The 57,003-nt window shown below is 58.7% G+C and carries 53 protein-coding genes, 1 tRNA gene and 3 pseudogenes (1 of these 57 only partly in view); 35 read left to right on the top strand and 22 right to left on the bottom strand.

Annotated elements, in window-relative coordinates:
• A protein-coding gene (locus tag PMI32_RS10575) for a multidrug efflux RND transporter permease subunit (protein ID WP_008031125.1) crosses the window boundary here: on the top strand, positions 1-2,729 show its 3' portion. The gene continues 370 nt to the left of window position 1, outside the view; the window shows 2,729 of its 3,099 coding nt (coding positions 371-3,099); the start codon falls outside the window, past its left edge; its stop codon occupies positions 2,727-2,729.
• Between the two features lie 175 nt (positions 2,730-2,904).
• Complete coding sequence (locus PMI32_RS10580) at positions 2,905-3,546, top strand: DUF1345 domain-containing protein (protein ID WP_008031124.1); 642 nt, start codon at positions 2,905-2,907, stop codon at positions 3,544-3,546.
• Between the two features lie 37 nt (positions 3,547-3,583).
• Here the strand turns inward: PMI32_RS10580 and PMI32_RS30320 are convergent, their stop codons facing one another.
• A complete protein-coding gene (locus tag PMI32_RS30320; protein WP_008031122.1) occupies positions 3,584-5,518 on the bottom strand; it encodes a fibronectin type III domain-containing protein in 1,935 nt (644 codons plus the stop codon).
• 212 nt (positions 5,519-5,730) lie between these two features.
• On the opposite strand from PMI32_RS30320, the gene PMI32_RS10585 reads away from it, so the two are divergent.
• The 7 genes from PMI32_RS10585 to PMI32_RS10615 all read left to right on the top strand — a co-directional run bounded on the left by PMI32_RS10585 (position 5,731) and on the right by PMI32_RS10615 (position 12,737).
• The gene (locus tag PMI32_RS10585; protein ID WP_008031120.1) at positions 5,731-6,570 is read left to right on the top strand and encodes an AraC family transcriptional regulator; all 840 of its coding nucleotides are present in this window, start codon (positions 5,731-5,733) and stop codon (positions 6,568-6,570) included.
• 52 nt (positions 6,571-6,622) lie between these two features.
• Positions 6,623-7,231: a LysE family translocator gene (locus PMI32_RS10590; RefSeq protein ID WP_008031117.1), complete on the top strand. Its 609-nt coding sequence runs from the start codon at positions 6,623-6,625 to the stop codon at positions 7,229-7,231.
• Positions 7,232-7,369: 138 nt separating this feature from the next.
• On the top strand, positions 7,370-8,395 hold the full coding sequence (locus tag PMI32_RS10595; RefSeq protein ID WP_008031114.1) for a LacI family DNA-binding transcriptional regulator: 1,026 nt from the start codon (positions 7,370-7,372) through the stop codon (positions 8,393-8,395).
• Positions 8,396-8,554: 159 nt separating this feature from the next.
• Entirely contained in the window at positions 8,555-9,337 is a 783-nt protein-coding gene (locus tag PMI32_RS10600; protein WP_008031112.1) for a sugar phosphate isomerase/epimerase family protein, read from the top strand.
• Complete coding sequence (locus tag PMI32_RS10605; protein WP_008031109.1) at positions 9,330-10,310, top strand: sugar kinase; 981 nt, start codon at positions 9,330-9,332, stop codon at positions 10,308-10,310. The genes PMI32_RS10600 and PMI32_RS10605 overlap by 8 nt, the downstream gene beginning before the upstream one ends.
• Positions 10,311-10,439: 129 nt before the next feature.
• Positions 10,440-11,738 carry an MFS transporter gene (locus PMI32_RS10610; protein WP_008031107.1) on the top strand — a complete coding sequence of 433 codons (1,299 nt, stop codon included), beginning with the start codon at positions 10,440-10,442 and terminating at the stop codon, positions 11,736-11,738.
• A gap of 21 nt (positions 11,739-11,759) precedes the next feature.
• On the top strand, positions 11,760-12,737 hold the full coding sequence (locus PMI32_RS10615) for a bifunctional glyoxylate/hydroxypyruvate reductase B (protein WP_008031106.1): 978 nt from the start codon (positions 11,760-11,762) through the stop codon (positions 12,735-12,737).
• A gap of 114 nt (positions 12,738-12,851) precedes the next feature.
• Here the strand turns inward: PMI32_RS10615 and PMI32_RS10620 are convergent, their stop codons facing one another.
• Positions 12,852-14,039: a pyridoxal phosphate-dependent aminotransferase gene (locus PMI32_RS10620; protein WP_008031105.1), complete on the bottom strand. Its 1,188-nt coding sequence runs from the start codon at positions 14,037-14,039 to the stop codon at positions 12,852-12,854.
• A gap of 319 nt (positions 14,040-14,358) precedes the next feature.
• On the opposite strand from PMI32_RS10620, the gene PMI32_RS30895 reads away from it, so the two are divergent.
• Complete coding sequence (locus PMI32_RS30895; RefSeq protein ID WP_317853280.1) at positions 14,359-14,622, top strand: LuxR C-terminal-related transcriptional regulator; 264 nt, start codon at positions 14,359-14,361, stop codon at positions 14,620-14,622.
• Here the strand turns inward: PMI32_RS30895 and PMI32_RS10625 are convergent.
• The 6 genes from PMI32_RS10625 to PMI32_RS10650 all read right to left on the bottom strand — a co-directional run bounded on the left by PMI32_RS10625 (position 14,574) and on the right by PMI32_RS10650 (position 24,085).
• Entirely contained in the window at positions 14,574-14,948 is a 375-nt protein-coding gene (locus PMI32_RS10625) for a hypothetical protein (RefSeq protein ID WP_008031104.1), read from the bottom strand. The genes PMI32_RS30895 and PMI32_RS10625 overlap by 49 nt on opposite strands.
• A gap of 137 nt (positions 14,949-15,085) precedes the next feature.
• The gene (locus PMI32_RS10630) at positions 15,086-17,287 is read right to left on the bottom strand and encodes an autotransporter outer membrane beta-barrel domain-containing protein (RefSeq protein WP_008031103.1); all 2,202 of its coding nucleotides are present in this window, start codon (positions 17,285-17,287) and stop codon (positions 15,086-15,088) included.
• Between the two features lie 176 nt (positions 17,288-17,463).
• On the bottom strand, positions 17,464-19,422 hold the full coding sequence (locus tag PMI32_RS10635; RefSeq protein ID WP_008031102.1) for a hypothetical protein: 1,959 nt from the start codon (positions 19,420-19,422) through the stop codon (positions 17,464-17,466).
• A gap of 214 nt (positions 19,423-19,636) precedes the next feature.
• The gene (locus tag PMI32_RS10640; RefSeq protein WP_008031101.1) at positions 19,637-21,262 is read right to left on the bottom strand and encodes a methyl-accepting chemotaxis protein; all 1,626 of its coding nucleotides are present in this window, start codon (positions 21,260-21,262) and stop codon (positions 19,637-19,639) included.
• Positions 21,263-21,608: 346 nt separating this feature from the next.
• Positions 21,609-22,751, bottom strand: coding sequence for a glycerate kinase (locus tag PMI32_RS10645; protein WP_008031100.1), 1,143 nt, complete (start codon positions 22,749-22,751; stop codon positions 21,609-21,611).
• A gap of 206 nt (positions 22,752-22,957) precedes the next feature.
• The gene (locus PMI32_RS10650) at positions 22,958-24,085 is read right to left on the bottom strand and encodes a sugar diacid recognition domain-containing protein (RefSeq protein WP_008031099.1); all 1,128 of its coding nucleotides are present in this window, start codon (positions 24,083-24,085) and stop codon (positions 22,958-22,960) included.
• 161 nt (positions 24,086-24,246) lie between these two features.
• Here PMI32_RS10650 and PMI32_RS10655 point away from each other — a divergent pair, with 161 nt between their 5' ends.
• The 3 genes from PMI32_RS10655 (at position 24,247) to rarD (ending at position 27,854) form a co-directional block, all read left to right on the top strand.
• Positions 24,247-25,557 (top strand): MFS transporter, encoded by a 1,311-nt coding sequence (locus PMI32_RS10655; RefSeq protein WP_008031098.1) that lies wholly within the window; start codon positions 24,247-24,249, stop codon positions 25,555-25,557.
• A 196-nt stretch (positions 25,558-25,753) separates the two neighbouring features.
• Positions 25,754-26,767: an aldo/keto reductase gene (locus PMI32_RS10660; RefSeq protein ID WP_008031097.1), complete on the top strand. Its 1,014-nt coding sequence runs from the start codon at positions 25,754-25,756 to the stop codon at positions 26,765-26,767.
• Between the two features lie 199 nt (positions 26,768-26,966).
• On the top strand, positions 26,967-27,854 hold the full coding sequence (gene rarD / locus PMI32_RS10665) for an EamA family transporter RarD (RefSeq protein ID WP_008031094.1): 888 nt from the start codon (positions 26,967-26,969) through the stop codon (positions 27,852-27,854).
• A gap of 83 nt (positions 27,855-27,937) precedes the next feature.
• Here rarD and hppD read toward each other — a convergent pair whose 3' ends face one another.
• Positions 27,938-29,014 carry a 4-hydroxyphenylpyruvate dioxygenase gene (gene hppD / locus PMI32_RS10670; protein WP_008031092.1) on the bottom strand — a complete coding sequence of 359 codons (1,077 nt, stop codon included), beginning with the start codon at positions 29,012-29,014 and terminating at the stop codon, positions 27,938-27,940.
• Between the two features lie 252 nt (positions 29,015-29,266).
• Positions 29,267-30,211 (bottom strand): DMT family transporter, encoded by a 945-nt coding sequence (locus PMI32_RS10675; protein ID WP_008031089.1) that lies wholly within the window; start codon positions 30,209-30,211, stop codon positions 29,267-29,269.
• Positions 30,212-30,289: 78 nt separating this feature from the next.
• Here PMI32_RS10675 and PMI32_RS10680 point away from each other — a divergent pair, with 78 nt between their 5' ends.
• The 3 genes from PMI32_RS10680 to PMI32_RS10690 all read left to right on the top strand — a co-directional run bounded on the left by PMI32_RS10680 (position 30,290) and on the right by PMI32_RS10690 (position 33,412).
• Positions 30,290-31,162, top strand: a complete 873-nt coding sequence (locus PMI32_RS10680; RefSeq protein ID WP_008031087.1) for a LysR family transcriptional regulator — start codon at positions 30,290-30,292, stop codon at positions 31,160-31,162.
• A 115-nt stretch (positions 31,163-31,277) separates the two neighbouring features.
• Positions 31,278-32,813, top strand: a complete 1,536-nt coding sequence (locus PMI32_RS10685; protein WP_008031085.1) for an EAL domain-containing protein — start codon at positions 31,278-31,280, stop codon at positions 32,811-32,813.
• A 233-nt stretch (positions 32,814-33,046) separates the two neighbouring features.
• The gene (locus PMI32_RS10690) at positions 33,047-33,412 is read left to right on the top strand and encodes a histone-like nucleoid-structuring protein, MvaT/MvaU family (RefSeq protein ID WP_008031084.1); all 366 of its coding nucleotides are present in this window, start codon (positions 33,047-33,049) and stop codon (positions 33,410-33,412) included.
• A gap of 166 nt (positions 33,413-33,578) precedes the next feature.
• Here the strand turns inward: PMI32_RS10690 and PMI32_RS10695 are convergent, their stop codons facing one another.
• Positions 33,579-34,103, bottom strand: a complete 525-nt coding sequence (locus PMI32_RS10695; protein ID WP_008031082.1) for a DUF4946 domain-containing protein — start codon at positions 34,101-34,103, stop codon at positions 33,579-33,581.
• A gap of 145 nt (positions 34,104-34,248) precedes the next feature.
• Between PMI32_RS10695 and gloA the strand changes: the two genes are divergently transcribed.
• Positions 34,249-34,770, top strand: a complete 522-nt coding sequence (gene gloA / locus PMI32_RS10700) for a lactoylglutathione lyase (RefSeq protein ID WP_008031081.1) — start codon at positions 34,249-34,251, stop codon at positions 34,768-34,770.
• A 140-nt stretch (positions 34,771-34,910) separates the two neighbouring features.
• Here gloA and ahpF read toward each other — a convergent pair whose 3' ends face one another.
• The 3 genes from ahpF to PMI32_RS10715 form a co-directional block, all read right to left on the bottom strand.
• Positions 34,911-36,476 carry an alkyl hydroperoxide reductase subunit F gene (ahpF, locus tag PMI32_RS10705; protein ID WP_008031079.1) on the bottom strand — a complete coding sequence of 522 codons (1,566 nt, stop codon included), beginning with the start codon at positions 36,474-36,476 and terminating at the stop codon, positions 34,911-34,913.
• Between the two features lie 128 nt (positions 36,477-36,604).
• Positions 36,605-37,168, bottom strand: coding sequence for an alkyl hydroperoxide reductase subunit C (ahpC, locus tag PMI32_RS10710; protein WP_007975937.1), 564 nt, complete (start codon positions 37,166-37,168; stop codon positions 36,605-36,607).
• A 138-nt stretch (positions 37,169-37,306) separates the two neighbouring features.
• Positions 37,307-38,245: a site-specific integrase gene (locus PMI32_RS10715; protein ID WP_008031077.1), complete on the bottom strand. Its 939-nt coding sequence runs from the start codon at positions 38,243-38,245 to the stop codon at positions 37,307-37,309.
• Between the two features lie 280 nt (positions 38,246-38,525).
• Here PMI32_RS10715 and PMI32_RS10720 point away from each other — a divergent pair, with 280 nt between their 5' ends.
• Positions 38,526-39,536: a DNA-binding protein gene (locus PMI32_RS10720; protein WP_008031075.1), complete on the top strand. Its 1,011-nt coding sequence runs from the start codon at positions 38,526-38,528 to the stop codon at positions 39,534-39,536.
• On the opposite strand, the gene gorA is transcribed toward PMI32_RS10720, so the two are convergent.
• The gene (gene gorA, locus PMI32_RS10725) at positions 39,533-40,891 is read right to left on the bottom strand and encodes a glutathione-disulfide reductase (RefSeq protein WP_008031072.1); all 1,359 of its coding nucleotides are present in this window, start codon (positions 40,889-40,891) and stop codon (positions 39,533-39,535) included. The genes PMI32_RS10720 and gorA overlap by 4 nt on opposite strands.
• A gap of 131 nt (positions 40,892-41,022) precedes the next feature.
• Positions 41,023-41,862: a UTP--glucose-1-phosphate uridylyltransferase GalU gene (gene galU / locus PMI32_RS10730; RefSeq protein WP_008031071.1), complete on the bottom strand. Its 840-nt coding sequence runs from the start codon at positions 41,860-41,862 to the stop codon at positions 41,023-41,025.
• Between the two features lie 279 nt (positions 41,863-42,141).
• Between galU and PMI32_RS10735 the strand changes: the two genes are divergently transcribed.
• Both PMI32_RS10735 and PMI32_RS0128965 read left to right on the top strand, forming a co-directional pair.
• Positions 42,142-42,330 carry a hypothetical protein gene (locus tag PMI32_RS10735; protein ID WP_008031068.1) on the top strand — a complete coding sequence of 63 codons (189 nt, stop codon included), beginning with the start codon at positions 42,142-42,144 and terminating at the stop codon, positions 42,328-42,330.
• 142 nt (positions 42,331-42,472) lie between these two features.
• Positions 42,473-42,754, top strand: coding sequence for a hypothetical protein (locus PMI32_RS0128965; RefSeq protein WP_008036896.1), 282 nt, complete (start codon positions 42,473-42,475; stop codon positions 42,752-42,754).
• 11 nt (positions 42,755-42,765) lie between these two features.
• Here PMI32_RS0128965 and PMI32_RS10740 read toward each other — a convergent pair whose 3' ends face one another.
• Complete coding sequence (locus PMI32_RS10740) at positions 42,766-42,996, bottom strand: hypothetical protein (protein ID WP_008031064.1); 231 nt, start codon at positions 42,994-42,996, stop codon at positions 42,766-42,768.
• Between the two features lie 72 nt (positions 42,997-43,068).
• Positions 43,069-43,428, bottom strand: coding sequence for a hypothetical protein (locus PMI32_RS10745; RefSeq protein WP_008031063.1), 360 nt, complete (start codon positions 43,426-43,428; stop codon positions 43,069-43,071).
• Positions 43,429-43,640: 212 nt separating this feature from the next.
• On the opposite strand from PMI32_RS10745, the gene PMI32_RS10750 reads away from it, so the two are divergent.
• The 5 genes from PMI32_RS10750 (at position 43,641) to ada (ending at position 46,802) form a co-directional block, all read left to right on the top strand.
• Positions 43,641-43,943, top strand: coding sequence for a DUF1883 domain-containing protein (locus PMI32_RS10750; protein WP_008031060.1), 303 nt, complete (start codon positions 43,641-43,643; stop codon positions 43,941-43,943).
• Between the two features lie 34 nt (positions 43,944-43,977).
• Entirely contained in the window at positions 43,978-44,148 is a 171-nt protein-coding gene (locus PMI32_RS30405) for a hypothetical protein (RefSeq protein WP_162130704.1), read from the top strand.
• 125 nt (positions 44,149-44,273) lie between these two features.
• Complete coding sequence (locus PMI32_RS10755) at positions 44,274-44,981, top strand: 2OG-Fe(II) oxygenase (protein WP_008031058.1); 708 nt, start codon at positions 44,274-44,276, stop codon at positions 44,979-44,981.
• Positions 44,971-45,651 carry a DNA oxidative demethylase AlkB gene (gene alkB / locus PMI32_RS10760; protein ID WP_032828873.1) on the top strand — a complete coding sequence of 227 codons (681 nt, stop codon included), beginning with the start codon at positions 44,971-44,973 and terminating at the stop codon, positions 45,649-45,651. Before PMI32_RS10755 ends, alkB begins: the two co-directional genes overlap by 11 nt.
• 86 nt (positions 45,652-45,737) lie before the next feature.
• The gene (gene ada, locus PMI32_RS10765) at positions 45,738-46,802 is read left to right on the top strand and encodes a bifunctional DNA-binding transcriptional regulator/O6-methylguanine-DNA methyltransferase Ada (protein ID WP_008031054.1); all 1,065 of its coding nucleotides are present in this window, start codon (positions 45,738-45,740) and stop codon (positions 46,800-46,802) included.
• 47 nt (positions 46,803-46,849) lie between these two features.
• On the opposite strand, the gene acuI is transcribed toward ada, so the two are convergent.
• A complete protein-coding gene (gene acuI / locus PMI32_RS10770; RefSeq protein WP_008031053.1) occupies positions 46,850-47,833 on the bottom strand; it encodes an acrylyl-CoA reductase (NADPH) in 984 nt (327 codons plus the stop codon).
• A gap of 187 nt (positions 47,834-48,020) precedes the next feature.
• On the opposite strand from acuI, the gene PMI32_RS10775 reads away from it, so the two are divergent.
• From PMI32_RS10775 to PMI32_RS10810, 9 genes and pseudogenes are all read left to right on the top strand, one after another.
• On the top strand, positions 48,021-49,085 hold the full coding sequence (locus tag PMI32_RS10775) for an NAD(P)H-dependent flavin oxidoreductase (RefSeq protein ID WP_008031050.1): 1,065 nt from the start codon (positions 48,021-48,023) through the stop codon (positions 49,083-49,085).
• A gap of 135 nt (positions 49,086-49,220) precedes the next feature.
• Positions 49,221-49,988, top strand: coding sequence for a molybdate ABC transporter substrate-binding protein (gene modA / locus PMI32_RS10780; RefSeq protein WP_008031048.1), 768 nt, complete (start codon positions 49,221-49,223; stop codon positions 49,986-49,988).
• Positions 49,989-50,669 (top strand): molybdate ABC transporter permease subunit, encoded by a 681-nt coding sequence (modB, locus tag PMI32_RS10785; RefSeq protein WP_008031046.1) that lies wholly within the window; start codon positions 49,989-49,991, stop codon positions 50,667-50,669.
• Positions 50,670-50,672: 3 nt separating this feature from the next.
• Positions 50,673-51,752, top strand: coding sequence for a molybdenum ABC transporter ATP-binding protein (gene modC / locus PMI32_RS10790; protein ID WP_008031044.1), 1,080 nt, complete (start codon positions 50,673-50,675; stop codon positions 51,750-51,752).
• A 39-nt stretch (positions 51,753-51,791) separates the two neighbouring features.
• Positions 51,792-51,905: pseudogene (locus tag PMI32_RS30695) on the top strand (DNA topoisomerase IB); the annotation flags it as partial.
• A gap of 72 nt (positions 51,906-51,977) precedes the next feature.
• The gene (locus PMI32_RS10795) at positions 51,978-52,199 is read left to right on the top strand and encodes a hypothetical protein (protein ID WP_008031042.1); all 222 of its coding nucleotides are present in this window, start codon (positions 51,978-51,980) and stop codon (positions 52,197-52,199) included.
• Positions 52,200-52,314: 115 nt separating this feature from the next.
• Positions 52,315-52,545, top strand: a complete 231-nt coding sequence (locus PMI32_RS10800) for a hypothetical protein (protein ID WP_008031039.1) — start codon at positions 52,315-52,317, stop codon at positions 52,543-52,545.
• Between the two features lie 301 nt (positions 52,546-52,846).
• Positions 52,847-53,131, top strand: a complete 285-nt coding sequence (locus PMI32_RS10805) for a hypothetical protein (protein WP_008031038.1) — start codon at positions 52,847-52,849, stop codon at positions 53,129-53,131.
• Between the two features lie 302 nt (positions 53,132-53,433).
• On the top strand, positions 53,434-53,643 hold the full coding sequence (locus PMI32_RS10810; RefSeq protein ID WP_008031035.1) for a hypothetical protein: 210 nt from the start codon (positions 53,434-53,436) through the stop codon (positions 53,641-53,643).
• An 85-nt stretch (positions 53,644-53,728) separates the two neighbouring features.
• Here PMI32_RS10810 and PMI32_RS10815 read toward each other — a convergent pair whose 3' ends face one another.
• Positions 53,729-54,079 (bottom strand): hypothetical protein, encoded by a 351-nt coding sequence (locus tag PMI32_RS10815; RefSeq protein ID WP_008031033.1) that lies wholly within the window; start codon positions 54,077-54,079, stop codon positions 53,729-53,731.
• A 120-nt stretch (positions 54,080-54,199) separates the two neighbouring features.
• A tRNA-Leu gene (locus PMI32_RS10820) sits at positions 54,200-54,286 on the bottom strand.
• Positions 54,287-54,727: 441 nt separating this feature from the next.
• Between PMI32_RS10820 and PMI32_RS30690 the strand changes: the two are divergent.
• Positions 54,728-54,945 (top strand): annotated as a pseudogene (locus PMI32_RS30690) (hypothetical protein).
• A gap of 170 nt (positions 54,946-55,115) precedes the next feature.
• On the opposite strand, the pseudogene PMI32_RS0128960 reads toward PMI32_RS30690, so the two are convergent.
• A pseudogene (locus PMI32_RS0128960) lies at positions 55,116-56,627 on the bottom strand (sensor domain-containing diguanylate cyclase).
• Between the last annotated feature and the right edge of the window lie 376 nt (positions 56,628-57,003).

The following is a 57,003-nucleotide window of genomic DNA, read 5'->3' as shown; positions in this document are numbered from 1 at the left end:
AAGGTTTGCAGGTGGAGAAAGTCTCCGCCGGTTTCCTGCTGCTGATTACCCTGACCTCCACTGATGGCAAACTCGACGACGTGGCGCTCAGCGATTACCTGGCGCGCAACGTGATGAACGAGATCAAGCGCCTGGACGGTGTCGGCAAGGCCCAGTTGTATGGCGCCGAGCGGGCGATGCGGATCTGGATCGACCCGCAGAAACTGATCGGTTTCAACCTGACACCGGCCGACGTCAACGCGGCCATCGTTGCGCAGAACGCCCAGGTTTCGGCCGGCAGCATCGGCGACCTGCCGACCCGCACCACCCAGGAAATCACCGCAACCGTTCTGGTCAAAGGCCAGCTGTCGACCCCCGAAGAATTCGCCGACATCGTGCTCAAGGCCAATCCGGACGGTTCCACCGTGCGCATCGGTGATGTGGCGCGGGTCGAGATCGGCAGCCAGGAATACCAGTTTGGCACGCGTCTGAACGGCAAGCCGTCCACCGCTGTCGGCGTGCAATTGTCGCCCGGCGCCAACGCCCTCAGCACTGCGACGCTGGTGCGGGCGAAGATGGATGAACTGGCGCGCTACTTCCCGGCCAATGTGGAATACAAGATCCCGTACGACACCTCGCCTTTCGTCAAAGTCTCGATCACCAAAGTGGTTTACACCCTGATCGAAGCGATGGTGCTGGTGTTCGCGGTGATGTTCCTGTTCCTGCAAAACTTCCGCTACACGCTGATTCCGACCCTCGTGGTGCCAGTGGCGCTGATGGGCACCTTTGCGACCATGCTCGCGCTGGGGTTCTCGATCAACGTACTGACCATGTTTGGCATGGTGCTGGCCATCGGCATTCTGGTGGACGACGCCATCGTGGTGGTGGAAAACGTCGAACGGATCATGGCCACCGAAGGCCTGTCGCCCAAAGAGGCGACGCGCAAAGCGATGAAGCAGATCACCGGGGCGATCATCGGCATCACTCTGGTGCTGGTCGCCGTGTTTATTCCAATGGCGTTCATGCAGGGTTCGGTCGGAGTGATCTACCGGCAATTCTCGCTGTCGATGGCCACCTCGATTCTGTTTTCGGCCTTCCTCGCCCTGATCTTGACCCCGGCGCTCTGCGCAACGCTGCTCAAGCCGATTGCCAAGGGCGAGCATCACGCCAAGGGCGGATTCTTCGGCTGGTTCAACCGACGCTTCGAGCAACTGACCGAGCGCTATCAGGGCTGGGTCGCTTATGCGCTGAAACGCAGCGGTCGTTACCTGCTGATCTACGGCGTGCTGCTGATCGGTCTGGGGCTGTGCTTCAGTCGCCTGCCCTCTTCGTTTCTGCCAGTGGAGGATCAGGGTTACACCATCACTGACATTCAACTGCCACCCGGCGCGAGCAAAAATCGCACGGTGCAGGTGGTCGAGCAGATCGAAGCGCACAACGCCACCGAACCGGGCGTCGGCGACAGCACGGTGATTCTGGGTTTCAGCTTCTCCGGCAGCGGGCAGAACGCGGCGCTGGCGTTTACCACGTTGAAAGACTGGTCGGATCGCGGCAGCGACGACTCGGCGAGTTCGATTGCCGACCGCGCCAACATCGCGCTGAGCCAGATCAAGGACGCCATGGCGTTCTCGGTCCTGCCGCCGCCGGTGGACGGCCTCGGCACCTCCAGCGGTTTCGAGTTCCGCTTGCAGGACCGTGGCGGCCTCGGCCATGCCACGCTGATGCAGGCGCGTACCGCGTTGCTGGCGGCCGCCGAGAAAAGCCCGATCCTGATGAACGTGCGCGAAAGCGCGCTGGCCGAAGCGCCGCAAGTGCAACTGATCGTCGACCGTAAACAGGCGAATGCGCTGGGGGTTTCGTTTGCCGACATCGGCAGCGTGCTGTCCACCGCTGTGGGTTCGGCTTACATCAACGACTTCCCCAATCAGGGGCGGATGCAGCGAGTCGTGGTCCAGGCTGAAGGCGATCAACGCAGTCAGGTCGCCGACCTGCTGAAGATCCACGTGCGCAACAGCAGCGGGAAAATGGTGCCGCTGTCCGCCTTCGTCCAGGCCAAGTGGACTCAGGGCCCGGCCCAATTGACCCGTTACAACGGCTATCCGGCGATCAGTATTTCCGGCGAGCCAAAACCGGGTCACAGCACCGGTGAAGCCATGGCGGAAATCGAGCGACTGGTCGCGCAAGGGCCAGCGGGCCTGGGCCAGGAATGGACCGGGTTATCGCTGCAGGAACGGCTGTCCGGCAGCCAGGCGCCAATCCTGCTCGGGTTGTCGCTGTTGATCGTGTTCCTGTGCCTGGCGGCGTTGTATGAGAGCTGGTCGATTCCGACTTCGGTGCTGCTGGTGGTACCGCTCGGCGTGCTCGGCGCGGTGTTGGCCGTGACCTTGCGCGGGATGCCCAACGACGTGTTCTTCAAGGTCGGGCTGATCACCATCATCGGTCTGTCGGCGAAGAACGCGATCCTGATCATCGAGTTCGCCAAGAGCCTGTACGACGAAGGCCACGACCTGATCGACGCCACCCTGCAAGCCGCGCGTCTGCGCCTGCGGCCAATCGTCATGACGTCCCTGGCGTTCATCCTCGGCGTCGTGCCGCTGGCGATCGCCACCGGCGCGAGCTCGGCAAGCCAGCAAGCCATCGGCACCGGGGTGATTGGCGGGATGATCACCGCGACACTGGCGGTGGTGTTTGTGCCGGTGTTTTTTGTGGTGGTGATGAAACTGGTGCGCAAGCGCCACAAAAACATCTGACCGCACACATCCCCTTGTAGGAGCCGGCTTGCTGGCGATGACGTCTTTTCAGGCGATAAATATATCGACTGACACACCGCTATCGCCAGCAAGCCGGCTCCTACAGGGATCGTCGTTGGTCAGAGGGGGCCACGCTGGGCTAAGGTGTTTGCATACCCTGGCCCATCGAGTTCACATGCCCTTCCTCGCCCGTACCCACCCTCGCCTTTCCGCCGCTGCGACTCTCGGTGTCGCGGTGGGCATTCTGGCTCCTTCCGATTCGATCATCAGCAAAATCCTCTACGGCTGGAACGCCGGAGTCTGGACGTATCTGGTGTTGATGCTCTGGCTTACCACGCGCTCCAAAGCGCCTGACGTGAAACGCATTGCCGAAGTCGAAGACGAGAACGCCGGGTTGGTGCTGCTGGTGGTGTGCATCGCCGCAATCGCCAGCCTGGCGACCATCACCTTCGAGCTCGCCGGCAGCAAGGACCTGGAAACCACACGTAAGCTGCTGCGTTACGGGTTTACCGCGTTGACCGTGATCGGCTCATGGCTGCTGATCGGGGTGATTTTCAGCGTGCACTACGCGCGCCTGTTCTACACCTGGAACGGCAAGGACCCGGCACTGCGTTTTGCCGAAGGTCTGACTACCCCCAACTATTGGGACTTCCTGTATTTCTCGTTCACCATCAGCGTGGCGGTGCAAACCTCCGATGTCGGCGTGGCCACTCGGGATTTGCGCAAAATTGTGCTGGCGCAATCGTTGATCGGTTTTCTGTTCAACACGGCGATTCTCGGGTTTTCGATCAACATTGCTGCGGGGTTGTTTGGATGAAAGTGCCATGAACCCTCGACAACCTTGAGTCCACTTTTTACCGAGTGGTGAACTCTGCAAGCAACGGCAATGAACCTCCTAGGGCATTCCTGGCTGTGATGTTGACCTTGTAATGGGTGAGTGGAAGCAAGACAGGTTTCAAGACGGTGTTGAATGACTCGTGCTGGAGGTCGTTTCCCTGGGGGCCGGTCAAGACGATCTTGTAGCGGCTCACCTCCTCCATATCATCCGGCGCATCCCATTCCAACGTGGGAAACAAACCGGGCTGAGTAAACCGGAAGTTGGTAGGTGGATTCGATGGCGGTCTTTCGATGACGACAGATACTGCGGCGGGCTCAGAGACATTGCCGGACAAATCCATTGCGCAGACCTCAAATGAGTACGTGCCGGGAAGCAAGTCGACGGCTGTATAGCTAGTCAGCGGCGTGCGATCAAAGTATTCGTGGTTGTTGTAAATCACATAATCATGAATGCCAAAATCGTCTGTTGATTCCTCCCATGTCAGCGTGACGGTATCGGTGGCTACTTCGGTCGCGCTCAGATTTTCCGGCTTGCCGGGTGGGGTCACGTCCTTTGGTATATGGACCAGAATGGTCGGTTCGGATAGCTGTCCGTAAACGTCGAAGGCCGCAACGCTGATTGAATATTCGACATTGGGGATCAGGTTCTGCAGGCGATAAAAATCAAAGAGGAGTACGTCCTTCAAGTGCTCGTCATTCAGCAGGATTCTTACGCCACTGACAGGATTCTCCACTGGGTAAATCCACTTCAGCATTACCGAGGTGGCGTTCGCCTCAGTGAGACTTACCTGCGGAGCGGAAGGCCGCGGTGCAGGTGCCTGCCCCGTCGTTTTGAACACAGCAGCGGGGCTGCATGCGGACAGGTTTCCATCCTTGTCTTGTGCGCGCACGAACACCCAGTGAAAGGCACCGCTGGTTAACTGTGTAAACGTGAGATGAGTGTCCGGAGTGTGGAAAAGAAGCAATCCATTGAGGACCACTTGATAGCGGGCCACGCCGATATTGTCACTTGAGGGTTCCCAGTTCAGGGTCACCGAGTTGTCGGTGATATCGCTGGCGACTGGCGTCCCGGGTTGATCCGGAGGAACGTCGTCCACCACGGTTTTCTCGAGCAGCCCCACCTCGGAAACTTCGCCATCCAGTTGAGCATGGACCGCGAACCTGAGGTGGTGCGGAACAGGGCCGGGCGAAACATCCGACATCTTGAAGTGATGCCAACAAACTCCTGGGTCAGCAGTGAAAGTCTGGCCATTGATGGAGAGCTCATGACTTGGGAATGTTTTGAAAGCCGGGTCCCATAGCAGTCGGCAGTTGCCATTGCTTTGGCTGAACCTCAGGTTTGAGGGCGGACGCAGCCTGGTTTTGAAGGTAGCGAAGCTCGGTTCGGACACCCCGGCACTGTTGACTGCTCGCACCTCAACGCGATAGACGGTATGACTTTGCAGGTGCGTGAGTTTGACTTCAGGATGGCTGACCCTTTTAACGAGTGTTCCATTCAAATAAACCCTGTAGCTATTGTTACCCCACTCAGGAGCTGAAGGCGTCCAAGACAAAGTCATCGAGGCATGGGTCAAGTCGCGTAATTCCGGCTTGCCCGGCTTGGTAGGCGCAGTAAGTTTGGAAAAGCGAACAGCGCTGGGTGTTGAAATATTATTCCCGGCTGCTTTGGCCGTGACATAAAGCAAATATTCGACGCCTGCATTCAATCCACTGAGTTCGCAAGGCGGCCGAACCACTGTTTGCGGGACGATGCCCTCTCCGTAAACATCATAGCCAATGGCATCCGGGCATAAATGGCACGTTGCGTAGGGCTCGTCCCAAGTCAACTGGGCGGTGTTGGGCGAGGTGCGCCGTCCTCGTACATTACCGGGGGAGCAAATTCGCACTCCAGAGTCAGAAACAGATTCAATCAGCGCTTCGGTTTGGCCGCCGGGTGCATCGTAATTGCTCATGGTGTGCCTGCTCACGCAAGTAAATTCAACTCAGTAAAACTGATGCCTGTCGCTTGTACCACTATCAACCCTGATAGTGGCGCGACAGCTTTGCTTGTGCTAAAGCTGGCCTGTTCGAGGTGTCAACGTTTGGCGCTTCGTGCACAAACGTTCTAGGCACCGCCCTCGCCACGAGCGTTAAATAACCCGGCAATCCGTCTCGCAGGTGCAGCATGACCACTCACAACTGGATCGACCTGGCCCAGGACGCCGACACCGGCATCGAGACGCTGCGCGCGCATTTCGAGGGGCACGCCTACGATCCGCACTGGCATGACAGCTATCTGGTGGGCGTCACCGAGCAAGGGGTGCAGCAATTCAACTGCCGGCGGGCCCGGCACCAGAGCACGCCGGGCAAAGTGTTTTTGCTCGAACCGGGTGACATCCACGACGGCGAAGCACCGACGGTCGACGGTTTCACCTACCGCATGCTGTACCTCGACCCGCAGTGGTTGAAGCGCGAACTCGGTGCCGTGTTCGACAACGCGCCGGACAACAGTCAATTGAGCTTCGCCAATACCCTGGCCACCGACGTGCGCCTGGCCCACGCCACCAGCCTGGCGTTTCAGGCCCTGCACAACGGCGAGCTGAAAATCGTCCGCCAGACTGCCCTCGACGGTTTGCTCGAACGCCTCACCACTCACCTGCACTGGCGTGCCCGTTATGGCGAAGACCCGCGATTGCCGTTGGTGGCGCAGAAGGCTCGGGAGTATCTGCACGCCCATGCCCACGAGGACATCGGCCTCGACCAACTGGCCGCCGCAACGGGCGTCGATCGCTTTCGCCTGACCCGCGCGTTCAAAGCTGCTTACGGCATCGCCCCGCACGCCTATCTGGTGCAATTGCGCCTGGCCACGGCCCGCAGAATGCTGGCCCGAGGCGAACAACCGGCCACGGTGGCCATGACGCTGGGGTTCGCCGACCAGAGTCATCTGGGCCGCTGGTTCGTGCGGGCCTACGGCCTGACGCCCGCGCTGTATCGCAAGCGCTGCTCAAATCTTCCAGACAGTTAACCGTGGGATTGTGAAGATCGACTTCAAAGATCTTCATCGGAGTTTGCCCGCGATGCTGTCCACTTTCCCGACGTTACTGCCCTTCCTGTTGTTTGCGTTCGTGGCGTCGATCACGCCCGGCCCGACCAACATTCTGGTGTTGAGCAACAGTGCCCGATACGGCTTGGTGGCCGCCGTGCCGATCATCTTCGGCGCCTGTGCCAGCGCCGCGACAATTGTGTTGTTGGTCGGCAGCGGTGCCGGGGCGTCGTTGACCGCTTGGCCCTTCGTGCAAACCGCGATGCAGTGGATCGGCGTCGCCTGGCTGAGTTACCTCGCCTGGCAGATTTTCAACGCCCCGGCAGAAGCCGTCACCACCCAGAATGCCGACGCCCGGCTCGGTCTTTTGGGCGCTGCCGGCCTGCAACTGATCAACCCGAAAACCTGGATGATGGCGCTGGCGGTTGTCAGTGTATTTGCCGGGGCCGGCGAACAGCGCCTGGCCCATGTGATGGTTTTGTCGCTGGCGTTCTTTCTGATTTCCCTGCCCTGCCTTGGGGTCTGGGCCTTGCTCGGCGCGGGCTCCACGCGCTGGTTGCGTTCACCTCGCTCAATGCAACGCTTCAATCGCAGCATGGCCCTTTTGCTGTTGGGGTCGGCCTGGTTGAGTCTTTGGGCCTGAATCCCATTCGTCGGCCATTGTCGGACAATCGACGATGCGGGGCTTGACGGCGTATTTGCTTTTGGTGTCTTCTGAAACCGGTTTCAGTGCGTTCTCAAACGCACGGACCTTATAACTCCAATAAGAAGGTTTCAGGCCGTGAACGATTTCTCCGCCGCCCAGCGCAGCCGCGTGACCATGCTTGATGTCGCCGAACATGCCAAGGTCTCCAAGGCCAGCGTGTCGCGGTTCATCGGCGAGGATCGCGCCTTGCTGTCCGATGCGATTGCGTTGCGCATCGAACAGTCGATTGCCGAACTGGGCTATCGCCCGAACCAGATGGCTCGCGGTCTGAAACGTGGACGAACCCGCCTGATCGGCATGCTGGTCGCCGACATCCGCAACCCTTATTCGATTGCCGTGATGCACGGGGTGGAAACCGCCTGCCGTCAACACGGCTACAGCCTGGTGGTGTGCAACACCGACCGCGATGACGAGCAGGAATGCCAGCACCTGGCCCTGCTGCGCTCGTACAACATCGAAGGGCTGATCGTGAACACCCTCGGCCACCATCGCGACGAATTGCAGGAACTGCATCGAGAGATGCCGCTGGTGCTGGTGGACCGCAAGGTCGAGCACCTCGAAAGTGACATGGTCGGGTTGGACAACCCGGCAGCGGTCGAGATCGCCATCGCCCACCTTGAAGAACGCGGTTACCGCGATGTGCTGCTGGTCACTGAACCGTTTGACGGCACCAGTTCGCGGATCGAACGGGTCAGCAGTTTCAAGGCGCAGATCGCCCGGCGTTCGGCGCTGCGCGGAACGATGATCGAAACCGGCAGTGACCTCACGGCAAACCTCAAAACCTTTCTCGATACACCCGGCCCCGGCCCGAAGGCGCTGTTCTGCGCAAACGGGATTGCGGCGCTGGCCGCGACCCATGCGCTGCGCGAATTGCAGTGCACGTTGTTCGAGGATGTCGGCTTGATCGCCCTCGATGATCTGGATTGGTACCCGCTGGTGGGCAGCGGCATCACCGCCCTCGCCCAACCGACGACTGAGATGGGCGCGAGTGCGTTTGAATGCTTGCTCAAGCGCTTGCGCGGGGATGACGGGCCGGTGCGGACGATGGATTTTTCGGCGCGGTTGATTGTGCGTGGGTCGACCAGAGGGAATCTTCGGTGAATGTGAAGGCCTCATCGCTAGCAGGTAGCTCCCACATTGGATTTGCGAACATAGCGCCACTGTGGGAGCGAGCCTGCTCGCGATGAGGCCCGAAAGACCGCCACAAAATTTCATCTTTTTTTTGAACAAAAATGAAACCGGTTTCAGAGGTCCATGACAATGCATAAACCACCCGTTTCCATCAGCCTCTCCAGCTACGGCGCCGACCTCGTCCGCCAGCGCGGTCAAGGCAGTTTCATCGATATCCTCGCCGCTGCGGGCGCCAGCCACATCGAATGGCGCGAAGAACTGCTGACTGTTGAAGACCCCGCCCAACTGGCCGATGCCACCCAGGCGCAAGGCCTCGAAAGCGTGTATTCCTCGCCGATGGAATTGTGGCTGGCCGGCCAGTCGAAACCCAATCCGCAACTGATCACCGCCCTGCAACGCGCCCAGGCCTTCGGCGCCAATTGGCTGAAGGTGTCCCTCGGTTACTTCACCGACACCAGCGACCTGCAAACCCTCGCCCGGATCCTGGGCAAAAGCGCCGTGCAACTGCTGGTGGAAAACGATCAGACCCTGCACGGTGGCCGCATCGAACCGTTCCAGCGTTTTTTCGCAGCGGTCGAGCAACACAATCTGCCGATCAAAATGACCTTCGACATCGGCAACTGGCACTGGCAGGACCAGTCCGCCAGCAGCGCCGCGCGCCTGCTCGGGCGTCACGTCGGCTACGTGCACTGCAAAGCCGTGTCACGCCGGGCCGACGGCAAACTGGTGGCCATGCCGCCTGCTGCCAGCGACCTGCATTCGTGGGAACAACTGCTGCGGCACATGGCCCAAGGCGTGATGCGGGCCGCGGAATATCCGCTGCAAGCCGATGACCTGGTGCAGCTCACCACCGAGCATGTCGCCGCCCTCGCCCACTTGGGGCAAGCACGCCTGGAGAGCGCTCATGTCTGAGATCGATATCCTGTCGTTCGGCGAAACCATGGCGATGTTTGTCGCCGATCAAAACGGCGACCTCGCCAACGTCGACCACTTCCACAAACGCATTGCCGGGGCCGACAGCAACGTCGCCATCGGCTTGTCGCGACTGGGGTTCAAGGTGGCGTGGCTGAGCCGGGTCGGTGACGACTCTCTGGGGCGTTTCGTGATCGACACCTTGAAAAAGGAAGGCCTGGATTGCAGTAACGTTGCCCTCGATACCGCACACCCGACCGGGTTTCAGCTCAAGTCGCGCACCGACGATGGCGACGATCCCAAGGTCGAGTACTTTCGGCGCGGCTCGGCGGCGAGTCATCTGTCGCCCCAGTCGATCATCCCCGAACTGCTCAAGGCGCGGCACTTGCACGCCACCGGCATTCCTCCTGCGCTGTCGGAAACGGCGCGACAGATGTCTTTCGAACTGATGACGCGCATGCGTGAAGCCGGGCGCAGTGTGTCCTTCGACCCGAACCTGCGCCCGAGCCTGTGGGCCAGCACGCAACAGATGATCAGCGAAATCAACCGCCTCGCCGCCCTCGCCGACTGGGTTCTGCCGGGTTTGAGTGAAGGTCGTTTGCTGACCGGCTATGAAGACCCGGCTGACATCGCCGCGTTTTACCTCGACCAGGGAGCCGAAGCGGTGGCGATCAAGCTCGGCCCGCACGGCGCGTATTACCGCACGCATCTGGATGAAGGTTTCGTGGCGGGTGTGCCCGTGGAAACGGTGGTCGACACGGTCGGTGCCGGTGACGGGTTTGCCGTCGGCATGATCAGCGCGCTGCTGGAAAACTACAGCGTTGCCGACGCCGTGAAACGCGCCAACTGGATTGGCAGCCGTGCGGTACAGAGTCGCGGGGATATGGAGGGGTTGCCGACCCGATCCGAAATGTCCGCCGAATTTGAACCCGCCTTCGCGAGCAAGCCCGCTCCCACAGTGGATTTGTGTTGAACATAAATTAAATGGCCGACACAGAACCCATGTGGGAGCGGGCTTGCTCGCGAAGAGGCCCGCACAGTCACTAGAGATTTAAACCCGTTACCTGCTGCGACAAAAACAACAAGCTCAGGAGCACCACTCATGAAAACCGCAACGCTCGCCACCCGCCGCTGGTGGTACATCATGCCCATCGTGTTCATCACCTACAGCCTGGCGTACCTGGACCGCGCCAACTACGGATTCGCCGCCGCCTCCGGGATGGCCGCCGACCTGATGATCACGCCTGGCCTGTCGTCGATGCTCGGCGCACTGTTCTTCCTCGGCTACTTTTTCTTCCAGGTGCCGGGCGCGATCTACGCGCAAAAACACAGCGTCAAGAAGCTGATTTTCGTCAGCCTGATCCTCTGGGGCAGCCTGGCGACGCTCACCGGGATCGTCTCCAACGCCTACTGGCTGATCGTCATTCGCTTCATGCTCGGCGTGGTCGAAGCGGCGGTGATGCCGGCGATGCTGATCTACCTGTGCCACTGGTTCACCCGTGCCGAACGCTCGCGGGCCAACACCTTCCTGATCCTCGGCAACCCGGTGACCATGCTCTGGATGTCGGTGGTGTCGGGCTATCTGGTGCAGCATTACAGCTGGCGCTGGATGTTTATCATCGAAGGTTTGCCGGCAGTGCTCTGGGCGTTTATCTGGTGGCGCCTGGCGGATGATCGTCCGGCCCAGGCCAAGTGGCTCAGCGACGCCGAAAAGCACGATCTGGAAAGCGCCCTCGCCGCCGAACAAGTGGGCATCAAGGCGGTGAAGAACTACGCCGAAGCCTTCCGCTCGCCGAAAGTGATCATCCTGGCCCTGCAATTTTTCTGCTGGAGCATCGGCGTCTACGGCTTCGTGCTGTGGCTGCCGTCGATCCTCAAGGCCGGCGCGCAAATGGACATGGTTGAAGCCGGCTGGTTGTCGGCGCTGCCGTATCTGGCGGCGGTGATCGGGATGCTGCTGGTGTCCTGGGGCTCGGACAAACTGCAAAAGCGCAAACGCTTTGTCTGGCCGCCGCTGCTGATCGCCTCGATTGCGTTCTACGGATCGTACGCGCTGGGCGCCGAACACTTCTGGTGGTCGTACACCCTGCTGGTGATTGCCGGGGCCTGCATGTACGCGCCTTACGGACCGTTCTTCGCGATCATTCCGGAAATCCTCCCGGCCAACGTCGCCGGTGGCGCCATGGCGTTGATCAACAGCATGGGCGCGCTCGGCTCGTTTGGCGGCTCTTGGCTGGTCGGTTACTTGAACAGCTCTACCGGTTCGCCGGGCGCGTCGTACCTGCTGATGAGCGGCGCGCTGATGTTTTCGGTGGTGCTGACAATTTTCCTCAAGCCCGGCGCCAGCGACCGGGAACGTCCTGCGGTTGCGCCAACACGCCCGACCGCCGCCCATCCTTGAATTGATGCAGAGATGAATACGATGAAAAAGCAGGTCGTGCTGTACAAGAAACTCTCGCCGTTGCTGATGGCTCGCCTGCATGAGCAGACCGACGTGACGCTGATCGACAACCTCGACGCCGATGGCCTGGCGCAACTGCGCGAGGCCCTGCCCCGCGCTCACGGGTTGCTCGGTGCCAGTCTGAAACTGGACGCGGGCCTGCTGGATCTGGCGCCGAATCTACGCGCCATCGCCAGCGTTTCGGTGGGCGTCGACAACTACGACATCGACTACCTGACCGAGCGGCGAATCCTGCTCAGCAACACCCCGGACGTGCTCACCGAAACCACCGCCGACACCGGTTTTGCGCTGATCCTCGCGACGGCACGGCGCGTGGTGGAACTGGCGAACATGGTTCGTGCCGGCCAGTGGAACCGCAACATCGGCCCCGTGCATTTCGGCAGCGATGTGCACGGTAAAACCCTGGGCATCATTGGCATGGGGCGGATCGGCGAAGCGTTGGCCCAACGCGGGCATTTCGGTTTCGGCATGCCGGTGATCTATCACAGCCACTCGCCGAAACCGGCGGTGGAACAGCGCTTCAATGCGCAATACCGCAGCCTGCCGGAGCTGTTGCAGCAGGCTGATTTCGTTTGCCTGACATTGCCGCTGACAGTGGAAACCGAGGGGCTGATCGGTGCCGAACAGTTTGCGCTGATGCGTCCAGAGACGATCTTCATCAACATTTCACGGGGCAAAGTGGTGGACGAAACGGCGCTGATCGAAGCGTTGCGTTCCGGGCAGATTCGCGCAGCGGGGCTGGATGTGTTCGAACGCGAACCGCTGAACCCGGACTCGCCGCTGTTGCAACTGAACAACGTGGTGGCGACGCCGCACATTGGCTCAGCGACCCATGAGACGCGCGAAGCGATGGCGACGTGTGCGGTGGACAATCTGCTGGCAGCGTTGGCGGGTGAGCGGCCGAAGAATCTGGTGAATACGCGGGCGTGGAAAAGCTGAGGTTTGCGTCGCCTGTCAGTCAGTCATCGCTGGCAAGCCAGCTCCTACAGGGATTGCGTTAATTTCGGACAATGCGCAAACCTTGTAGGAGCTGGCTTGCCAGCGATGGGGCCCTCAGGCCCGGCGAGCCTCCAAAAGATCCGCCGCACACAACGCAATCCGCCGACACGCATCCGCCAGTTTCCGTTGATCCACCACCAACCCGATCCGGATGTGCCCCGCCGCGCTCGGCCCGAACGCTTCGCCGGCCAGCACCGACACGCCATAGCCCTCCAGCAACCGCTCGGCAAATCGCTGGGCGCACACCCCGGTCTGGCGCACATCGACCATCACAAACATCCCGCCATCGGGCCGAACCGCCCGCAAACCCGGGCATAAGTTCAGATTCGCGCACACCAGGTCACGGCGTTGACGGTATTCCTCGCGCATCATCGCCACTTCCGGCAGATCCCCCTCCAGCGCAACCTGCGCCGCCTTCTGCACAAAATCCGGAATGCCGAACAGCATGCACAATGACAGATGTTCCAGATGGTCAATCAAGGGTTTGGGCCCGATCACCCAACCGACCCGCCAGCCGCTCATGGCGTGGGATTTCGACAGGCTGTTGAGCGTCGCGGTGCGCTCGGCCATGCCGGGCAGGCTGGCCGGGCTGATGTGCTCGCCCTCGTACAACAGATCGCTGTAAACCTCGTCACTGATCAACCACAGATTGTGCCGAATACACAGCGATGCCAGTTCCTGCCAGATCCTGAGTGACAGACTGGCGCCGGAAGGGTTGTTCGGACTGTTGAGCAAAAGAGCGCGGGTTTTCGGCGTGATCCGTGCCGCGACATCCACCGGATCGACGCGAAAGCCGTTCTCCGGACGCACCGCCACCGGCACCACTTTCGCCCCGCAGGCGCCGAACACGCCTTCATAAGTCACGTACATCGGTTCGGCGACGATCACTTCATCGCCCGGATCGAGCAGGCACTGCACGACCGAATACACCCCGCACTGGGCGCCGGGCGTCACAATCACCTGATCAGCATCGACCTCCTGACCGCTGCAACGCCGGTGACGGCTGACGATGCTGTCGCGTAGCCCGCGACTGCCGCGCACTTGCGAGTAATGCGTGTCGCCAGCCAGCAGGCTGTCAATGCACGCCTGGACGATGGGGCGCGGCGTATCGAAGTCCGGATCGCCCACCGACAACAGCAACACATCGACGCCCTGCTCTCGTAATTCCAATGCTCGGTAATGAATCTGCCAGGCCGCAGCGCCGTCTCCGGCAATTCGTTGGGTCAAGGCTGAATAGCGCATGTATTTCTCCAATCGCGCGTGTTCCTAGTCTCAACCCTATCTCAAATCACGCAACGCGCCAGTACCGCAGTGAAATCGACGAACGGGTTAGCCGACAGAAATTCAGCGATATCTCCTACTGACTGGGGCTCCTTTGCTGACAGTCAATTCCGCTGAGTCCGATTAAAGTCCGCCACCTGTAATTTGTGACAGGTTCCAAGTGGGGTGATTCGCGCTATAAGGAAACCGAGCCTCCAGCTCTCAAACCAGGTGCCTGAAGGACGGCCGCGCGAACCATCCCATCAAGCTGTAGGAAGATTCCGCCGCGCCCACGCCGTCAATGATGATGAATGGGAGATTCAACTATGTACCGTGCCAATACCGTGTCGGTTCAATCATCGCCAGACCAGGCCAATTTCCAGCCGCAAGCGTGCCCCCCCCTAAAGCGATCAAGCTGACCGCTCGGGAAAAGGAGCTTTTGCAGTGGACGGCCATTGGTAAATCGTCCTGGGAAATCGCGCAGATCGTCCAATGCACCGAGGCTGGTGTGAATTATCAAGGAAATGATCGGTCCGGGACGCCGCCCACGTTGGTCATGATGTAGCTGATCTGATGCTCGCCCGCAGGCAATTTGTCGGCGGTGATCTCGATGTAGTAATCGGCAGGATCCATGGGCGTGGTCCATGTTCGGGTGCCGATGACGTTGGACTCGTTGTCATCCAGGAACACATCCACCCTCTCAGTCCCCTGTGGCGGCGGCGCGTCATACCAGGGTTTGAACTCGACACGCAGCGGATTGGCCGGATCATCCCAGGCCGAACGGTGCAGCAGGTTGGTTTCCCCTCCGGGTTTATCGACAAGTGGTGCCGGATTTGTCCACGGTGGCGTCATCCTGGGAGGGAGTTGATGGATGGAGCTGGGTGCTGACATGTCATGTTCTCCTTGCTGAAAATCGGACCTGCCGGAACAGGGAGTCCGGGTGTCCACAAATCCTGATGAACATTCAATGCCGTGTCGGGACGGGCACCGGACTTGTCCGGTGCCGTTAACCTCATGAGGCTGCGCGCTTACCAGTTATAACGCGCACCCAGGTTGAACCCCCACGGCTGGTCGATCTTGCTGCCGTTGCTGTAATCGACATCGGCATGAATGGAGACCTTGTCGCTCAGCGACAGGGCCACACCGGCCCCCAACTCCCCACGGGAGCCCGAGAGATCGTTGTTGAAAGTGTTGTCGTTGACCTGCACTTCATTGTTGTTGGCGAATTCGTGTACATACGCGGCGCGAATGTAGGGCTGCACGACCTTGTCATCCCACTTGAAGTCGCGTCCGGCGGTGGCCCCGGCCTTGGCCAGCAGTGAACGGGTGCGACTGCCTTCAGCGGACAGGCCGTTATCCAGGTCGTAGTTTTTGCCCTGAATGATCACGCCCGACAGTTGGGTAAAGGGTTCAAAAAAATAGTCGTCAGCCAGCTTGATATGGCGGCCGAACTCCAGGGACGCGCCGACGCCATGGCTGTCGTAATTGCCCTTGGTTTTTTTGCCATCGCTCAGGTGCACATCGGACTCGTTCTGGAAACGGTTGAGCTTGAGCACACCATCGAAGTAGTAGCCACTCGGCTCATCCAGCCAGGTGGTGTAGGCACCCAGGTAGTAGCTGTTGATCGTGCCGCTGGTGCCATGGCTCAAATCCAGATCAGACTTGCTGTAACCCCCCAGCAGACCCACCAGCCACTGCCCGTCCCCCATCGGCAACGGCGCATCGGCACCGAACGACAGGCCTTGCTGGACTTGTTGGTAAGCCACGCCCGAGCTGGCGTCGACGTTGAACTTGTTGCCATAGGCGCGAATCCAGCCACCGGCCTTGCCGTGGTCCATGCGCACTTCGCCCATGCGTGTGCGCAGGAGGCTGAGCTCGCCATACCAGGCGGTCGGCGCGGCGTTGAACAGGGCGATCACCGATTGGGTCCCCGGGCTGGCGGTACGCGTGAGGGTATTGAGGTACCACTCGGTGCTGTTCAACTGGTCCAGGTTGTAGGAGAACGCGCCCAGATCCACGGCGCCACCAGCCAGGGTGAACGTTGCATCGCCGCTTCCGATCTGGATAACACGAATGGAGCCGCTGCCCGCCGGTTCCGTGCCACTGGCATCAATCGCCACGGTGTGATTGCCGGTGGCCGCGCCAGTCACCGTCAGAGTATCGACCTGACCGGTCGCGAAGTCGGTGTGCATATGGAACGTACCGCCGGACCCCGACAACGTGCCCACGCTCAACTTGAAGAACTCGCCTGGATTGCCGAACTGGATGGCACCGCCGTTCATGGACAGGTTTTCCACTTCACCATCACCAACCATGATCCAGCGCGCATTGCTGTTGACCCCCAGGTTCTGCACGTTCAGCAGACGCCCGGTCAGGGTGGCGGAGTCTTCCAGCAGCACATTGGCCGTGCTGGTGCCGTCGGCGACGATATCGCCGATCAGGTGACTGCTACCAACCCGCAAATTGCCTTCGGCGCCGTTGCGCACATCCATCAGGATGCCGTTGCTGGCCGACAGCGTGGAGCCGTTGAGTACCGCAATATCGGCTTTGGCAGCCCCGACCCCCAAGGTGTCGACGACAATCGCCGAGCCGTTGAGGCCTTGAACGTTGGTGCGGTTCAACACCAGCGTGCTGGTCGCATCGAGCCCAATATCGGGAAGAATCTCGATCCCGTTTTTACTGCCGGTGATCGAACTGTCAATCAACTCGGCCGAGCCATTGAACAAACGCAGGCCGGCCGCGTTGGGGCCGGTGCCGGTCACGGTCGAGCCTGTCAGCGTCAGGTGGCTCAAAGCGTTGACCGTGACACCGTTAGTCACGCCGGTGATCACACTGTTGCTGACGGTTGCAGTGGAACCTTGATTGCCTGCCGCATCGCGGCTGATCGCCAGGCCGATGCGGTCGCTTGAAATGTTACTGCCGGCAATATTCGCGGTACCGGCATTCAAATGCACACCATTGGCGCCCGTGGCCTGTACGGTGCTGCCAGTCAGGTTCAGGGTGGAGTTGTTGACGGCAATATCTCGGGTCTGGGCGCCGTTGGCATTCAAGGTCGACGCACCATTCAACACGTAGTTGTCGGGGGCGGTGGTGACGTCAATGTCCAGGACCTCACCAGGGTTCAACACCCTGGCGTGCCCCATTTCACTGATCAGCAAAAAAGGCGTGATGGATAGCAATTTCAAAGCACGGGACAGCGGATGTGGCTTGAACAAGTGAACCGTGGACATATAGGCACCATGAATGGGTGAAGATGGACAGCGGCGCAGGCTATAGATCGTGAATCCAGCGGTATGTAGGACTTATCCGAAGGACAGTGCGAAAGATGGATGCTGGGTGTCAGGCGAAACGGGTGCCACCGTGGCACCCGCTCTTCCTGCTTAAGCGATTTTTTCCATGAGCCTGTTCAAGGCGCGGGCGGGATGTTGCAGCTGCCCTCGCCCTGCGACAAGTAGACGCGTGTATTGGTGGGCGTCGATGCGGCAGGTTTTCCCGTGACGGTGTATCTCACTTCACCCTTGGCCAACGGCACAGTTTTCGACCAAATGGGCAGGAGCATAGTGGCGTAGGGGCCGATGTGGCAGACAATCCCTTCCCTCTCCTGAGCCTCGGAGATATCGGCAAACGTAAGTGTCAGGTTGGTTTCAAGCACCGGATTGGCAAAATCCTTGTAACCCTTCCACTCCACTACGACAGTGTCGCCTCGCTTCATATGAGGGTTTGGCGGGATCAAGTATTCGATGCCCAATACGGGGGTTGTATCAGCGCTCCAGCGAAGCGAGTTACAGGTCAGCCATCCATTCGCATTGGTGTGCCGGGGTTCAGCCTCAGGCAATGTGAGCACCAGGAATTCGATCTTCACGTCTGTACGAGGTTTGGGTTCCTGGGGGTTCACGTGGGCAGGGTTGGTCAACTTGTACCAGACCGGCATGGCCGCACTGGGGCCATGGCTGCGAATATCGTCCCAGTCGAGGGCGATCTCGATAGTCTCACCCGCGGTGTCGTTGGCGACATCGATGACACGGGGAGTACCGATGGGCGTTCCATTCCACATGACCTGGTACGAATCGCCATTTTCCAGTGGATCGACGAGCTCTATATGTGCGTTGATTTCCTTGTCTTCATCGGAAGCGATCAGTTCGTTTTTGACGCCCGACTCACCTACAATCGTGACCTCTTTGAGGTTCGGGTTGCCCGGTTCCGGATCAGGGTTCTCCGGCCCCGTAGTAGAAAGGTTGCATTTGACGATCTCAATGTCTGAGGGGAAAGGTTCCACACCTCGCAGTACTTCGTACACCAACTCGACATCCACAACGCCTGTCCTGTCGCCGTACTCGTCCAAAATCATCTCCCAGGGCACAAAGATTTTGGTTCCGGTTGATGGATTTCCGCCAACAGGGGTGCCTGGTTCAAGCTTTAGATGCTGCCATGCGACAACAATTGTATCGGTGGACTTACCATTGGGAATGTGGGGAATATTGACCAGGACCCCACCATCCACGATATCCGAACGAAGCAGCTCACCACCGGTGGCGTCCGTTACTGTGGGTTTGGTCAGCAATGGAACAGGCAAAGGATCGAGCGCTACCGACATGAGTTCATACAAAGACAACGCGCTGATGTTGCCGGCCTTGTCGATGAGGACATAACCGCCACAGCATAGGCCGTCACCGGCATCGATGAACTTGTCTTTTGGAATTCTTACCGTCCCGCCCGGGGCAATGTCCTGCGGACCGATCAGGTCAATATCTTCTGGCTTCTCGGGTAGCTCACCTTTCAGCCAGCCAAAAGCAACTTTAACGTCGGCGCTATCGCCATCCCATAACGGAATCGTTGCTTCAAGATAATCATTCGTGCCAAACGATGCATCAGTGATGGGAGGGGTAACGGCAAACACCATTTTTTTTGGAGGCGTCGTCCCATTGGGCGGAGTTTTGTCGATTTGGATGCGAACGCGATTCGACCAGTCTTTTACCGTCCCCGAGTTCTGGTGTTCGTACCGGAGGTCAAAAGGACCTTCGTTGGCCGTATCCAGAAAAAACGTGCTGGGAATAGTGAACACCAACGGTGCCCAGGTATCCCCACCGGTAAAGGAATGTTCCTGGAGATCTGTCCACTCGTTACTGTTCGCACGCGTAATTTGCAGCCTGAAATACTCGGTGAACGTAGGGGGTACGGTATTATCCCAAGTGGTAATCGTCGTCGTTTGATCTACTTCGAGCAGTCTTCTGGGGATCAACCCTTGCGGGTCCCCAGGCAACACAAAATGAGATACGTTCGGGTCCTGCACCGCCAGTGGCGCTATCCCGCCAGAGGTGGATTCGCGTGACGCCAGCTTCTGCTCTTTTTTATCTGAACCAGCCATGTTGTCGCTCTCCGTATACGCAACCTGGCGCCATGGAGGTTCCATGGCGCGTCAGTTCGAAAAGCAGACCGAATACTGCGGGGCACTACCAAAACGCATCCCGTCGTTCTGCGCATAGGAGAAGTAAACCGTTTTTCAGAAGACTGCGTAACTGTCAAAGTTGACAGGTATCTGCTGTTTTTTTCTGCTTTGGAGGACGTTTTCACACCACCGATCAAATCACAAACCGCGCCACCATCGCATTCAAATCAACAGCCAGGCGCGACAGTTCGTGGGTGGCAGCGCTGGTCTGATTGGCCCCGGCAGCGGACTGAGTTGCCAGGTCGCGGATGTTAACCAGGTTGCGGTCAACTTCGCGGGACACCTGCGCCTGCTCTTCGGACGCGCTGGCGATTACCAGGTTGCGTTCGTTGATCAGATGGATCGACTGAGTGATCTGCTCCAGCGCGACACCGGCGGCTCGGGCCATTTCCAGGGTGCTGTGGGTGCGCTGATTGCTTTGCTGCATCGAAGACACCGCCTCCCCCGTACCGTTTTGGATGCCGGCGACCATCTTCTCGATTTCCTGAGTCGATTGCGCCGTGCGATGCGCCAACGCCCGCACCTCGTCCGCCACCACCGCAAAACCACGCCCGGCTTCACCGGCACGGGCCGCTTCAATCGCGGCGTTCAGTGCCAGCAGGTTGGTCTGTTCGGCAATGGCGCGAATCACGTCCAGTACCTTGCCGATATCCCGGCCCTGAGCGGCCAGGCCTTCGATCATCAGCGAGGTGTTCTGCACGTCGTGGGTCATGGTCTGGATCGCATCGACGGTTTCCACCACGCGGTCGCGACCTTCACGAGCAGCCTGGGTCGACTGGTTCGAGGCTTCGGAAGTCGACACGGCGTTGCGCGCCACTTCTTCCACGGCGGCGGTCATTTCGTTGACAGCGGTGGCGACTTGTTCGATTTCATTGTTTTGCTGTTGCAGACCGCGAGACGCTTCTTGCGTGACCGTGCTCAGCTCTTCGGCGGCGGCGCCGAGCTGCGTGGCGGAACCGGCGATCTGCTCGATGGTTTTGCGCAAACTGGCCTGCATGTTGGACAACGCGATGAGCAAGCGGGCCGGCTCATCCTTACCGTCGATTTCGATGGCTTTGCTCAGGTTGCCACCGGCGATGGTTTCGGCCGCCAGTAATGCGCGGTTCAGCGGCGTTACGATGCTGCGGGTCAACAGCCAGGCCAGCAACACGGTCATCAGTGCGGCGACCACCGCCACGACGATGATGCCGGTGATCGCGTTGTTGTATTCCTTGCCCGCCTCGTCCAAAGCGGACTTGGCGTAGTTGGTATTGAGTGCCACCAGTTTATTGAGTTGCTCGCCCATCTGGTCGGTGCCATCCTTGATCCGCGTATTGATGAGGCTGCGCATTTCATCAAGCTTGTTCTGCCGCGACAGCTCCATCATCTGGTTCTGCGCTTGCATGTAGTTGTCGAGGGTGGCCATGAACGTCTTGTACAGCGCGGCTTCTTCCGGCCGGGCGGGCAACGCGGCATAACTGGCCTGGGCGCTGTGCAGCTTGTCAGTCAGGACGCCAATCCGGGTCTGGGCTTCCTGCAACGCCGCCGGTTCACGGTTGACCAGCACTCGGAACGAGAGGATGCGCATACGCAAGACGCTTTCAGTCATGTTGCCGAGGAAGCCGACGCTGGGCAGTTGCGTCGAGCCCATATCAACCGAGGCCTGGCGGATGATCGACATGCGGTTCACGGCAAACACGCCCAGCACAATCACCAGCAAGGCAATGAAGGCAAAACCCAGGAAAGCTCGAGGCGCGATATTCAGATTACGCAGGGACATAGGACGATACTCGGGTGATTGAGTCTTCGAGCGTCCTTGCCGTGATCACTGGCGGGCGGGCGTTGAGGCGCAACCGGTCAGTGGGCGCCACTGTTGTAATAGGTTTGTGTGCGCCTGATATCTGTATCGGCTGGGGTTGAGGATTTTTGCGGGGATTTGCGAAATATATTTCAAGGGATTACGAGTGTTTCATCCGTGAAACACTGATCTTTGGTTCGCCGCGTCCCCCTGTAGGAGCGAAGCTTGCTCGCGAAGGTCGTCAACGATGACGCAGGTTGTCTGGATGAACGCGTTGCCCTCACGTCCTTCGCGAGCAAGCTTCGCTCCTACAATGGCCGTGGGGTATTCAGGATTGGCGTTTGGCGATACGCCAGACCCGGGCGATGTCGCTTGCCCGCTCACGCAACAACCGTGGCGCCTCGGTGCACGCTTGCTCCAGGGTCATCGGCCCGCTCGCCAAGGCAAACGCGGCGTCGATGCCATGTTCGTACAAGGCCTGATAACCCTCGCCCAAGGTGCCGGCGATGACGATGACCGGTACGCCGTGTTGCCCGGCGATGCGTGCGACACCAAACGGTGTCTTGCCGCGCAGGGTTTGCGCATCGAAGCGGCCTTCGCCGGTGATCACCAGGTCGGCGCACTTGACCGCATCGGCCAGGCCGACCAATTCCGCGACCACTTCAACCCCGGCCTTGAACTGCGCGCCCAGGAAGGCCTTGGCGGCAAACCCCAGGCCACCCGCCGCGCCGCTGCCCGGCTCGTCACGCACGTCATTGCCGAGGACCTGGGCGCAAAGCCCGGCGAAGTGCCCGAGGGCCCGATCCAGTTGCTCGACCTGCGCAGGCGTTGCGCCTTTTTGCGGACCGAAAATCGCAGAGGCGCCGTGGGGGCCGCACAGGGGATTGTTAACGTCGGCGGCAATGTCGAAACGCACGTCGGTCAGACGCGGATCGATGTCACTGAGATCGATGCGCGCCAGTTGCGCCAGTGCCAATCCGCCGGGCGCCAGGGTTTGGCCTTGTGCATCGAGCAGTTTCACGCCCAGCGCTTGCATCGCCCCCGCACCGCCGTCGTTGGTGGCGCTGCCGCCAATCGCCAGGATCACCCGTTGCGCCCCGGCGTCGAGTGCCGCGCGGATCAACTCACCGGTGCCGAAGGTGCTGCTGATGCACGCATCGCGTTGCCCTGGCGGAACGAGTTGCAGGCCACTGGCCTCGGCCATCTCGATGATGGCGGTAAGGCTCTGGGGCAACCAGCCCCATGCGGCGTCGACCGTTGTGCCCAGCGGTCCTTTGACGTGGGTGCGACGGAGTTGACCTTCGCAGGCGGCCAGAATCGACTCGACCGTGCCTTCGCCACCATCGGCCATCGGGCATTTGACCAGTTGCGCATCGGGCCAGACTTCAACCAGACCAAGGGCAATGGCATCGGCCACGCCTTGTGCGCTGAGGCTGTCCTTGAACGAATCGGGGGCGATGACGATTTTCATGCGAATTCTCCAGTTCCAATGCCCCCATGCTGCCAGCCGGCCTGAGCAATAACGCCGGTCCGCTGCACAAGTGGCACGGAGGATTATTGTTCATTTTCACAAAACGACAGGTTTACGCATCCCCTGTAGGAGCCGGCTTGCTGGCGATCGATTCAACGCGGTGTTCCTGATTCACCGCGTCGCACGTATCGCCAGCAAGCCGGCTCCTACAGGGGCGGTGTTGTTTCGGTTTGTGGGAGTAGCTGCACGCCGAGGTACAGCGCCAGCATGCCATCGAGGCGCAACGGGTCGACGCCGCTGAGCTCGGCAATCCGCTCCATCCGGTAACGCAGGCTGTTGCGGTGAATGCCCAGCGCATCGGCGCAGGCCTGGCTCTGGCCGTCGTGATCGCACCAACTGCGCAACGTCGCCAGCAATTGGCCGTTGCCGTCCTTGGCGATGACTTTGCGCAAGGGTTTGAGCAATTCGTCCAGCGCATCGTCGTTGCGATGGCGCCAGAGCATCACCGGCAATCGATAGCGGGTCAGCGTCAACAGACGCGAATGCGGCAGTACATCGCGCCCATAGGCCAGCAAGTCGCCGACCCGCCGATAGCAGCGACGCAAACCCGACAAGCCATCGGCCTGCCCGCCCACGGCGATGCGCAAGATATTCCAGCCGAGGCCGTCGAGCTTTTCCAGCAAGCGGTCGTTCTCGATCGCCTGGTTGGCCGGCCGGCACCACAGCAACGACGACTTGGCCGAACTCACGCACCAACTGTCCGGGTAGCGCGAGGTCAGCCAGGCGCTGAGTGCGTCGACGGTTTGCCCCGGACCGTGCTCCATTCCCAGCTCGAACAAATACGGCACCCGCGTCAGTTGCGGTTTGAGCCCAAGCTGTTGCGCCTCATCGATCAAGCGCGGCGAATCCCCTGCCTCGCTGAGCAGCAACGCCAGCAAATCATCGCAACGCTGGCGCCGCCATTGTTGCTCGGCCTGCTGATTGCGCTGGCCCACCAGCATCTCGGCGGTCATGCGCACCAGTTCGGCGTAGGTGCGCAATTGCTCGGGTTCGCCGGTGATGCCGAGCACACCAATCAGCCGTTGATCGAGCAACAGCGGCAGGTTGATACCCGGTTGTACGCCCTTGAGGTGGATAGCGGTTTGCGCATCGATTTCCACCACCCGCCCGTTGGCCAGCACCAGTTGCGCGCCTTCGTGCCGGGTGTTGACCCGCTCCGGTTCACCACTGCCGAGAATCAACCCCTGGCTGTCCATGACGTTGACGTTGTAAGGCAGGATGGCCATCGCCCGGTCGACGATGTCCTGGGCCAGGTCGTGATCGAGTTCGAACATTGTGGTGGTCCTTCAAAGCGCGGTTGTTCACCCGCACAGGGCTTGGTTGCAAACCCTGTGCTCAGGCACAAAGACAGCAGCCCTGAGGGTGGTCGAGACTCTCAGGGCGATCAACGTTACCCTTTGCATCGCAAAAAATCATAATAAAGAGAGAGCCCGCCATGTCACAGAGCGCCGCCGCTACCCAGGCCATCGTTGACGAAAAAAATGCCGTCTACAAACGCATTACCCTGCGTTTGATCCCCTTCATCTTCATCTGCTACCTGTTCAACTACCTCGACCGGGTGAACGTTGGATTTGCCAAGCTGCAGATGCTCGACGCGCTGAAATTCAGTGAAACCGTGTACGGCCTCGGCGCCGGTATCTTCTTTATCGGCTACGTACTGTGCGGCGTACCGAGCAACCTGGCGCTGACCAAATTCGGCCCGCGCCGCTGGATCGCGCTGATGATGATCACCTGGGGCACGCTGTCGACCTGCCTGCTGTTCGTCACCACCCCGACCGAGTTCTACACCTTGCGCCTGTTCACCGGCGCGGCCGAAGCCGGGTTCTTCCCGGGCGTGGTGTTGTACCTCTCGCAGTGGTTCCCGACCTTCCGCCGTGGCCGCATCATGGCGCTGTTCATGTCGGCGATTCCGGTGTCCGGCCTGCTCGGCAGCCCGTTCTCAGGCTGGATCCTCAACCACTTCGCTGCGGGCCAGGGTGGCCTGGCCGGCTGGCAGTGGATGTTCCTGCTGCAAGGCATCCCGACCGTGATCCTCGGCGCCCTCGCCTACTTCCTGCTGAGCGACAGTTACGCCAACGCCAAATGGCTCACGCCGTTCGAGCGCTCCGTGCTGGAAGCCGATCACGCTGAAGACCTGGCCAACAAACCGAAAACCACCACTGACTCGCTGCTGGCGGTGTTCAAGAACCCGGCGATCTGGGCATTCGGTTTGATCTACTTCTGCATCCAGAGCGGGGTCTACGCGATCAACTTCTGGCTGCCGTCGATCATCAAGAACCTGGGCTTCAACGATAACCTGGTGATCGGCTGGTTGAGTGCGATCCCGTACCTGCTGGCGGCCGTGTTCATGTTGATGGTCGGCCGCTCGGCGGACTTGCGCAAAGAACGTCGCTGGCATTTGGTGGTGCCCATGTTGATGGGCGCAGTGGGCCTGCTGATTGCCGTGAACTTCGCCACCACGCCTGCCATTGCCATCCTTGGCCTGACGATCGCCACCATGGGCGCCCTCACCGGCCTGCCGATGTTCTGGCCGGTGCCGACCGCACTGCTGAGCGCCGGCGCGGCTGCCGGTGGTCTGGCGTTGATCAACTCGATGGGCCAGATGGCCGGCTTCCTCAGCCCGTACCTGGTCGGTTGGGTCAAGGACACTACTGGCTCGACCGATGCCGCGTTGTACTTGCTGGCGGGCGTGATTGTCTGCGGCAGCCTGCTGGCGTTGCGCATGACCCGCACCCTGCGCGTCTGATCACAGCAAAACATTGTGGGAGCGGGCTTGCTCGCGAAGGCGTCGTATCAGGCAACTTTAATAGTGACTGACACATCGCCTTCGCGAGCAAGCCCGCTCCCACATTTTTGATCGGGGGTGTTCAATAATTGTGTTTGCCCCGTGTGGTTGTTCTGGTATTTGATTGAGCCTTTCCCACTGGTAAAAGGATTTCGTCATGAGCTACCGCACGCTGGGTCACTCGGGATTGCAGGTGTCCACCCTGACCCTGGGGACCATGATGTTCGGCGAACAGACCAGCACCGAAGATTCCCTGCGGATCATCGACAAGGCCTGGGACCAGGGCATCAATTTCATCGACACCGCCGACGTCTACACCAACGGTCGCTCTGAAGAGATCGTCGGTGAAGCGATCGCCGGCAACCGCCACGAATGGGTGCTCGCCACCAAAGTCGGTTTCGGCCCGGTGGACGGTGTGCCGAACCGCAGCGGCCTGAGCCGCAAGCACATTTTCAATGGCATCGATGCCAGCCTCACGCGCCTGGGCACCGACTACGTCGACCTCTATTACCTGCACCGCGAAGACCACAACACGCCGCTGGAAGTGACGGTGTCGGCCATCGGCGACCTGATTCGCCAGGGCAAAATCCGCAACTGGGGGTTGTCGAACTACCGTGGCTGGCGCATCGCCGAGGTCATTCGCGTGGCCGACAAACTGGGTGTCGACCGCCCTGTCATCAGCCAGCCGCTGTACAACATCGTCAATCGTCAGGCCGAAGCCGAACAGATCACCGCCGCGCAGAACTACGGTTTGGGCGTTGTGCCTTACAGCCCGCTGGCGCGTGGCGTGCTCAGCGGCAAATATGCGCCGGATGTAAAACCGGATGCCAACAGCCGCGCCGGCCGCGCCGACAAACGTATTCTGGAAACCGAATGGCGCGTCGAATCCCTGCGCATCGCCCAGCAGATCCAGCAATACACGCAAGATCGTGGTGTCGGCATCGTCGAGTTCGCGATTGCCTGGGTGCTGAACAACAGCGCCGTCACCTCGGCCATTGTCGGGCCGCGTACCGAAGAGCAATGGGATGCCTACACTAAGGCGCAGGCGGTGAAGATCACGGCGCAGGATGAAGCGTTTATCGACTCGCTGGTGACACCGGGGCATGCGTCCACGCCAGGGTTCAATGATGTGAGCCATTTCGTGTCGGGCCGTAAACCGCGCAACGCCTGAATCAAAACAAGACGACTGTAGGAGCGAGCTTGCTCGCGATGGTGCATCAGCTACATCGGTGTCAGCTGACACACTATCGCGAGCAAGCTCGCTCCTACAGGGTGTCGGGTGTTGTAAATATTGATCATCCGGACAATATTCAGCACAAAAACCACGTATCCTCCGCACCCCGTTTCACGCTCAACTTCGCGAGGACAGTTTGTCTAAAGGTATCGCTCTATCGGTTTCAGCCTCTGTGCTGTTTGCCGTCATGTATTACTACACCTCACTGCTCAACCCGTTGAGCGGTGTGGAAATTTTTGGCTGGCGCATGCTGCTGACAGTGCCGTGCATGACCGTGTTCATGGTGGTGTCCCGCGAATGGAAGCGCGTGGTCGAGCTCGTTCGCCGAGCCATCGCCCAGCCGAAACTGATTGCAGCCCTGATCGCCTCTTCTGCCCTGCTGGGCGTGCAACTCTGGCTGTTCATGTGGGCACCGCTCAACGGTTACAGCCTTGATGTGTCGCTGGGCTATTTCCTGTTGCCACTGACCATGGTCCTGACCGGACGGCTCGCTTACGGTGAGCGCCTCTCCTACCTACAGAAAGTTGCCGTGTTTTTTGCCTGCCTCGGTGTGATCAACGAGCTGTATCAGGTCGGTGGTTTTTCCTGGGCTACGTTGCTGGTATGCATCGGCTATCCAACGTATTTCATCCTGCGCAAGCGTCTGGCGACGGACAACCTCGGCGGCTTGTGGCTGGACATGGCGTTGATGCTGCCGGTGGCCTTCTGGTTCGTACAGACCGGCGAGCAAGGTTTCAATGTGTTTGATCAGCATCCGTGGCTGTCACTGTTGATCCCGCTTCTCGGCGTGATCAGTGCGTCGGCGCTGGTGATCTACATCATCGCCAGCCGGCTGTTGCCCTTCAGCCTGTTCGGGCTGTTGAGCTACGTCGAGCCGGTGCTGTTGCTTGGCGTTGCGTTGTTGCTCGGGGAAAGCATCAAGACCGGGGAATGGCTGACCTACATTCCGATCTGGATGGCGGTGCTGGTGCTGATGTTCGAAGGGTTCAAGCACATGATGCGACAGAGACGCGGTTCCATGTAGGAGCGAAGCTTGCTCGCGAAGGCGTCTTCGAAAACGCCAGAAGCTTCGCGGGCAAGCCTCGCTCCTACAAGGATCTAAAGCGCTTAGTCGGTGGAGAGCACACCACGACGAACCTGGTCACGCTCGATCGATTCGAACAGTGCCTTGAAGTTGCCCTCGCCGAACCCGTCGTCGCCTTTACGCTGGATGAATTCGAAGAACACCGGGCCCATCAGGGTTTCCGAGAAGATCTGCAACAACAGACGCTTGTCGCCCGACTCGGACGAACCGTCCAGCAGGATGCCTCGCGCTTGCAGTTGATCTACCGGTTCGCCGTGGTTCGGCAAACGGCCTTCAAGCATTTCGTAATAGGTTTCCGGTGGCGCCGTCATGAAGCGCATGCCGATGCTTTTCAGGTGATCCCAGGTCTTGATCAGATCATCGCTGAGGAACGCCACGTGCTGGATGCCCTCGCCGTTGAACTGCATCAGGAACTCTTCGATCTGCCCGGCGCCCTTGGAGGACTCTTCGTTCAACGGGATGCGGATCATGCCGTCCGGCGCGGTCATCGCCTTGGAGGTCAGGCCGGTGTATTCGCCCTTGATGTCGAAGTAGCGGATTTCACGGAAGTTGAACAGCTTCTCGTAGAAGTTCGCCCAGTACGCCATGCGGCCGCGATACACGTTGTGAGTCAGGTGGTCGATGATCTTCAGGCCGGCACCGACAGGGTTGCGGTCAACGCCTTCGATGAACACGAAATCGATGTCGTAGATCGAGCTGCCTTCACCAAAACGGTCGATCAGGTACAGCGGCGCGCCGCCGATGCCTTTGATCGCCGGCAGGTGCAGTTCCATCGGGCCGGTTTCGATGTGGATCGGCTGCGCGCCGAGTTCCAGCGCACGCTTGTAGGCCTTTTGCGAATCCTTGACGCGGAACGCCATGCCGCACACCGACGGGCCGTGCTCGGCCGCGAAGTACGAAGCGACGCTGTGAGGTTCGTTGTTGAGGATCAGGTTGATCGCGCCCTGGCGATACAGGTGCACGTCTTTGGAACGGTGAGTCGCGACTTTGGTGAAGCCCATGATCTTGAAGATCGGCTCCAGCGTGTTCGGGGTTGGCGATGCGAATTCAATGAATTCAAAGCCCATCAGGCCCATCGGGTTTTCGTATAAATCTGCCATGGTCGGCGCCTCATCATTTTCTGGTCAATTAACGAATCGTTAGTTGCTGGCAATGCTGAGACCGGCGGGTGGCGCGCAGGAGATGCCCCGCACGCTGCGCGCGAGGAAGTCACCGTAGATCAATTGAAACCCAAAACTCTTCATTGTCGACCCAAGGCTATTACGGGCGAGGCTTCTGCTGCCAGAAGCCATTTATTCTTATATGCGTAACCGGATTCTACACAGCGTAAATAGGTTTGTCCGCCTTCTGTATCAAATCCCCTTTTTCCCTACTCGCGCAAGGGGTTTGTTGCAGAGGAAAATCCCCGCCAGAATCAGCCCGCCGCCCAGACACATCGTCAGGGTCAATTGCTCGCCGAGCAGCAACGCACCCAGGATGACAGCGGTCAGCGGATTCAAGGCGATGAACACCCCGGAACGGGTCGCGCCGATTTTGCGCAGGCCGTCGTAATAGCCAATATACGCCAGCGCCGAGCCCAACACGCCCAGATACATCAGGCTCAACCATTGCGCCGGGTCAAGGCTGACCAGCGCCGCGACACTCACCTCGCCTCTGATGGCACTGGCCACCCAGAGCATCACCGTGCCCAGCAAAATCGAATACGTCACCGTTTGCACCGGCCCCAGGGTTTGATTCAGATCCTTGGAGAACAGTGAGTAAATGCCCCAGCCGAGCACGCAGCCGAAAATCAACAGATCGCCGAACCAGGCATCCGCCTGACCGGCCAGCAACTGCGGATGACGACTGACAATCACCAGGCTTGCCCCGGCAATGCAGATCGCGATGCCGATGACTTTCGCTCGACTCAAGCGCTCCTTGAACAGCAGCCACGAGGCCAGTCCGATCACGGCCGGGTTCAGCGCCACGATCAATGACGCCCGCGAGGCATTGATGTAGTGCAGGCCATAGAAGAAGCACAGGTTATAGAAAAAAATCCCGAAGAAGCCCAACAGCGCCAGTTGCAACCATTGCCGAGGACTCGGCCGAGCCAGTGGAATGCGCGCGAGCAGCAAAAACAGGAGCAGCGCCGCGCTGGCCAGCAAAAAACGCAGGCTGGCAGCGAACAACGGGCTGAGGCTGTCCGCAAGAAACCGCCCCGCGACGAAAGTGCCGCCCCAAATCATGGTGACCGCCGCGAGTTTGAAATAAACCGCGACATCAGACGGCTCCGACAGGCTTTGCTCACATGCAGTCATAAGTCTCCAGAACGACAGATCGATTCGATGACGTATCATTCCGCTAATATTCGATCATCGTAAAATGAGTAAAAGCTCATGACCCTCACTCAGCTGGAGATCTTCTCGCTCGTTGCCGAACTTCACGGCTTTACGGCGGCGGCCAATCGTCTGGGCATTTCTCAATCCGCGGTGTCTCACGCCCTCAAGTCGCTGGAACAGGAACTAGGCGTCGAGCTGCTGCGGCGGCATCAGTCTCAGGTCGAGCTCAGTGACATCGGCCAACAGCTGCTATTACGCGCCCGGGCAATGCTCGGGCTGGCCAACACCTTGCGCCAGGAAGCGGCGGATGCCCGCGGCATGAAACGCGGCACATTGCGCATCGGCTCGTTCGGCCCGACCTCATCGATCAAGTTGCTTCCGACGATTCTGCAGCACTATCGCGCCGCTCACCCTGGCATCGAGGTGCACATTGATGAAGGCCCCGACCGCCAGGTGATCCAGTGGCTGGAAGAGCGACGCATCGACATCGGCTTCGTGGTGTTGCCCGAGGAGCGCTTCGACACCTTTGCGTTGTTCGAGGACCAGATGGTCGCGTTGCTGCCCGCCCGTCATCCGCTGGCGGCTCGCGCCAGCCTGTCCCTGGACGATTTGTGTCACGACCCGTTCGTGCTGACCGAGGCCGGCTCTTCGGAGTTGGTGTCCCGTTTGTTCAGTGCCGCGCGGTTGACGCCTAACATCCGTTATCGCTGCTCGCAGTTGCTCAGCACGCTGGATACCGTTGGCCGGGGCGATGCCTTGACCGTGGTCGCCGAAGGCTCGCTGCCCACGCATCACGACGACCGCTACCTGAAAAAACCGCTATCGCCAGCGATCGCACGCCAGATCGGCCTGGCCGTGCTCGACCAACGCCAGAGCTCTCCGGCAGCACTGGCCTTTATCAAACTGGCCACAAGTCTGGCCTACCGTTGAGCGGCATAAGCCACAAAGGCCAACTATCATGGCCTCTGACCGAACTCTTTTGGGGAGGCGTGCCGTTGTCCTGCCTGCATTTGAGAGCCCTATTTCATCGCTACAGGTTTCGCAAATGCCACTGACTGTAAAAACCCGCCGCCAACGCGGCAGACGAATTATTGTCACCGTATTGAGTGGTTTGCTCCCGATGTTGCTCGGGTTCGCCATTCTTTACCTGCAAGCTGAGCGCGCGCTTGAGCAAAGCACCCGACTGACCGCCGAAGAAGCCATCCGCCAATTCGAACTGATGCTCGACAACACCGCGCAGGCCGCACGCGAATTGCTGCCGCTGGCCGGGAAAAGTTGTATTGACGTCAATCTGGCCTTACGCGAGCAAGTCACCCGCCGCCCGTTTGTGCGCTCGACCAATCTGGTGTGGGACGACACCAATTATTGCAGTTCTTTGTTCGGCGACTTTCGCGAAAAAATCGAGGCGGGCGACTACAGCAACGGCACGTTGCAACTGATGAAAGGCAATCTGGTCACGCCCGATTCCGCGGTGTTGGTGTACCGCATCGGCGAAGGAAAAAAGGGCGCGCTGAGCACGCTGGACGGTTATCACTTGAGCAACGTACTGCGCATGATCGGCCGCTCGACAGTACTGATGCTGCAAGTCGGCCCCCATTGGCTGACCGCCGATGGCCAGTTCCATCAAGACCCCCTCCCCACTTTGCCCGTGGCGCAAACCAGGCTCGGTTCCTCGCGCTATGCGTTCTCTGTAACGGCCGGATTTCCCGAAGGCGAAACGTGGCGCTACATGAGTAGCGAATATCCGCCGCTGTTCAGCTTGCTGATCTTCTTCGGCGTGGTATCAGGTTCCATCGGGCACTTTCTGCAGAAGCGCTCTTCGTCGCCAAGCCATGAGCTACGCCGTGCGCTGGAAGCGGCGGAGTTCATTCCTTACTTTCAGCCGGTGGTTCATGGCGACAGCAAGAAATGGTCAGGCACCGAGGTGCTGATGCGCTGGAAGCACCCGAAGGAAGGGCTGGTGCGTCCCGATCTGTTTATTCCGTTCGCCGAGCACTCTGGGCTTATCGTGCCCATGACCCGCTCTTTAATGCAGCAAACCGCCGCGTTGCTGGCGCCCTTGTCGACCTCATTCGAAAGCCCGTTTCACGTGGGCATCAACATCACTGCCAGCCACTGCAAGGACTTGGAACTGATCGAGGATTGCCGGGCATTTCTGAGTAACTTTGCACCGGGCTCCATCCATCTGGTATTGGAACTGACCGAACGCGAACTGATCGAGCCCACCGCCATCACGCTGCAGTTGTTCGAGCAACTTCACGCGCTGGGCGTGATGATCGCCATCGACGACTTTGGCACCGGTCACTCAAGCCTGGGTTATCTGCGCCAGTTCAATGTCGACTTCCTGAAAATCGACCAGAGTTTTGTCGCCATGATCGGCGCCGACGCCCTCTCCCGGCACATTCTGGACACCATCATCGAACTCTCCGCCAAGCTCGATCTGGGCATCGTCGCCGAAGGCGTGGAAACCGAAGAGCAAAGTGACTACCTCACCGCCCATGGCGTGAACTTTCTGCAAGGATATCTGTTCGGCCGGCCGATGACCGGTGGAGACTTCATTAAGGCATTAAGTCACCATTAACTAATGGCATTAAGCGACGAGACAACGGCGATGCGCACCAAATTGAATCAAAAGACTACTCTCGTTACATGAAGAAAAAGTCAGGATTTACTCTTTTCCCATTAACTACTACAATTTTTCATGCCTGCTATAAATTGGCAGGTGAGCCACTATCACCGAGTCGCTACAAGGCTCTTGGCTTATAGCTTTGTTTGCGGTTGGTCTCAGCCAAACACACTATTGGAGTAAAGATATTGTCCAGACTCGCTGAATTTCGTGCAGCTGAAAAAGCCCTTCAAGAGCAGCTCAAGCAGCTGGAATCCCTGAAGAACGATGCCGGGCTCAAGAAAGAAATCGAATTCGAAGAAAAGCTCCAGGGGCTGATGAAAACCTACGGCAAGAGCTTGCGCGACATCATCGCCATTCTCGATCCGAACCCGGCAAAATCCGGCCTGCAGCAGGCCGCCGCGCCGAAAACCCGCCGCGCTCGCGTGGTCAAGGTTTATCAGAATCCGCACACCGGTGAACTGATTGAAACCAAGGGCGGCAACCACCGCGGTCTGAAAGCCTGGAAGGAACAATACGGTGCATCCACCGTTGATTCCTGGCTTCGCGGCTAAGCACTCGCGGTGACAAAAAAAGCCCTGCATCAAGCAGGGCTTTTTTATGGATACCTGTTAAATGCAACGATTGAAATCGATCAATTCGCTACATATCGACTAACTTTGTGCTTAATCCCTTTGGGTATCTAAACATTGCGAAATGCACGACCGTGCAAACCAGCAACTAAAGTTTCAAGCTGTTACGAGCAGCCTCTATTTCACCCAGGCTTGCCTTGTAAGCCTCTGCCTGACCTGCGTACGAAAGAACATAAGCCTTATCGGCATCCACCGCTGCGACCAATGTTTGCGAAAGCACGTGGCGTCCGTTCTGTGTAATGGTGCAGGTAGTTTCCAGTGCCGCCAGGCGGCTCAACGTTGCCGGATGGATTTTGTTGCACACGCTTTGATAGCCGCCCTGAAAGAAGTCCTTCTGCACGGACTTGCGCATTTCCAGCAGCACACCTTGCAGATTGACCTGATGACCGCTTTCCACTGTCGTCATGGTCAACTCCATCACCATCAACGGCGCACCGCCCTGATCGTTTTTCACCGCGCGCTGCCGGGACACTTGAGGCGTAGCCTGAGCTGGCGGGGTCGCTTCGACTTCCCAGCCATCTGGCCAGGTCACGATCGGGGCATCCGCATGAGCACAGGTAACGCCTGACAGCAGGAAAATCAGAACGAACAGCGATTTACAGGATCGGGTCATTGCAATGAATACTCACGGATTGAGCGATAAAGTCTGAGCCTCGTCCGCCTGTCAGGCAATAGCGGGTGGTTTGGGTTTGGTGATGCCTGCGCCCTTGCGTATCATTGACGCCATTCGTTAGCCCCACTTATTTTCCGGAGGGCCCATGAGCCTGCACGAATTGAACACCTTCCCAGGCGTCACCGCCCAACCTGACACCGCAACGCAGAACTTCGTGTTCAACCACACAATGCTGCGGGTCAAGGACATCACCAAGTCCCTGGATTTCTACACGCGGGTCCTCGGTTTCTCGCTGGTGGAAAAGCGCGACTTCCCGGAAGCCGAGTTCAGCCTGTATTTCCTGGCGCTGGTCGACAAGAACCAGATCCCGGCCGATGCCGCAGCCCGCACCCAATGGATGAAGTCGATCCCTGGCATCCTTGAGCTGACCCACAACCACGGCACCGAAAACGATGCGGATTTCGCCTACCACAACGGCAACACCGACCCGCGCGGTTTCGGCCACATCTGCATCTCGGTGCCGGACATCGTCGCTGCGTGCGAACGCTTCGAAGCGCTGGGCTGCGATTTCCAGAAGCGCCTGAACGACGGCCGCATGAAGAGCCTGGCATTCATCAAGGACCCGGATGCTTACTGGGTCGAGATCATCCAGCCAGCGCCACTCTGAAACACACACGCCCCTGTAGGAGCGAGCTTGCTCGCGAAGAACTTCAAATCACCGCGTTAAATCAGGAAACAAGCGGTATCGTTGACGTCCATCGCGAGCAAGCTCGCTCCTACAGGGGTTTTGTGTTTTCAGCGTCCGGTTTATGCCGGGGCCGATGTCCGGATCAAGTGATCGAATGCACTCAGCGAAGCCTTGGCGCCCTCGCCTACTGCAATCACGATCTGCTTGTACGGCACGGTCGTCACGTCACCGGCGGCGAACACGCCCGGCATCGAGGTCTCACCACGGGCATCGACGATGATCTCGCCGCGAGGCGACAACTCGATGGTGCCTTTGAGCCAGTCGGTGTTGGGCAGCAGACCGATCTGCACGAAGATACCTTCAAGGTTCACCGTGTTGAACTCACCCGAATCGCGATCCTTGTAGACCAGCCCGGTCACCTTCTGGCCGTCACCCTTCACTTCACTGGTCAGTGCGCTGGTGATGACATCGACGTTGGGCAGGCTGAACAACTTGCGTTGCAACACCGCATCGGCGCGCAGCTTGCTGTCGAATTCCAGCAGCGTGACGTGGCTGACAATACCGGCCAGATCGATCGCCGCTTCAACGCCGGAGTTACCGCCGCCGATCACCGCTACGCGCTTGCCTTTGAACAGCGGACCATCGCAGTGCGGGCAGAAGCACACGCCTTTGGCCTTGTATTCCTGCTCGCCCGGCACACCCATTTCACGCCAGCGGGCGCCGGTGGCAAGGATCAGCGCCTTGGTCTTGAGGGTCGCGCCACTTTCGAAGCGAACCTCGTGCAACTCACCGGGATTCTTCGCCGGGATCAGCGCGGTGGCCCGTTGCAGGTTCATGATATCGACGTCGTATTGCTTGACGTGCTCTTCGAGCGCGCTGGCCAGTTTCGGCCCTTCGGTCTCCTGCACGGAGATGAAGTTCTCGATAGCCATGGTGTCCAGCACCTGCCCACCGAAACGTTCAGCTGCCACACCGGTGCGAATGCCTTTACGGGCCGCGTAGATCGCTGCCGAAGCACCGGCCGGGCCACCGCCGACCACCAGCACGTCAAAAGCTTCTTTGGCGCTGATTTTCTCGGCCTGACGCTCGGCACCGCTGGTGTCGATCTTGGCGAGGATTTCTTCCAGGCCCATGCGGCCCTGGCCGAAAATCTCGCCGTTCAGGTAAATGCTTGGCACCGCCATGATCTTGCGATCATCGACTTCGGCCTGGAACAACGCGCCGTCGATAGCGACGTGACGGATGTTCGGGTTGAGCACCGCCATCAGGTTCAGCGCTTGAACGACGTCCGGGCAGTTCTGGCAGGACAGCGAGAAGTAAGTCTCGAAGCTGAACTGGCCTTTGAGCGAGCGGATCTGTTCGATCACTTCCGCACTGGCTTTCGAAGGGTGGCCACCGACTTGCAGCAGGGCCAGCACCAGCGAGGTAAATTCGTGGCCCATCGGGATGCCGGCGAAACGCAGGCTTATGTCGGCACCGGGGCGGTTGACCGAGAACGATGGTTTACGCGTGTCGTCACCGTTGTCGAGCAAAGTAATTTGGCTGGAAAGACTGGCAACGTCTTTCAGCAGTTCGAGCATTTCCCGGGATTTCGCACCGTCGTCGAGGGATGCAACGATCTCGATCGGCTGGGTGACCCGTTCCAGGTACGATTTCAACTGGGCTTTAAGATTGGCGTCCAACATACGGGCGATTTCCTTTGCTTTTCTTGAGGCGAAAAAAAGCCCGAGCGAATCTCGCCCGGGCTTTTCTATTGGGCGGTGCAGCTTACTGAGTAGGTGCGGAGTTCCGCCCTTTGAAGCGTGTCACAGACTTAGATCTTGCCGACCAGGTCCAGGGACGGAGCCAGAGTGGCCTCGCCTTCTTTCCACTTGGCTGGGCAAACCTGACCTGGGTGAGCAGCAACGTACTGGGCAGCCTTGATTTTGCGCAGCAGCTCGGAAGCGTCACGGCCAACGCCGCCATCGTTCAGCTCAACGATTTTGATCTGGCCTTCAGGGTTGATCACGAAGGTGCCACGGTCAGCCAGACCAGCTTCTTCGATCAGTACGTCGAAGTTGCGGGAGATAGCGTGGGTCGGGTCGCCGATCATGGTGTACTGGATTTTGCCGATGGCTGGCGAAGTGTTGTGCCAGGCAGCGTGGGCAAAATGGGTGTCAGTGGAAACGCTGTAGATCTCGACGCCCAGTTTCTGGAACGCGTCGTAGTTGTCAGCCAGGTCTTCCAGTTCGGTCGGGCAAACGAAGGTGAAGTCAGCTGGGTAGAAGAATACAACCGACCACTTGCCTTTCAGGTCAGCGTCCGAGACTTTTACGAAGTCGCCGTTTTTGAATGCGTCAGCTTTGAATGGTTTAACTTGGCTGTTGATGATAGGCATCGTTGACTCTCCGTCAGGGGTTAAGAAGTTGATGGAGTGAACTCTACCCACTCGACGGACGGATGGCTCATTGGCAAACCTCATGCTGCTGATTGGTTTTCGCTATTAGCAGACAGTATTAATAGAAGGAAAAGGTATCTAGGGCGCCAACGGCTTTTCCGAAATCCGCGTCATCCCCAGAAACGGACTGGCTTCTACGTAACGTATGGCCGATTTCATATCCTTCCAGCCGACGTAACTCATCAGCGATTTCAAATCCCAACCGCTTTGATGAGCCCACGTGGCAAAACCCCGTCGCAACGAATGGCTGGTGTAGTGCTCGGCCGCAATGCCGGCGCGCTCCAGTGCCTGGCGCAATAACGGGATGATGCTGTTGGCGTGCAAGCCCTCTTCGCTCAAATGGCCCCAGCGGTCGATGCCACGGAACACCGGCCCGCGCACCAATGCGGCCTCGGTCATCCAGTCGATGTATGCCTGCACCGGACACAATCGCTGCAACGCCGGTGTCTGGTAAGTCTTGCCAAGGTTTTCGCGGTCGCTCTTGCTGCGAGGCAGATACAGGGTGATGCCTGAACCGGCACTGGCCTGCACGTGTTCAATCTGCAGGCGGCATAGCTCGTCGCTGCGGAAACCGCGCCAGAAGCCCAGCAAGATCAGCGCCCTATCGCGCCGGGCTCTTAACAGCGCCGGTCGGTCGTCTTTTGATTTCGCGGTTTGTGCCTCGTGCTCAAGCCAGGCCACCACTTGCTCCAGATGCTGAAGCTGCAATGGCTCAGCCTGCTTCTCCTGCACCGGGTGCAGCGCGCGAATGCCTTTGAAGACTTTGCGCACCACGGGCGCCTTGGTCGGATCGGCAAACCCCTGGCTGTTGTGCCACTGCGCCAGCGCCGACAACCGCAGCTTTAACGTATTGATCGATAACTCACCCGCATACGCCACCAGATAGCGCGCAACGCTATCAGCCGTGGCCGGTAGAAACCCGCCCCAATCGACTTCGAAATGTTCGATGGCCGCCCGGTAGCTTCGGCGAGTGTTGTCGCGCGTGGCGGCTTGCAGGTAACGATCCAGATCGCTCATGGCGGTGACTCCTGTAGGAGCGAGCTTGCTCGCGATGGACGTAAACGATGACGCTAACTGCCTGAGTGATCGCGGTGCCTGGAGGTTTTTCGCGAGCAGGCTCGCTCCTACAGGAGGGTTGTGTACGGAAATGGAGCTGCGAACAATTCAGGATCGCTGTCACACGGGGCAATACCAGTATATCCCGCGTGAATACTTCGTGTATTTAATGTTGTTTGCTGGCGTGGTACATTGTGTACTTTAGTGGTATGTACCACAGTACGAAATCGTAGGAGAGTTCATGGCACGCGGTGGTGTTAACAAAGCAGTGGTGCAAGCGGCACGCTTGGCAATTCTGGCTCGCGGTGAAAACCCCAGCATCGATGCAGTACGGATCGAAATGGGCAATACCGGCTCGAAAACCACTATTCACCGGTACTTGAAGGAGCTGGATGACGGCGCCGAGCCGGCAGCGCCCTCCTCCGAACCCATCGATGACGAGCTGGCAGGGTTGGTCTCGCGCCTTGCGCAACGGCTCAAAGAGCAGGCGCAGGAACCCATCGATCAGGCACGCGCGCAGTTCGAACAGCAACGAAAAGACCTGGAAAGCCAGCTGACAGACGCCCAGGAAGCCAACAGCGAATTGCAGCAGCAGTACGAGATTCAAACCCTGGCGCTGACGCAGGAGTCCGACACCCTGCAAAACACCCTGTCGATGCTGCAGACCGAGCAAACCCGCAACGCCGGAATGAACCAGGCGCTCGCTGATTTCGAGTTGCGCTTGCAAGACAAGGACGAGCAGATCCGCTCCCTTGAGGAAAAGCACCTGCACGCCCGTGACGCACTGGAGCACTATCGCAACGCCGTCAAAGAGCAGCGCGAGCAGGAACAAAGCCGCCATGAGGGCCAGGTGCAGCAGATTCAGATGGAGTTGCGCCAGGCCCAGCAAAACGCCCTGGTGCGTCAGGATGAAATCACCCAATTGCACCGCGACAACGAACGCCTGCTGACCGAAAACCGTGGCACGCTGCGCGAGCTGAGCCTATTGCAAGAACAGCTCAAGCACACCCATACCCGCCAGGATCAACTGCTGGAACAGGTCAACCGGATCGACAGCGAACGCACCCTCCTCCAGGAACGCCTGCGCGCAGCACTGCTGGAGAGCCAGTCGCTGAAGCAGAACGTCGAGGAGCAGTCGCAGATAAACAAAGCGCTGGAAATTGAATTACTGAAGACTCAGGCGAGCCTCGATGAAAGCGTGCGCCTGGCAGCGGTCATTGCGACAGCGCCAGACGCAGCCAAGGCCGATTAACCCGCGACCGGTGTACGCATGGTGACGAACTCTTCGGCGGCCGTCGGGTGCACGCCGATGGTTTCGTCGAAGTCACGCTTGGTAGCGCCCGCCTTCAAGGCAATCGCCAGACCTTGCACGATCTCGCCGGCATCCGGTCCGACCATGTGGCAACCCAACACCTTGTCGGTTTTGCCGTCCACCACGAGCTTCATCAGCGTGCGCTCCTGACATTCGGTCAGGGTCAGCTTCATCGGGCGGAAACGGCTTTCGAAGATCGCCACGTCATGGCCGGCCTCGCGAGCCTCTTCTTCCGTGAGGCCGACCGTGCCGATGTTCGGCAAGCTGAACACGGCCGTCGGGATCATCTTGTAATCCACCGGGCGATACTGCTCAGGCTTGAACAAGCGACGCGCAACGGCCATGCCTTCAGCCAGCGCAACCGGCGTGAGCTGAACCCGGCCGATCACATCGCCCAGCGCTAGGATCGACGGCTCGGCGGTCTGGTATTGCTCATCGACCTCGACGAAGCCTTTCTTGTCGAGTTTGACCCCAGTGTTTTCCAGCCCCAGGTTGTCCAGCATCGGACGCCGGCCTGTGGCGTAGAACACGCAATCCGCCTCCAGTTCGCGACCGTCCTTGAGCGTTGCCTTCAAGCTGCCGTCGGCGAGCTTTTCAATGCGCTCGATGTCGGCATTGAATTGCAGGTTCATGCCACGCTTGGTCAGCTCTTCCTGCAAGTGCTTACGCACCGCGCCGTCAAAACCGCGCAGGAACAGATCCCCGCGATACAGCAACGTGGTTTCGGCGCCCAGGCCGTGGAAAATACCGGCGAATTCAACGGCGATGTAACCGCCACCGACAACCAGCACACGTTTTGGCAGCTCTTTGAGGAAGAATGCCTGGTTGGAGCTGATCGCGTGTTCGTGCCCCGGAATCTCCGGAATCTGCGGCCAGCCGCCCGTGGCGATCAGGATGTTCTTCGCAGTAAAACGCTCGCCATTAATCTCGACCGTATTAGGATCGATGATCTTTGCGTGCCCTTCATGCAAGGTCACACCGCTGTTGACCAGCAGGTTGCGATAGATACCGTTCAGGCGATTGATCTCGCGATCCTTGTTGGCAATCAGCGTCGCCCAATCAAACTGTGCTTCGCCCGGCGTCCAGCCAAAGCCCGAAGATTGCTCGAAGTCTTCGGCGAAGTGCGCACCGTAGACCAGCAACTTCTTCGGCACGCAGCCGACGTTCACGCACGTACCGCCCAGATAACGACTCTCGGCCACAGCCACTTTCGCGCCAAACCCGGCCGCAAAACGCGCCGCTCGCACACCGCCGGAACCGGCGCCAATCACATAAAGGTCAAAATCGTAGGCCATTTTCAATCTCCTCGGCAGGCAAACAGCATACCCGCAGACGTCCGTTGGGCAAGCGCTGCAAACGATATGGGGCCGGAAAATGAAAAAGCCACCCGAAGGTGGCTTTTAAGAAACAAGCAGGTCAAACGCTATCAGTAAGCCTTGCCAGTCTTGTAGAAGTTCTCGAAGCAGAAGTTGGTTGCTTCGATGTAGCCTTCAGCACCACCGCAGTCGAAACGCTTGCCTTTGAATTTGTAGGCAATGACGCAACCGTTTTGCGCCTGCTTCATCAGGGCGTCGGTGATCTGGATCTCGCCACCCTTGCCTGGCTCGGTTTGCTTGATCAGGTCGAAGATGTCCGGGGTCAGGATGTAACGACCGATGATCGCCAGGTTCGACGGTGCGTCTTCAGGCGCTGGTTTCTCGACCATGTTGCGAACGCGGTAGAGGTCATCACCGATCAGGTCACCGGCAATTACGCCGTACTTGTTGGTTTCCTGCGGATCGACTTCCTGGATCGCAATGATCGAGCAGCGGTACTGTTTGTACAGCTTGACCATCTGCGTCAGTACGCCGTCACCCTCGAGGTTGACGCACAAGTCATCCGCCAACACCACGGCGAAAGGTTCGTCGCCGATCAGCGGACGACCGGTCAGGATGGCATGACCCAGGCCTTTCATTTCGGTCTGGCGAGTGTAGGAGAAAGAGCACTCGTCCAGCAGTTTGCGGATGCCGACCAGGTATTTCTCTTTGTCGGTGCCCTTGATCTGGTTTTCCAGCTCGTAGCTGATGTCGAAGTGGTCTTCCAGGGCGCGCTTGCCACGACCGGTAACGATGGAGATTTCGGTCAAACCGGCATCCAGAGCTTCTTCGACGCCGTACTGGATCAGTGGCTTGTTTACCACCGGCAGCATTTCTTTGGGCATGGCTTTAGTCGCTGGCAGGAAGCGAGTACCGTAACCGGCTGCTGGGAACAAGCATTTCTTGATCATAAAAGTCCTTGAAAGGGCTGTGTGTACGAGTTTCGGCGCAGTCTAATCAGGCGGCGTGCACCTTACAATGCCCCGCACTGGCTAACCGATGCCAACATAGAGAAATATTCTTGCGGATAGTTCCGCAGAACGTCGCGATGCCTCTTATAGATAGCAGATTTTCGGGGCTGCACAGGCGACAACCGAGCATGCAATCGCACCCACCCTACACCCATCAACACCGGTTGCGTGCGTTTGGCGTTATCATTGCGCAATTGAACCAGCCAACGAGGCAGATAGATGTCGGTAGCAAAAAGTGTCAACGGGTTCCTGATCAATCAGGCGAAAGACGGCCAGTGGTGGGTAGCCAGCGTCGGCGGCGAGAATATCGCCGGGCCATTCCCGACTGAAGCGTTGGCGATTGAAGTGGCGTCTGTATTGGAACTCGAACACCCGGAGCCGAAGCGTCGCGGCAAGGACAAGTCCTGATCCGGAGCCGATTTGCATGACCAAGCCCTGCCTCGCGCAGGGCTTTTTTGTGATTGGATGAAACGAAGTGGCCTTTCGCTATAACCTTTTGATGCCGGCGCTGTCACAGGCTTGGCCCCATCACCCTGACGACGACCACGACATGAATAGATTTTTGCCTTTGATTGCGATATTGGCCCTGAGTGGCTGCGCCACCTCTGAAAAGACTTACCTGGGCAATGGCGAAACAGGCCTGTCCATCGACTGCTCCGGCGAAGCCAATTCGTGGGCCTCCTGCTATGAAAAGGCCGATGCCTCCTGCGCCGGCACCGGCTATCGAATCGTCGGCACCGACGGAACCCCGTCAACCAAGGAAAGCGACAAGACCCTCGGCGTCGACGTAGGCAACTACAAAAACCGCAGCGTCGTGGTGGTCTGCAAGTAAGGCGCCCTGCCCTACATGTGAATTTCGGCGAACTTGATCCCGAGACCGCGCACGGTCTCGATCAGATCGTCGAGACGACTGAAGGATTCGACTTCATCGTTATCGTCCACCAGAAAATAGCTGCGCCCGGCGCTTTTCTTGAAAAACACGATCCATTCCCCCGGATCAGCCGGATTTTGAATCACATGGGTAGCAGAGATGTGACCCTCTGCGTGCCGTTCCCGTACCTGCTCTCGCTTCATGCTCGACTCCAGAAATGACAATGCCGCCAAAGCGTTGCTTTGACGGCATCGATGCTGACTGTCGCCAGTCTATCAGCCGGAAATGCACGCCGTGGCGGCATCGCGCACATCCATGGGGCGTAACGGCACATTGGAGATGCGCTCATGCAGCTTGATGCTGCTGCCACTGGAGCGTTCTTCGATATCAAATACAGCGGCCGGACCTGAGGAGAACTTCTGCGGCACAATGACCCGCACACCGTCTTTGCCCTGTGGCTCGACTTGCAGGGCGCCGCGACTGCTGGCCAGTTTTTCGGTCAGGCATTGTGCGTACTCATGGGGCTTCTTGCCTGAAATCACGCTCATGGTGGGCAGCGATTCGTTGATTTCCGAGACGCTCGCACAACCACTCATCGCCAACGCCAATGGCAAAACCCACGCACCCCACTTCATAAAAAACCTCCGATAAAGCCCCTCCGACAGCACAAATGCTGGTTTTCTCCGAGGCCCACTGCTTTTATCGCTCATAGAATTCCGAATAACTGTTTTTAATTGTCAAAGCGGAGCCCGACGACCGGATAATAACCCGTTCGGGCTGATAAACTGCGCCAATCGCCCATGCTATCGTTTTGATTTTGTAGAAAAAGCCCTTCTGGAGGCGCCTCATGAAATTTATCCACCAGCGCGAGCACCTCAACGAAGACGACATCGTCGTCATCCAGTGCTCGCAAATGTGCAACATCCGCTTGATGAACGACGCCAATTTCCGCAGCTTCAAAAATGGCGGCCGTCACACTTACCATGGTGGTGCATTCGACACCTTCCCGGCCCGTATTACTGCACCAAGCACCGGTTTCTGGAACATCACCATCGACACCGTCAACCGTCGGGCGATCAGCGTGACCCGCAAACCGACCTTGTCCCACTCGATCAAGATCATCCGCCGCTCCACCACGAAACTGAGCTGAGCACCGCCCGACTCGAACACAGGCAGATATGACCGTGACCCAAACAACCAAGTACGTCATCAAATACAAACTCAACGGCGAACGCCGCTTCGAATTTGCCCAGCTCGAAAACGGCACCGAAGCAGAAGCCAAAGCCGCGCTGGACGCCATTCATGGCCAGGGCGAAGACGTCATCAGCGAGATCAGCGTCAGCAAAGCGCTGTAACGGGATTCGGAGCGACAACCGGGATGTCTGCTCCGTCCGTTGAATTTGACCGCAAGCGCCGGAGTGTTCACGACGGCAGCGCTCCCTAGACTGGCCACCTCAACCCTGGGTTAAGGAGTCAGCACATGTTTAACGAGCGTACGCTCGATGCACTCGACTGGGACAGCCTGTACCAGCAACTCGATCAGGATGGCTGCGCCATCATCCGGTCATTGCTGAGTGCCGAAGAGTGTGACGAAATCAGCGCGCTCTATGCAAAACCAGAGCCTTTCCGCTCCCAGGTCATGATGGCCCGCCACGGCTTTGGCCGCGGCGAGTACAAATACTTCCGCTATCCGCTACCGGATCTCGTCTGCCGAATGCGCAATGCGCTTTACCCGCGACTGGTGCCGATTGCCAATCGCTGGTACGAGCAGATGGACTTGCCGATCCGTTTCCCTCCCGGGCACGAGGCGTTCCTTGAGCGCTGTCATGCCGCCGGTCAGGAGCGCCCTACGCCGTTGTTGCTGCAATATGGGCCACAGGACTACAACTGCCTGCATCAGGATCTGTACGGTGAACACGTTTTTCCACTGCAAGTGGCGATTCTTCTGTCAGAGCCAGGCGAAGATTTCAGCGGCGGCGAGTTTGTACTGACCGAGCAACGGCCACGGATGCAGTCTCGTCCCCAGGTGATTGACCTGAAGAAAGGTGACGGGCTGATCTTTGCCGTCAACCAACGACCAGTCAAAGGCGTTCGCGGTTTCTACCGGGTCACGTTGCGCCATGGGGTGAGTCGCCTGCACAGCGGAAAACGGCATACCCTTGGAATCATCTTTCACGATGCGACATGACCCCATGAACCCGAGCACATTCGACCTGTTTGCCGACGCCGAGCCCGAGCAGCTACCTCGGCGCGAGCAGATCGGCGAACAATCCTGCGTACTGAGAGGCTTTGCCCTGCCCTGGCTGGATCGTTTGCTGCCTGCACTGGAAGCGGTTCTGGCCGCCGCGCCGTTTCGGCAGATGGTCACGCCCGGCGGCTTCATCATGTCGGCAGCCATGAGCAGTTGCGGCACCTGGGGCTGGACCACCGACCGCAGCGGTTACCGCTACACCCGCAATGATCCGCAAACCGACGCGCCCTGGCCGGCTATGCCCGCAGTGTTTTTGGCGCTCGCACAAGCGGCGGCGCGCGAAGCCGGTTTTGCTGATTTCGTACCCGATTCGTGCCTGATCAACCGTTATGTCCCCGGCGCCAAAATGTCATTACATCAAGACAAGGATGAAGCGTCCTACGCGGCGCCGATCGTTTCGGTCTCCCTGGGCTTGCCGGCGATGTTCTTGTTTGGCGGGTTTGAACGCAGCGATAAAAGCCAGCGAGTGCCACTGTTGCACGGCGATATCGTAGTCTGGGGCGGCGTTGATCGCTTGCGTTATCACGGTGTCTTGCCGATCAAGGACGGTCAGCACCCGCGAATGGGCGAGCAACGGATCAACTTCACGTTTCGTACCGCAAAATGAATCTTCGAATTTGACCGCAAGCCCCGGAGTGCGACGACTGCGCCGGCTGGATAATCTGAATCAAACAGGTCAACGGACAAGAAGCCATGACACGCCAATCGACAAGAATCGCCACCGAAAACGATCCGCGCTGGGCCGCCGTCGTCGCACGCGATCCCCGCGCAGACGGGCAGTTTGTGTATGCCGTGAAAACCACCGGCATCTATTGCAGCCCCAGCAGTCTGGCGCGTTTGCCCAAGCCGCAGAATGTCGAATTCTTCGACACCGCTGAGCAAGCCCAGGCGGCCGGTTACCGCCCGAGCAAACGCGCGGCGAAGGATCAAAGTGACGTCGCCGCGCAACATGCCGCAACGGTGGCCGCCGCGTGCCGTCAGATCGAGACCGCAGAGCATCTGCCAGCACTGAGTGAACTGGCCGACGTGGCGGGCCTGAGCAGCTTCCACTTTCACCGAGTGTTTAAAGCCGTGACCGGGCTGACGCCCAAGGGTTACGCCACGGCCCATCGTTCACGCAAGGTTCGCCAACGTTTGATCGATGGAGGCTCGGTGACCGATGCCTTGTATGACGCCGGTTTCAATTCCAATAGCCGATTTTATGAGGCGGCGGATCAATTGTTGGGGATGAAACCTGGCGACTACCGCGCCGAAGGCCAGAACAACGACATTCGGTTTGCCGTCGGCCAGTGTTCTTTAGGGGCGATTCTGGTGGCGCAAAGCGAACGCGGGGTGTGCGCGATTCTGCTGGGTGATGATCCGCACCAACTGGTGTGCGACCTGCAGGACAAGTTTCGGCGGGCCAACCTGATCGGCGCCGACCACGGGTTCGAGCAGTTGATCGCCCAGGTTGTCGGGTTTATCGAAGCGCCGGCCATCGGCCTGGACTTGCCTCTGGATGTGCGCGGCACGGCGTTTCAGGAGCGCGTCTGGCAAGCCCTGCGGGAGATTCCTGTCGGCAGCACCGCCAGCTACGCCGACATCGCGCAGCGCATCGGCTCGCCGAAAGCGGTGCGCGCCGTGGCCCAGGCCTGCGGCGCCAACAGCCTGGCGGTGGCGATCCCGTGCCATCGCGTGGTGCGCAGTGACGGCAACTTGTCGGGGTATCGTTGGGGAGTGGAGCGCAAGCGGCAGTTGTTGGAGCGCGAAAGCCAATAAATAAAAAGATCGCAGCCTGCGACAGTCGCAGGCTGCGATTTTTACTTTCAGCGATTCACATCCACCACCACACGGCCGCGCAACTGACCGGCGAGCAATCGCGGTGCCGCATCGATCGCCTCACTCAAACCGATTTCGTGGCTGATCAGCGGCAGCAAGGCAAAATCCAGATCCTTGGCCAGACGGTTCCATGCCAATACCCGCTTGGCTTTGGGTTGGGTCACGCTGTTGATTCCGGCCAGGGTCACGCCGCGCAAAATGAACGGGGCGACAGAGGCCGGAAAGTCCATGCCTTGCGCCAGACCACACGCGGCGACAGTGCCGTTGGCTTTCGTACTGCCACAGGCGTTGGCCAGGGTGTGACTGCCGACCGAGTCGATCACGGCCGCCCAACGCTCCTTGGCCAGTGGTTTTCCCGGCTCGGACAAGGTCGCGCGGTCGATGATTTCGCTGGCACCCAATTGCTTGAGGTAATCGTGCTCGGAGGTGCGACCAGTGGACGCGACCACCCGGTAGCCGAGCTTGTTCAACAGCGCGATGGCGAAACTGCCGACACCACCGTTGGCGCCCGTGACCAGAACGTCACCCTGCTCAGGCGTCACACCGTTATGTTCCAAGGCCAGGATGCTCAGCATCGCCGTGTAACCGGCCGTGCCGATCGCCATTGCCTGGGCAGCGGTGAATTCCCGAGGCAGAGGAATCAGCCAGTCGCCATTCAGGCGCGCCTTCTGTGCCAATCCGCCCCAGTGCCCTTCACCTACCCCCCAGCCATTGAGTACGACTTGATCACCGACCTTGTAGTCCGGATGCCCACTGACTTCGACAGTCCCCGCCAGATCAATGCCCGGCACCATCGGGAATTTTCGCACCACCGGGCTGCTGCCGGTGATCGCCAGACCGTCCTTGAAGTTAAGCGTGCTGTACGCCACACGCACTGTCACATCGCCCTCGGGCAGTTGATCGTCATTGATCTCTTGCAGTGTGGCCCGGTAACCGCTGTCGTCTTTGTCGATCAAAATGCCTTGGAACATTGTCGTCTCCTGTCAGATCATTCAGTTGTCGTGCTACTGGAATATCACACGGCAACCTTTTGCCGTACCCGACTTTAAGCCAATCCAGGAATGCCCCATCCTGAAACCCGATTGGCCTTGCGCCTGTCTTTGCTGATACAAGTCCCGTTCTGCTGCCCTTCCCCGTCATGACCCGGAGAACCTTGAAATGAGCCAATGGCCAGATACCCGAATCATTGATTTGCTGGGGGTCGAACTGCCGATCATCCAGGCTCCGATGGCTGGCGCAACCGGTTCGGCCATGGTGATCGCCGCGAGCAATGCCGGCGGCCTGGGCTCGATGCCCGCAGCCATGCTGACCACCGAACAGTTGCGCGAAGAATTGAAGACCATTCGCCAACACACTCAACGCCCGATCAACGTCAACTTCTTCTGCCATCAGCCGCCCGCTGCCGACGGGCAACGTGCCCGGGACTGGAAGAATCTGCTGGAACCCTACTACCGCGAACTCGGCGTGGATTTCGATGCACCGACGCCCGTGTCCAATCGCGCGCCGTTCGATAACGCGACCTGTGAAGTGATCGAAGAATGTCGCCCCGAAGTGGTGAGCTTTCACTTCGGCCTGCCGGAAAAGTCCCTGCTGGATCGCGTCAAGGCGACCGGGGCGAAAGTGCTGTCTTCGGCAACGACTGTCGAAGAAGCCGTCTGGCTTGAGCAGCATGGCTGCGACGCAATCATTGCCATGGGTTACGAAGCCGGCGGCCATCGGGGCATGTTTCTCAGCGACGATTTGAGCAGCCAGGTGGGCCTGTTCGCGCTGCTGCCGCAAATTGTCGACGCGGTGAAAGTGCCGGTGATTGCCGCTGGCGGCATTGCCGATGCACGGGGCGTGGCGGCGGCGTTTCTGTTGGGCGCGTCCGCGGTGCAGGTGGGCACGGCGTATTTGTTTACGCCGGAAGCCAAGGTCAGCGCCTCTCATCACAAGGCGTTGCGCACGGCCAAAGAAAGCGAGACTGCCGTCACCAACATTTTCACCGGCCGCCCGGCACGCGGGATTCTCAATCGCGTGATGCGCGAACTCGGACCGATCTGCGATAAAGCACCGGCCTTCCCGTTGGCAGGTGGGGCGTTGATGCCATTGCGGGCAAAGGGCGAAGCGGATTTCAGCAACCTCTGGGCCGGGCAGGCGTTCAGGTTGGGGGTTGAGATGACGACAGCAGAATTGACGCAGCGTCTGGCCCAAGACGGCTTGGCGAAACTGTTGCACCGCTAGGCACAAGACCTGTGGCGAGGCGTTTCGCCGCAATGCAATCGAGATCAACACATTCCGTTTGCAGGCAATTCGCTATATATTCCGCTATATAGCGTTTTAACCCCTCGCTGTCCCTGCCTACAACGGAGCCGTTTCATGACCATTCGTGCCTCACGTTTTGCCCCTACTTGCCTGGCGAGCCTGCTCGCTGTGTTCGCCATTGGCGCGGCCCAGGCGGACGAAGTCCAGGTCGCCGTCGCGGCCAACTTCACCGCGCCGATCCAGGCTATCGCTGCCGATTTCGAGAAAGACACCGGGCACAAACTGGTCACTTCCTTCGGTGCAACCGGCCAGTTCTATACGCAGATCAAGAATGGCGCGCCGTTCGAAGTGTTCCTCTCGGCGGACGACACCACCCCGCAAAAACTCGAAGCCGAAGGCGACATCGTCAAGGGTTCGCGCTTCACTTACGCCGTTGGCACCCTGGCGTTGTGGTCGGCCAAGGAAGGTTACGTCGATGCCAAAGGGGACGTGCTGAAAAAGAACGAATATCAGCATCTCTCCATCGCCAACCCGAAAGCCGCTCCTTATGGCCTGGCTGCCACCCAGGTTTTGGCCAAGCAGGGCCTGACCGACAAGGTCAAAGACAAGATCGTTGAAGGCCAGAACATCACCCAGGCATATCAGTTTGTCTCAACCGGTAACGCAGAACTGGGCTTTGTCGCCTTGTCGCAGATCTACAAAGACGGCAAAGTCACCAGCGGTTCGGCGTGGATCGTTCCGGCCAGCCTGCACGACCCGATCAAACAAGACGCGGTGATCCTCAACAAAGGCAAGGACAACCCGGCTGCCAAGGCGCTGGTTGACTACCTCAAAGGTCCGAAAGCCGCTGCTGTCATCAAATCCTACGGTTACCAACTCTAAATGACGCTGACGAATGCCGATTTTTCCGCCATCTGGCTGACCCTGAAACTGGCGTCCCTGACGACGGTTATCCTGCTGGTGATCGGCACTCCGATTGCGTTATGGCTTTCGCGCACCCAATCCTGGCTGCGCGGCCCGGTCGGGGCGATTGTCGCCCTGCCCCTGGTGCTGCCGCCCACGGTGATCGGTTTTTATCTGTTGCTGGCGCTGGGCCCTAACGGCTTTATCGGCCACTTCACTCAATCGCTGGGGCTCGGCACCCTGACCTTCAGTTTTGCCGGGTTGGTGATCGGCTCGGTGCTCTACTCGATGCCGTTCGTGGTCCAGCCGTTGCAAAACGCTTTTTCTGCCATTGGCACCCGCCCGCTGGAAGTGGCTGCGACCTTGCGCGCCAATCCCTGGGACACTTTTTTCAGCGTGATCCTGCCTCTGGCCCGACCGGGGTTCATCACCGCCGCGATTCTCGGTTTCGCTCACACTGTCGGTGAGTTTGGCGTGGTGCTGATGATCGGCGGCAACATCCCCGACAAGACCCGCGTGGTCTCGGTGCAGATCTACGATCACGTCGAAGCCATGGAATACGCCCAGGCCCACTGGCTGGCCGGGGCGATGCTGGTGTTCTCGTTTGCCGTGTTGCTGGCGCTGTACTCCAGCCGTAAAACCAAAGCGGGCTGGAGCTGATCGATGATTCAAACACGTCTGAAACTGAGGTATTCGGGGTTCGCCCTGAATGTGGACTTGCAACTGCCCGGCCGTGGCGTCACCGCGCTTTACGGCCATTCCGGCTCGGGCAAGACCACTTGCTTGCGCTGTATCGCGGGCCTGGAACGGGCTGAACAAGGCTTTATCCAGGTCAACGATGAAGTCTGGCAGGACAGCGACAAGAAGATTTTCGTAGCGCCGCACAAACGCGCGATCGGCTATGTCTTCCAGGAAGCCAGTTTGTTTACGCACCTGTCGGTGTTGGCGAACCTGCAATTCGGCCTCAAACGAATCCCCAGACAACAACGCCGAGTCGACATGGCGCACGCGACGGAACTGTTGGGCATCGGTCATCTGCTGGACCGCCATCCGCAGCACTTGTCGGGTGGCGAGCGACAGCGTGTCGGCATCGCCCGCGCGCTGCTCACCAGCCCGAAACTGTTGCTGATGGACGAACCGCTGGCGGCGCTGGATTCGCAACGTAAAAGCGAAATCCTGCCCTACCTGCAAAGGCTGCACGATGAGCTGGACATCCCGGTGCTGTACGTCAGCCATTCCCAGGATGAAGTGGCGCGGCTGGCCGACCACATCGTCCTGCTCAGCAACGGCAAAGCCCTGGCCAGTGGCCCTATCGGCGAAACGCTGGCCCGGCTCGATTTGCCTTTGGCCTTGGGCGATGACGCCGGCGTGGTGATCGAGGGCCACGTCAGTGCCTATGACGCCGACTATCAGTTGCTGACCTTGCAACTGCCAGGCACCGCTTTGAACATCCGCGTGACGCATACGCCGATGGACGTCGGCCAGGCTTTGCGTTGCAAGGTTCAGGCGCGCGATGTCAGCCTGAGCCTGCACAGCGCCGAGCAAAGCAGCATCCTCAACCGTCTGCCGGTGACCGTGATCAGTGAAATGGGCGCAGACAACGCCGCCCACGTGCTGATCCGCCTGGACGCGGCCGGCACACCGCTGCTGGCGCGAATCACCCGCTACTCCCGGGATCAGTTGCAGGTACATCCCGGCCAACAGCTCTGGGCGCAAATCAAAGCGGTGGCGGTGCTGGCGTAAATCCGCTGGCACGCGTCAATGGCCGTAACGGCCCCTGATGGGGCATTGGCCGAGTTACCGCGCCCGAGAACACGTAAAGGTTTGAGGGCTGAGGAAGTCGGGCTGGCGATGTATTTGGAGACGATGATCGAGGCAACTCAACCGACGAACTGACCTGTCCATTTTTTGCGCGATCACCAATGGCTTCTATAGTTGTTGTGACATGAATTAGCTTCGAGTGAAGCCATGGAAGACATTTACGTTGTCAAGCGCTGCAACAAGATCATCGTTTATGGCCGCCGAGCCGGCGAAGACCAACATCAGCCCCCTGAAGCCGCCTTCTGGTATCGCATCACCGATACCCGGACTAACGGCTACATCGGTGACGGCTACGATCTTGAAGAAAAAGCCCAACGCGCGTGCGATCAACTCAATGCCCGATCGCAAGTGGTGGCCCGACAAGGCTGAAGTCCGGGTCTATACTGAAAAATGGCTGAGGGAACAGCGAACCCATCGGCAGAAAGCTCGCTCCTAGCGGGCTTTTTGCTGCCACTGCCAGGTTTCTTGAACGGAGGTGTTTGCCATGTCCGAAAAAGAGTCCATCACCACCCTGCTCACCCTGCTCGACTCGCGCCAGGTTCGCTTGGCTGCAGCGTGCAAGGAAATCGCCGACTGGGTCGATCATCAAGGCGGGCACCCGACTGCCCTCAGGATTCGTGATCGCCTGAACGACATCGAGAAGGACACACCGCTGATTCGTAACACGCTGTCTTCGCTCAAACCTGTCGAGCCGCCGCTGCCGCGGTTCAGATGATTCGATCTGGACTCCGGACACGAGCGCACGGCCAGGACGCATGAACGGCGACGATGATCGTCACCGGGTGCGTCCTTGCCTGATCACCTGCCGCTGAATCCCAAACCCGGCCCTGTACCGGGATTTTTTTTGCCCGGTCATTTCACACAGCCTTCACAACTCACGCCTTACTGTAGCCCTACTCCTTTTGAAATATCCCTTGGCCCGCCCGCATGCGGGCCTTCTTTTTGCTCGCCTGCGCTCAACGAACGCCATCACTCGCGTGAGGTCAAACAGTCACACGTCACGAAGGAGGCGTCTGATGGTTACTCACTTCAAAGTTGCCGGGCATCTGGCCTGCGGCCACAAAGGCAGCAAGCTCACCTCAACCACTGAACTGAACCGAGTGAAATGCAGAAGTTGCCGAAACACCGATGCATACAAGGATGCACGCAAAGACCAACGCAACGCGGCACGCCGCGCCGCACGCAAAGCCAAAGCCACTCACGCTGCCAATGACTGGCGCGCAGCATGGGTCGAGCGACTTACCGCCATGGCCGGGCTGCAACGGTTGCCCCGTGGTTTTAGCGGTCAACCATTCGTTTAACAGACAGGTTCGGCGGCTGAAGCGCGTTCACTTGGCTCAGCCGCTGGCCCCATGATTTCTCGTTTCGGCGATTTCACTCTGTTCGACGCACGGCGGCTACGGGTGTCTGGGGTTGAGAACAGCCGAATAGATTATTCGACGATAACTTCCATAGCGTTGTGTGCCATTTCATTTTTGGCGATAACTTCCATAGCGTTGTGTGCCATTTCATTTTTGGCGATAAGCGTTTTCCTCAGCTAGGGTTTCTATCGCATCGATTCTGCCCCGACGATGTGGGCAGGCGCCTGATCAAGGAGGAGTAAATGACGACGATCCGTGAGGCGGAAGAAGAATACTGCCGCTGGTCCAGCCCGATCTTGCTGGAGCTCAAAGCAAGAGAACATCAGCTTGATCCGGCAGCTCGTCAGGCATTGCAAAATATATTGCGAGAAAGAAGGCTCGTTGACACCGGCAACCCTTCCGGCGCTGATCGACGCAAGGCGAATCAGCCTGCTGACAAAAGCGGCAAGTGAAAATAGTTGACCGGAAACAAACAAGGGTTTGCATCAGCTTTCGCTCGCAAACCCTTGATTTTATAAATTACGGTAAGAATCCCACTCAAGCCGGTTCGCAGGTCAGCCTCCACGACTGCTCAAACAATTCCCCAGCGTTTCGGCTTTCAAACTCTTCCTCCAGTAAAACTCTGCTTTCGCGAGGAAGTGCGATGAACCTTGAAAAACCGACCATTCCCCCGAAGCTGTTTCGGCTGTTCACCTCGCCGCAAAATACCTGGTGCCTGGAGTCAATGTTCCTGAACACCGCGGATTGAGGGTCTTTCAGATAATCCCTGACAAGGTTTTTAGCCTGGTACTCCATGTAGTAATTGAAGTACGCATACCTTGACGCGTAGGCCGCACTCGCCAGAACGATGCCCGATACCATCAGGTACTTAAGTGTCTTCCATGCCATCCTGGGCCTCGCAAGAAGATGAAGTCGGCAAAGTGATCGTTCGCAGAACACTTCGAAAAATAGCCAGGTAAAAATGAAAAAGGCCTGCGTGAGGTATCTCACGCAAGCCTTTGATATTCATGGTGCCCGAAGCCGGAATCGAACCGGCACGCCCTTACGAGCGGGGGATTTTAAGTCCCATGCGTCTACCAGTTTCGCCATTCGGGCGGTAGCGCGGTCAGGCAGTCTGATGGCTGACAAATGACGATCTGTCAGTTCTGACGCCTGTGCAGCAGAGGACGAAATATATACATCCCGTCCCGGTGAAGCAAGTTTGCAAATGCCCATTTCAAGACTAAATCTTGCAGGACAACGCAAATAAAAAAGCTCCGTAAATCATCGATCTACGGAGCTTGTTTAAAGTGGAGGCCGAGGTCGGAATCGAACCGGCGTAGGTGGATTTGCAATCCACGCCACAAAGCTAAGTAGATCAATAGCTTAGCATGCGATCAGTTCCGCAAGCTACTGATTTTTATCGACCTGAACCCCACGATTTTCAAAGAGCTAGTTTTGGGTTGCGGAGCGGATTTTCTTCCGTAGGCGCTGATCTTCATGTGATCTTCATGTGATCTTCAGCTGCTACTCTGAGCTCTCCACTGAGGATTCACGATGCCAAATTCAGACTTACTCCCTTCCCTGCTCTACAAAATAAACGAAAATCAACCGGCTCTTGAGGCCGCCATCCTTGAACTGTCCAACTGGGTCGAACAGCGCGGATCGGGCGATGTTGCCGATAACGTGCGCGGCGCCCTATATACCTATATACGATCGACAAGAATGAGGAGTTCATCAAACTAACCCTGGCCGTCCTCATGTCGCCGGAGTGAGCTCTGGCGGACGGCAATCGGCCAAGAGTAGGCATTCAAGGAACCCACAAAACCGCCAGCAATTCTGGCAGATGTGGCCTATCAAACGATGAGCATCGCAAATAGCAGACACATTAAAATATGGAGGACCATTGGTGCAGTTCCAATCTGACAGGAAGTCGACTGTGAACTCATATCACAATCGCCCCCCTCACAAACTGGTTACGTCCGAACTGCTTGGCGTTATATAGAGCCTGATCTGCCACCTCAATCAATCCTTGCAAATGGTCCAGTTGAGACCCCGTGGCTGTAGCAATCCCAATGCTCACACTTAGCCGTCCGAACGGGCTGGTGTTGTGCGCAATGTTCTCATGCTTCAAACGGTCGAGGATAAGTTGCGCCACCACCGCGGCACCATCACTGTCGGTGTCAGGCATGATGATACCCATCTCCTCTCCGCCATAACGTGCCACCAGATCTGACGGCCGCCTTACACACGCCTCGAAAATTCTGCCGACTGTCTGCAGGCATGCATCTCCTGCCACATGCCCGAGCGAGTCGTTAAAACGTTTGAAGTAATCGATATCAATCATCAGCAATGCCAACGTCGAGCCCTCACGCTGTGCTCGCCGAGCCTCCATGGCAAGGCTCTCATCAAAGCAGCGCCGATTTGCCAGGCCGGTCAGGGCATCTTTCATCGCAAGCAACTCAAGCTGCCGATTGGATGAGAGCAACTGTTGCTGAGCTCCACGTAACCTATCTTCTACCTTGGTGCGCCGACGGATATCCAGGATCAAGAACCAACCGATGAGACCGGTAAGCCCCAGTAGCCCCGTCACCACTACCGCCGACAGCAGAGCCTCCGTTCGCCACGCGCCGAGGGCTTCGCGCTTGCCGAGTGCCACGGTAGTTATGAGCGGCAGCCGGTCACTCTTTCGGAAGGCGTAGAGCCGCTCCACACCGTCCAAGCTTGAGGTAAACGACGCGGTACCGACTGATCGGTCGAGGAGATACTTTGAGTAGATAGGCGACTTGGAAAAGTTACGCCCCATGTCTTGCTTGCGGAAAGGATAGCGAACCAGCAACGTACCGTCGGTCTATGACAAGCCGATAGCTCCCTCCTGCCCTACGTCGATCGTTCCAAACAACCGCAGGAAGTTTTCTATCCCCAAGGTGACCGCCACCACGCCGGCAAACTCGCCGCCAGGACCATTGAAACGCCGGCTGACGGTGATCACCCATTCCTGATTGGAACGGCTCTGGATGGGCGGACCGATAAAGGTCTCACGGGATGGATCGTCGCGGTGATGGATGAAATAGGCACGATCAGAGCTGTTCGCCCCGGCTGGAATCGGCCGGTTGGAGGACATCAACCAGCGTCCCTGATTATCGTAGATCGTGATACCGCTGAGCTGTGGCATCAACGGTTCTTGGCGACCGACCAATGCACTCAGCCGCTGAATCTGCGTAGGTCCGCTACCTTCGATTTCCAGGCGTTCGACAAGCCCGAGCAAAAGCAGCGAGCTTTGGCGGACAATCCCTTCGGAGTAAGTAGCAAGCGCCTGGGTAAGGTTCAAGCCATGGACATCCACTTCCTCCAATGCTCGATCTCGAGAGGCCAACACCTTCCAGACAGTCAGTGACGCCAGGGAGCAACCAATAACCAACAGCAAAAGCACAACCAGGTGGGTATCACGCTTCACGTTACTACCTTATGGAAAGTCCGGTTTTCCGTTTCAACGACTATTGGGCCAATGCAATAGCTGTAGCCATTCGTCCTCTTCCTGAACAAGGAAACAAGTAGTGATTGATCGCTGCAGCAACCGATTATGGAGTGGAAAAAGGTACATTCTGCGTCACATCACAGTGTCCAGGCGATGTAACTCAGAGACATTAAGAAAGAAAGCTCACACACGGTTATACAGCGATAAGAATAAGTGCCCGCCAGATGTCCTGGGACTAGGTCATTACCTCCACCATCCTGGCTGCCGGCTATGGGTCGAAAGCTGCAGTTCCATGAGCGGCTGCCGAAAGCAGTCAGTCGTGAACGTCCGCTACCAAAAGCGGACGGTCAGTGAC

Origin of the sequence: Pseudomonas sp. GM60, from assembly GCF_000282415.1 — a bacterium.
Lineage (GTDB): Bacteria > Pseudomonadota > Gammaproteobacteria > Pseudomonadales > Pseudomonadaceae > Aquipseudomonas > Aquipseudomonas migulae.
Note: the sequence above shows the minus strand (reverse complement) of the source record. Positions and strands in the feature narration are given on the sequence as shown.

Coding starts and splice junctions, on each gene's coding strand:
- PMI32_RS10580 (WP_008031124.1), top strand. CDS start 2,905: ATGCCCTTCCTCGCCCGTACCCACCCTCGCCTTTCCGCCGCTGCGACT.
- PMI32_RS30320 (WP_008031122.1), bottom strand. CDS start 5,518: ATGAGCAATTACGATGCACCCGGCGGCCAAACCGAAGCGCTGATTGAA.
- PMI32_RS10585 (WP_008031120.1), top strand. CDS start 5,731: ATGACCACTCACAACTGGATCGACCTGGCCCAGGACGCCGACACCGGC.
- PMI32_RS10590 (WP_008031117.1), top strand. CDS start 6,623: ATGCTGTCCACTTTCCCGACGTTACTGCCCTTCCTGTTGTTTGCGTTC.
- PMI32_RS10600 (WP_008031112.1), top strand. CDS start 8,555: ATGCATAAACCACCCGTTTCCATCAGCCTCTCCAGCTACGGCGCCGAC.
- PMI32_RS10605 (WP_008031109.1), top strand. CDS start 9,330: ATGTCTGAGATCGATATCCTGTCGTTCGGCGAAACCATGGCGATGTTT.
- PMI32_RS10610 (WP_008031107.1), top strand. CDS start 10,440: ATGAAAACCGCAACGCTCGCCACCCGCCGCTGGTGGTACATCATGCCC.
- PMI32_RS10615 (WP_008031106.1), top strand. CDS start 11,760: ATGAAAAAGCAGGTCGTGCTGTACAAGAAACTCTCGCCGTTGCTGATG.
- PMI32_RS10620 (WP_008031105.1), bottom strand. CDS start 14,039: ATGCGCTATTCAGCCTTGACCCAACGAATTGCCGGAGACGGCGCTGCG.
- PMI32_RS30895 (WP_317853280.1), top strand. CDS start 14,359: ATGATGATGAATGGGAGATTCAACTATGTACCGTGCCAATACCGTGTC.
- PMI32_RS10625 (WP_008031104.1), bottom strand. CDS start 14,948: ATGTCAGCACCCAGCTCCATCCATCAACTCCCTCCCAGGATGACGCCA.
- PMI32_RS10630 (WP_008031103.1), bottom strand. CDS start 17,287: ATGTCCACGGTTCACTTGTTCAAGCCACATCCGCTGTCCCGTGCTTTG.
- PMI32_RS10635 (WP_008031102.1), bottom strand. CDS start 19,422: ATGGCTGGTTCAGATAAAAAAGAGCAGAAGCTGGCGTCACGCGAATCC.
- PMI32_RS10640 (WP_008031101.1), bottom strand. CDS start 21,262: ATGTCCCTGCGTAATCTGAATATCGCGCCTCGAGCTTTCCTGGGTTTT.
- PMI32_RS10645 (WP_008031100.1), bottom strand. CDS start 22,751: ATGAAAATCGTCATCGCCCCCGATTCGTTCAAGGACAGCCTCAGCGCA.
- PMI32_RS10650 (WP_008031099.1), bottom strand. CDS start 24,085: ATGTTCGAACTCGATCACGACCTGGCCCAGGACATCGTCGACCGGGCG.
- PMI32_RS10655 (WP_008031098.1), top strand. CDS start 24,247: ATGTCACAGAGCGCCGCCGCTACCCAGGCCATCGTTGACGAAAAAAAT.
- PMI32_RS10660 (WP_008031097.1), top strand. CDS start 25,754: ATGAGCTACCGCACGCTGGGTCACTCGGGATTGCAGGTGTCCACCCTG.
- hppD (WP_008031092.1), bottom strand. CDS start 29,014: ATGGCAGATTTATACGAAAACCCGATGGGCCTGATGGGCTTTGAATTC.
- PMI32_RS10675 (WP_008031089.1), bottom strand. CDS start 30,211: ATGACTGCATGTGAGCAAAGCCTGTCGGAGCCGTCTGATGTCGCGGTT.
- PMI32_RS10680 (WP_008031087.1), top strand. CDS start 30,290: ATGACCCTCACTCAGCTGGAGATCTTCTCGCTCGTTGCCGAACTTCAC.
- PMI32_RS10685 (WP_008031085.1), top strand. CDS start 31,278: ATGCCACTGACTGTAAAAACCCGCCGCCAACGCGGCAGACGAATTATT.
- PMI32_RS10695 (WP_008031082.1), bottom strand. CDS start 34,103: ATGACCCGATCCTGTAAATCGCTGTTCGTTCTGATTTTCCTGCTGTCA.
- gloA (WP_008031081.1), top strand. CDS start 34,249: ATGAGCCTGCACGAATTGAACACCTTCCCAGGCGTCACCGCCCAACCT.
- ahpF (WP_008031079.1), bottom strand. CDS start 36,476: ATGTTGGACGCCAATCTTAAAGCCCAGTTGAAATCGTACCTGGAACGG.
- ahpC (WP_007975937.1), bottom strand. CDS start 37,168: ATGCCTATCATCAACAGCCAAGTTAAACCATTCAAAGCTGACGCATTC.
- PMI32_RS10715 (WP_008031077.1), bottom strand. CDS start 38,245: ATGAGCGATCTGGATCGTTACCTGCAAGCCGCCACGCGCGACAACACT.
- PMI32_RS10720 (WP_008031075.1), top strand. CDS start 38,526: ATGGCACGCGGTGGTGTTAACAAAGCAGTGGTGCAAGCGGCACGCTTG.
- gorA (WP_008031072.1), bottom strand. CDS start 40,891: ATGGCCTACGATTTTGACCTTTATGTGATTGGCGCCGGTTCCGGCGGT.
- galU (WP_008031071.1), bottom strand. CDS start 41,862: ATGATCAAGAAATGCTTGTTCCCAGCAGCCGGTTACGGTACTCGCTTC.
- PMI32_RS10735 (WP_008031068.1), top strand. CDS start 42,142: ATGTCGGTAGCAAAAAGTGTCAACGGGTTCCTGATCAATCAGGCGAAA.
- PMI32_RS0128965 (WP_008036896.1), top strand. CDS start 42,473: ATGAATAGATTTTTGCCTTTGATTGCGATATTGGCCCTGAGTGGCTGC.
- PMI32_RS10740 (WP_008031064.1), bottom strand. CDS start 42,996: ATGAAGCGAGAGCAGGTACGGGAACGGCACGCAGAGGGTCACATCTCT.
- PMI32_RS10745 (WP_008031063.1), bottom strand. CDS start 43,428: ATGAAGTGGGGTGCGTGGGTTTTGCCATTGGCGTTGGCGATGAGTGGT.
- PMI32_RS10750 (WP_008031060.1), top strand. CDS start 43,641: ATGAAATTTATCCACCAGCGCGAGCACCTCAACGAAGACGACATCGTC.
- PMI32_RS10755 (WP_008031058.1), top strand. CDS start 44,274: ATGTTTAACGAGCGTACGCTCGATGCACTCGACTGGGACAGCCTGTAC.
- alkB (WP_032828873.1), top strand. CDS start 44,971: ATGCGACATGACCCCATGAACCCGAGCACATTCGACCTGTTTGCCGAC.
- ada (WP_008031054.1), top strand. CDS start 45,738: ATGACACGCCAATCGACAAGAATCGCCACCGAAAACGATCCGCGCTGG.
- acuI (WP_008031053.1), bottom strand. CDS start 47,833: ATGTTCCAAGGCATTTTGATCGACAAAGACGACAGCGGTTACCGGGCC.
- PMI32_RS10775 (WP_008031050.1), top strand. CDS start 48,021: ATGAGCCAATGGCCAGATACCCGAATCATTGATTTGCTGGGGGTCGAA.
- modA (WP_008031048.1), top strand. CDS start 49,221: ATGACCATTCGTGCCTCACGTTTTGCCCCTACTTGCCTGGCGAGCCTG.
- modB (WP_008031046.1), top strand. CDS start 49,989: ATGACGCTGACGAATGCCGATTTTTCCGCCATCTGGCTGACCCTGAAA.
- modC (WP_008031044.1), top strand. CDS start 50,673: ATGATTCAAACACGTCTGAAACTGAGGTATTCGGGGTTCGCCCTGAAT.
- PMI32_RS10795 (WP_008031042.1), top strand. CDS start 51,978: ATGGAAGACATTTACGTTGTCAAGCGCTGCAACAAGATCATCGTTTAT.
- PMI32_RS10800 (WP_008031039.1), top strand. CDS start 52,315: ATGTCCGAAAAAGAGTCCATCACCACCCTGCTCACCCTGCTCGACTCG.
- PMI32_RS10805 (WP_008031038.1), top strand. CDS start 52,847: ATGGTTACTCACTTCAAAGTTGCCGGGCATCTGGCCTGCGGCCACAAA.
- PMI32_RS10810 (WP_008031035.1), top strand. CDS start 53,434: ATGACGACGATCCGTGAGGCGGAAGAAGAATACTGCCGCTGGTCCAGC.
- PMI32_RS10815 (WP_008031033.1), bottom strand. CDS start 54,079: ATGGCATGGAAGACACTTAAGTACCTGATGGTATCGGGCATCGTTCTG.